The organism is Streptomyces lienomycini (assembly GCF_027947595.1).
Lineage (GTDB): Bacteria > Actinomycetota > Actinomycetes > Streptomycetales > Streptomycetaceae > Streptomyces > Streptomyces lienomycini.
This window is the reverse complement of sequence record NZ_CP116257.1, coordinates 3928286-3984073: the sequence shown is the minus strand read 5'-3', so window position 1 is coordinate 3984073 and position 55788 is coordinate 3928286. Positions and strand designations below refer to the sequence as shown.

Genomic DNA, 55788 nt, shown 5'->3' with positions numbered 1-55788 from the left:
CCTGTGCCGCCGACACCGTGACCGGCCTCGCGGAGCATCTCGCCGGGACGTCGGCCCTGCTCGTGCTCGACAACCTGGAGCGTGTCACAGCCTTCGGCCCCCACCTGGCCGAGCTGCTCACGGCCTCCCCCGACACGGTGATCCTTGCCACCAGCCGGGTCCCGCTGCGCGTACGCCGGGAACGTGAGATACGTATCGCCCCGCTCGGTCCGAGCGCGGCGGAGCAGCTCTTCGGCGAGCGGCTGGCCGCCGCCGGGGCACCGCCCATGGGGAGGGGAGACGACAGTGCCGTCACGCAGCTGTGCCGACCGACCGACGGGCTGCCCCTGGCCATCGAACTCATGGCCGCCGCAGCGGCCCGGCTGGGGCCCCCGGCGCTGCTTGAGCGGATCGACACGCTCACGGAATTGCCCGTGGCCGGCCCACAGGACCTGCCGGCGCGGCAACGCACCATGGCGGCCACCGTGGAGTGGAGCTGCCAGATGCTCAGCCCCGCGGCCCAGCGCCTGCTCCCTCGGCTCTCCGTGCTGCCTGGCAGCTTCTCCCTCGATACCGTCGACGCGATCGCCGCGCCGGACGCGGCGGACGCGCCGGATGCGGCGGACGCGCCGGATGCGGCGGATGCGGTGGGAGCGGTGGGAGCGGTGGGAGCGCTCGCCGAGCTGATCGAGCACTCCCTGGTCGCTCGCGCCGACGACGCGGGGCCGGTCACGCGGTACCGGCTGCTGGAACCGATCCGCCGCGCCGTCGAGACCCTTGAACCCGCCGGCCAGGAAAACGTGCGTCGAGGCGTGGCCCGATGGGCCCTGCGGGCGGGACGCGAACACGGTGCACGGATCCGGGGCCGGGGCGACATGGCGGCGGTCGAGCGGGTCGAGACCGACCGCCATGTGCTGCGGCTCGGCTTCGACCACCTCGTTGAAACCGGCCAGTACAACGCCGCCGCCGAGCTGTTGTGGTGGGTGTGGCTGCCGCTGTGGATGACCGGGCACACCCACGAAACCCTCGCCTGGACCAACCGCCTGCATGAGGACGACCTGAGCGAACATGGGCGGGCCCGCTGGCTGATGGCGCGCGCCGGGTCCAATCGTGTAGCCGCGGATCTGTTCACCACCGCGGAGCGGGCGATGCGTCTTGCCGAGCGGATCGACGACACATCGCTGGCCGCGGAAGCGGCGATCTTCGCGTCGGCGGCAGCGTTGCGCCTGGAGGACTTCGACGGTTCACAGACTCTGCTGGCCAGGGCAGAGGTTTTGATGAAGAAGCGCCTTGATGTGGAGCGCGACGTGTGGACGGCCGTAAACGTGCCTATCGGTTACGGCGACGGTGCGCTGTTGCGCGGCGACCGGGCCGCGGCGGCGCGACACTGGCGGACCGCGGCGGACACGGCGCGGAAGCTGGGCAGTGAGTTCTCGGTCCCGGCGGTCCTCGCGGAGTGCGCGCAAGCCGCCCGCAGCGAAGGACGCCTGGACGACGCCGCCGTGATGCTTGCCGCCGCCGCCGAGCTCTCCCCTCTGCAGGACGAGAGGCCGCGGACACACTTGGCGGGCGTGGCCGCAGCCGTGTCCGCCGACCTTGGTGACGTGGCATCAGCACAATGGTGGGAGGGTGTGGCAGGCTCGGAACCAGCCCCGGGCTCCGACCAACTCGGCGAACGGCTCAGGGAACTTGTCCGGCGCGCCGAGACCGTTTCGGGGCGTGACTGAGCCCGGCCGCCAGCCGTACCGGCGACGCCCGACAAGGCTCGCGGCCAGTACGGCCGCGAGCTGCGGCTCCCCCGTGGCCCGCGCGTTTGCGACCACGTTGTCGTGTCCACTTCCGCGCTCAAGATCCAGCACCCGCGCCATACGCCTGGTCGCAGCGGAGCGACAGTGCCTCGCAACCATGCCGGACCAGCTCTTTGGGGTCCCCGTTGTCGACGCTGTGCACGTTACTGACCTTCAAAGCGTGGTGTCGTAAGGGCTGACGTCTCATGGTCCCTGGGGTATGCCGACCGTATGCGGTATGTGCGAGGGGGCGGACTGACCGACGAACGGCGGGCCTTTCGCGATCAGTTGAGGATCGAGGTGGCCGAGCGGTTCGCCCAGGGCGATGAGAACCCGGTCATTGCGCACGACCTGCGGGTCAGCGTCCGGTCGGTTCAGCGGTGGGCGCAGAGCCTGGTCGCAGGACGGGCCCCGGGCCCTGGCCTCCAAGGGCCCGGCATCGCTGCCGCTGCTCAGTGACGAGCTGTTCGCCGTGCTCGAGCGGGAGCTGGCCAAGGGGGCGGTGGCGCACGGCTGGCCGGAGCAGACCTGGGCCCTGTCGCGGATCAAGACGCTGATCGGGCGCCGGTTCCGCAAGAGCTGCCCCGTGCGAGGGGTTGCCGCCCTTCTCAAGCGGCACGGCTGGAGCTGTGAGGTCCTGCCCTGCGGGCAATCGAGCGGGACGAGACCGCGGTGGCCGGCTCGGTGAAGGAGACCTGGTCCCACGTGGAGGGACCATGGCGGCGCTCGATGCCTGGCTCGTCTTCAGGACGAGGCCGGATTCGCGATGACGCCGCCGACCACTCGCACCTGGTCGCGCCGCGGACACACCCCCGTGATCCGCGTCCGATCGGCCCGACGTCGGCCGGCCACAGCCCCGTGCCGATGGAGGAGCCGCGTGACCATCGCCAGCATGCCCCAGCCGACTCTGCCCGCACAGCCGGAAGAACCGCTGCTAGAAGATGTGATCCTGGGAGTGGACACCCACAAGGACGTGCATGTCGCCGCCGTGATCACCGTGCTCAAAGCGTCGTTCCTGGCCCACCAGGAGTTCCCTCCCGGCCACCGGTGCTGGATGCCGTCAACTCCTGTCCTGGGCACACTCTTTCGGCGCCCTGCATCGAGCTGGTGTGGCATGCGCCGGATCCTACGGAGCGGCCCTCGCACGCGTTCCTGAGCCGGGAGAGCGAGCGTCCAGGTCGTCGAGGTCAACCAGCCCGACCGCGCCATCCGCCGCAAGCGCGGCAAGAGCGACCGGTCGGAGGCCTTTCCGTGTCGACCTGCCGCAGAGGTCATGTGGGGTGCACCCTCCTCCATGCCTCCGCAGGCCGTGGGCCGGGCAGGGGCGGACACCGTGGGTACCGGGGGCTTACGTGGATCGGCGTGTGTCGTTCACCGGGCCATCTCCGGGGTGCCGATGTCCTTTCCGTGACCGGCGCGGGCGATGTCGGACAGGCGGGTGACGATCAGTTCGATGTCGTCGCGGGTGGTGCGGTAGTTGGTGACGCAGGCCCGGATGCCGTGTCGGCCGGCGAGCCGCGCGGGGCCGAGGAGGGCGGTGCCGTCCTCGATCAGCTCGGCGAGTACGGCCGTGTGGTCGGCCTCGGTGGCCCCCTTGATCCGCAGGCAGACGGCGGTCAGCGACGGGGACGCCATGAGTTCCAGGTCCGGAGCGGCTTCGACGAGGTCGGCGAGGTACTGGGCGAGGTCGAGCACGTGGTCGGTCACGGCCCGGAAGGTGTCCACACCGAAGGTCTGCAGGGCGCTCCATATCTTGAGTGCCTTGAAGCTGCGGGACAGCTGGGGGCCGTAGTCCATGTAGTCGACCATCAGGGGGTCTTCGTCCGCGGCGATGTACGAGGCGGAGAACGCGTAGGCCCGTGCCAGTCGGGTGCGGTCGCGGACCAGCAGGCAGCCCGCCTCCAGGGGGGCGAACAGCAGCTTGTGCGGGTCGAGGGCGATGGAGTCCGCGCGGTGGCACGCCTCGAATGCCGCGCGCTTGCGTTCGGACAGGACGAACAGCGCACCGTAGGCCCCGTCGAGGTGCAGCCACAGGTCCTCGCGTGCGCACACGTCCGCGACGGCGTCGATCGGGTCGATGGAGCCGCTGGTGACCGTTCCCGGGGTGGCGACGGCGCAGAAGGGATCCAGTCCGGCCGCCCGGTCGGCGCGGACGGTCTCCTCCAGCAGGTCGACACGCATGCGGTACTGGTCGTCGGTGGGGATGTGCCGGACGTTGTCCAGGCCGATGCCCAGGATCGCGGCCGCCTTGTCGACGGAGCGGTGCGCTTCCACGGATGTGTACACGACCAGCTGGGGCCCGGTCGTCTGCAGGCCCTGCTCGCGAAAGTGCGGGCGCCGGACGTGCAGGGCGGTGGTGAGGGCGTTGAGGGTGGCGATCGAGCCGCCGCCGGTGAGGATCCCGCCCGCCTCGTCGCCGTACCCGAAGAGCCCGCCCAGCCACCTGATGACGGAGCGCTCGACCACGCTCGCGGCCGGCGAGAGCTGCCAGAAGTTGCAGTTCTGGTTGATGGTGGCGGCGATTGCCTCGGCGTAGGGGGCGATTCCGTTGGGCGGACCCTGCACGTAGGCGAGGAACCTCGGGTGGGCCACGGTGGTCGAGTTGGGGAGGATCTTCTCCTTGATCTCGTGGAAGACCCCTTCGACGCCGATGCCCTGGTCGGGGAACGGAGTTTCCAGCAGGCCGGAGAGAACCTCCCGGTCCACCTCGGGAACGAGCGGGCGCCGGGCGACGGACTCCTCGTAGTCGTGGAAGAAGGCGTTCAGCAGCCGGCCGGCGGCCTCGCGCTCGTCCCGGGTCAGTCCGAGCAGCGGCTTTTGGGGCATCAGCGTCTCCAGGGCTTCGCGGTTGTCTTCGCCTTGTCCGGCCAAAGTAGCCGTGAAGCCGCCGCACACGATGGCAAGTATGCCCTTTCGAGCCGGTTGCATTAGCGCTCTGTGCCAAGCGAATGGTCGATCGCGCAACTTTCACGCATTCACTGTCCTCTTGGTCGGAGCCTTTGGCCGCCAGGCCACTCACATGTCTGCTCCGCGATCACGTACCGGACGAGCTGAACCCACGGGGGGCTCCCGCCGTTCCTAGCCTCGGGCTCACAACGCCCCACCCCACCACTCACGAAAGGACCGGTCTTCCATGCCAGTCATCAACAACTCTCTGCCGGAGCGCGACCGCGAGACCGCGGGTGCGGCGCTGCAGGCGACTCTGGCCGACCTTCTCGACCTGTCCCTGGTGGCCAAGCAGGCCCACTGGAACCTGTGCGGCCCGCGATTCCGTTCGGTTCACGTCCAGCTCGACGAGGCCGCCACCATCGCTCGGAACCACGCGGACACGGTGGCCGAACGCGCGGCCGCCATGGGCGTCAGCCCGGACGGACGGGCCGCGACCATAGCCGCAACCAGCGGCGTGCCCTCCTTTCCGTCGGGCTGGACCAAGGACAGCGATGCCGTCGCGTCCTTGGTGCACGCACTCTCCGCGGTGACCGAGAGGCTGCGTGAGCGCATCGTCGAGGTCGGTCCGGTGGATGTCGTCACCGAGGACCTCCTCATCGGACTCACGGCGGATCTGGAGCACCAGAGCTGGATGTTCCAGGCCGAGAACCGGGTCTGACCAGCAGCGGGCGGGCGTTCACGCGAGGCGGTCATCACCCTGTGCTCCTGCTGTCGGGCGAAGACCGCCTCGCAGCCGGGGTCACTGGCGGGCCCGGGTCCGGCCGGTTGCCATGCCACGTCGTGGGGTCTGGCGTCAGAGCCGTTGGTATTCTGTGCCATGGACAAGACCGATCGCGCAATTCTCGCGCACTTGATGGAGAACGGACGTCTCGCCAACACCGAGCTGGCCGATCTCGTAGGCCTGTCTCCCTCCCCGTGTCTGCGCCGGGTGAGGCAACTGGAGAACAGTGGTGTGATCACCGGCTACCGCGCGACGGTCGAGCCGGCCGCCGTCGGCCGCGGGTTCCAGGTGCTGCTGCACGTCGAGATGGCCGTGCAGGACAGAGCCACCACCGAGGCGTTCGAGGCCGCGGTCGGCGAACTCGACGAGGTCGCGAACTGCCTGCGGATGTTCGGCCAGCCCGACTACCTGCTGTGGATCGCCGTGCCCGACCTCGATGCCTACGAGCGCTTCTACATGGCCGGCCTCACCGACCTGCCCGGGGTGGCACGCACCCACTCGCAGTTCACCATGAAGACGATCAAGAGCACCCCCGAGTTTCCCATCCGGTCACGGTGACCAGCGGTCCCGTCGGGGGCGCGTCCGCCCAGTCACCGCCCGTCCGTCACGGAATCCTGAGGAGCAGTGCGGTAAGGCCCTCCGGGTCGGTGATCATGCAGTCGTGGCCCGTGTCCAGCTCCCACACCACCGCGGGTTCTCCGTTGGGCTGGAGCGGGGGAACGGCACGCCGCTCCCCTCCGGCACAGTGGATGTGTGTGCGAGGAACCCCGTCGGCCGCCGGGTTCACCAGGCGGACCGGCTGCTGAAGGGTTCGCAGCGGCTGGTCGGACAGAGTGCCGCGCAACCATGCCACGTCGTCCGGGTCGGTGACCCCGAACAAGCCCGCAGGAGGCGGCAGTTCGGGCAGCGGGGGGATACGCCAGCCGTCGCCGGAGCTCTCCGCGAGCTGGATCATGAACTCGGCCTGGTAGACCGGGAGCACGTCGGCCGCGCTCTCGCCGTCCGCAGGCACCAGAGCTTCGACGTAGAGCGCGTGGGAGATTCGCTCGGGGACACGATCGGTTACCGCCGACACGATCATCCCCGCATAGCTGTGCCCCACCAGGATCACCTCGGTGAGGTCTTCGGCGAGGATGAGACCGACGACCTCTTCGACATGTGTGTCGAGCCCCACTTCGGGGCCGAGCAGGTGCGCACGGTCCCCAAGACCGGTCAAGGACGGGGCGTGCACCTGGTGCCCGGCGGACTCCAGCAGCGGGACTGTCCGGTCCCAGCAGGCACCGCCGTGCCAAGCACCGTGAACGAGCACGTACAGGGACATGGAGTTTCCTCTTCCTTGACGGTGTGGCGAAGGCGAACGCTGGGTGCGGCATGGAGCCGCACCTCACGTGTCAGTCGTGGGCTCCGGGGGCTTGCGTCGTGACGCCGCCGGTGTCGGTCCACTGGGCCGGCAGGCGCAGGGAGGTCTCGGACGGGCTCCCGTGCCCGGTGCCGTGGACGAAGAGGGTCTGGTCCGGGTCGTCCACGGGATTGAGGGCCTGGCAGGTGACGGTGACCTCGCCCATGAGGGGTGGTGGTAGGCCCGTGCCGGTCGCTCGCCGGTGGACCTCGGCGTCCGCCCGGAACCGGCTGAAGTCCTTGCTGCGTATGGACAGCTCACCGATCAGGCTGCTCAGGGCGGGGTCGTCCGGGTGGCGGCCCGCGTCGAGGCGGAGCATGGCGGCGGTGTCGGCGGCGACGCGGGACCAGTCCCGGTACAGTTCGCGCGCGTGCGGGTCGAGGAAGACGAAGCGGGCCTGGTTCCGTTCGGCCGTGAGGAGCGCCTGGACGTCCGTGATCAGGCGTCCTGCGAGCTCGTTGTGGGCCAGCACGTCAAGGCGTCGTCCCAGGACGAAGCCCGGGCGGCCGGCCCGCTGGAGGGTGTCCAGCAGGTCCCGGGTGACACGGTGCACTCGCTGGGGGCGGGGCCGGACGGGCCGTGGCCCGGCGAGGGTATGCAGGTGGCCGCGCCCGGCGTCGTCCAGCTGCAGGGCGGTGGCGAGCGCGTCGAGGACCTCTGCTGAGGCGCTGCGGCTGCGGCCCTGCTCGAGGCGGGTGCAGTAGTCCACGCTCACACCTGCCAGCCCGGCGAGTTCCTCCCGGCGCAGTCCGGACACACGGCGTCGGCCCGGGCCGACGCCGTCGAGCCCCGCCTTCTGCGGGGCGAGGCGCGACCTGGCGGAGCGGAGGAACTCCGCCAGCGATGCACTGTCGGGGCACTCACGGTCCATCTGCCCAGGGCCGCAAGGCCGTTGAGGACCCCGCGGCGGGAGGATGGCCCAGTCGGTCCCCCGATGGCCGTCACGGGTGGGTCCCGCGGACCCGGGCCGGAACGCGCGCGGCTCGCGCTCCGGGGCGGCGGGCCAGTCGTGGCCGCCGGTCAGGACAACCCTCCAGTCCGGCCGGCAGGACGGGGCCGGCGCCGCTGCCCGCGACGACGCCGCCCGATCGGCCCGTCCTGCCGGCCGGCCCCTCATCAGCCCCGCTCGGCCGCGAGGATCTCGGCCGCCCGCTCACCGACCACCATGGAAGGGGCCATGGTGTTGGCGACCGTCACATGGGGCAGCACCGAGGCATCGGCGACGCGCAGGCCCTCGATGCCGTACACCTTGAGCCTCCCGTCCACGACGGCTCCTCGTCCCGTCCCATCCGGGACGTACCGCACTGGTGCCAGAAGGTTTCCACGGCGTCGCGCACGAACCCCTCCACCGTGTCCGTCACCGACGACGCCGGGGAGACCTCCCGCTCGACGAACGGCCGCAGCGCCGCGGAATTGCCGATCTCCCGGGCCACGGCCACGGCGGCCAAGGCCGAGCGCACGTCGTCGGGGTCGGCGAGGAAGTTCGTCTCGATGCGCGGTCCGGCCATCGGATCCGTGCTCGCCAGGCGGACCCGGCCACGGCTGCCGTCGCGCGGGCGCATGGCAGGCATCAGGGTGAAGCACCGCTCCGGCGGCGGGTACTGGGCCGCGCTCTCGGCGGAGACGGACGGCGCAGGCGAGAGGTACATGACGAACTCCGGTGCACCCGGCCGTGTTCCGTCCTCCCAGAAGCAGACGGCCTGGCTTCGCGTGGGCACCGGCAGCGGTACGTCCGCCGCCTCCCACATGCAGGGCAGGCGTATGTGGTCGTCGAGGTTGCGGCCGACACCGGGCAGGTGCTGGACCACCGCGATGCCCAGGTCCCGCAGTTCGCGTTCGTCCCCGATCCCGGACCGCATCAGCACGGCCGGGGTGCTCAGCGCGCCCAGCGACAGCACCACCTCCTGCGACGCGTCGACGCGCAGCGGCCTGCCGTCGCGCACGATCTCGACACCGCGGGCCCGGCCTGCGGAGACCAGGACGCGGGAGACCGTCGTGTGCGGCAGTACCGTCAGGTTCGGCTGGCCCACGCGGTCTGCGACGTAGCGGCGGAAGGGGGTCTGCCGCACCCCGTCGTGGATGTTCTCGTCCCGCACGGCGCCACCGGAGTTCGCCTCCATCAGGGCGCCGTTGGCACTGCCGAACCGGGGGATGCCGGTGGCCTCGGCGCCGTCGAGGAAGGCGGTGAAGAGCGGATGCACGTCCTGCGACGGCCGTATCCGCATCGGCCCGCCGGTGCCCCGGCGCTCGGGGTCGGGCGCGCCCTGCCAGTCCTCGATGCCGCGGTAGTGCTCCAGTACGTGCGCGTAGCCCCACGTGGGATCGCCCGTGGCCTCGGCGTAGGAGTCCCAGTCGGTGCGGTGGCCGCGGGCCCACACACCCGCGTTGACGGCGCCTCCCCCGCCCAGTCCGCGGCCTGTGGCATAGGCGAGCCGGCGCCCGTTCAGATGGTGGTTCGGCTCCGTGACATGGTCCCAGGTGCGCCCGGTGCCGAGGTTGGCCGGCCACAGGTCGGGATCGCGGACACGCTCGTCGTCGTCACTGCCGCCGCTCTCGACGAGCAGTACCGTGACGGCCGGATCGGCCGCGAGCCTGCCCGCGAGAACGGAACCTGACGAACCGGCGCCGCACACGATGTAGTCGAACGTTGCACCGTCGTCCAGGTGGTCGGCGAGGGCGAGCCGGTGCGTGGTCGCGGCCGGGGCCGGGGCCGGGGCCGGGGCCGGGGCCGTGGCGGGGGCCGGGGTCGCCGCGGCGTCGGCACGTCCGGGGTGGCTGCTCATGTTCAGCGTCTCCTTGGAGTATCAGCCGCGGTCGGTGTCCCGGGCCTGTTCATAACCGAGTTCGAGCAGGGCGGCACGCAGCTTCCCGCGGCGTCGTCCAGTGCGGACTGGTCCTGCTCCGGCTTGGCCTTGGTGAAATCGAAGTCGGACATGTCCCAGACCGGAGCGACATGGATGTGCAGGTGCGGCACCTCGAAGCCCGCGACGACGAGGCCGGCCCGCGGGGCGTCCCAGGCCCGCTGCACTCCTTGCCCGACGGCCTGGGCGACCTCCACGCATCGCGCCAGAAGCGGGCCCTCGGCATCCGTCCACCGGTCGATCTCGCGCCGGGGGACGACGAGGGTGTGGCCGGGCCGCAAGGGGGCGACGGTGAGAAACGCGGTGACCTCGGGATCCTGCCAGACAAAGCGTCCGGGCAGCTCACCGGCGATGATGCGGGAGAACACAGTGGGCACGGTTGAAGTTCCTTTCGCATACGGCGGACGGCTCCTCCGCAGAGGATGCGGGCCAGTCCTATTGCCGCCCCGGGTCACGGATGAAGTCCGAGGGACGGAAGGGAAGTTCCTCACGCGGCCACCTGGCGTCCCGCTGGAAGGCCTCGTCGTCGAAGCCCGCGAGGGTGTCGCGGAGTTGGCGGAGGTTGCCTTGCTCAAAGTACAGGGCTCGCAAGGTGTACTGCGACACCGCCATGGTGTGCCTGCGGTCCTCGTGCGGGACCAGCCCCATCTCCGCGGCGCGGCGGTGCCCCCAGACCACATCGCGGATGTCCTCGTCCACCCGTCGCAGGCGGGCGTCGACGAGGGCGAGCAGCTTCGGCAGCGGCGCCCCGCGGCCGAGGAAGACACGGAGCAGTACGGGGTCCTTGACCGTCATGGTGTCGTCGTCCCCCTCGACGACCCAGTGCCTGAGCGCGCTCTCGCCCGCCGGGGTGATGCGGAACACCTGAGCGTGGCGCGATCCGCCCAGCGACACCTCACTGTCCTGGACCAGGCCCAGAGCAAGGAGCCGACGCAGTTCGCGGCGGATGTGGCTGACGGCCGGCGCCGAGTAGAAGAACCGCAGGGCGAAGGCCGTCCGTTGCTTGATCTCGCCCGCCGAGAGCATCTCACCGTTGACGAACAGGATTCCAAGGACCGCGTACGCGGTGGCGGTCAGCTCCCCGTCGGCCTGGTGCGGCTCATGCGGCGCCTCGTCCTCCGTGGCTGCGTCGCCGTCGGCCCCCGCCCGGGGCGTGTCGCTGTTGTCCTTCATGACCGAAGCATAGGCGGCAGGCACCCCATCCGTGCACGGAAAGTCACCACCTCGTTCACCTATTAGTCTCATAGACAGCGATCGCTCTCCATGCCACACGCTGATCCGGGATGTGGGAGATTCAGCAAGAGTCAGAAGGTGCACGCCATTTGGCGGGCGGCTCGATACGGGCGAGTTCACGCAGAGGACATAACACCCCCCAGCAATGGGACTAGTAGTCTTATGGAGAGTAGCCGATTGCGAAGAGGGGCAGTGATGACGAACCGGGACACCGAGGATCGGCTGCGTCGGCCGGCACGCATCCGTTCGCTGCGGGTGGGCGAGCTGAGCGTGAGTTACGTGCCGGACGGAGCGGTCAAGATGGTTCCGCGCAGCCTCTTCCCGGCGACGACGGACGAGACATGGGCACGAAACGGCCCGTACGTGGACCCGTCCGGCTGGTTGACGATCAGCGCCGGCGGCCTGCTGATCGAACATGGTGAGCGAGCCATGCTGGTCGACGCCGGCTACGGGCCGTTCACCGAGCCGGTTTCCATGATGGAACACGGCATGGCGTCGATGTACGGCGGTTCGCTCCTGGAGAGCCTCGCCACGCTCGGACGCAGTCCGCACGAGATCGAGGCGGTTGCGATCACCCACCTCCACGTCGAGCACCTGGGCTGGGCCGCGCACCCGGAGCCGGGCGCCTCCCAGCCCGCCTTCGGGCACGCGGCGTACCTCGTCTCGCACCGGGAGTGGGAGGAGCGCCACACGACGTTCGGAGTGACGGAGCAGGTCGCGGACGCACTCGCTCCACGGGTGCGTGCCGTCTCGGACGGGGACGAGGTGTTCCCGGGAGTGCGCGCCGTAGCGCTGCCCGGCCACACGGCCGGGCAGATGGGGTACGAGGTGACCTCCGGCGACGACTGCCTGCTCGCGTTCGCCGACGTCCTGCACTCCCCGGCGCAGGTCGCGCACCCGGACTGGGCGATCGTGGGCGAACCGGCACCCGACGTGTCGGCCGGACTCCGGCGCGAGGTGCTCGGCCGGCTCGCCGACGAGGGCATCGTCGGATTCGGCATCCACTTCGCCGACGTCCCCTTCGGCCGGGTACGGCGTGCCGGGGACGCCTTCGCCTGGCAACCGTTGGCCTAGGCGCACATCTCGACTCGGACGGCGGCTCCGCGCGGCGGCGCGGTGCGCGGGTGCCGCAGGCACGGGGCCGCCGGCACCGCGGTACCCGGTGGGCATGGTCGGTGGGTGTTCAGGAGCGGTGGGCCCAGGGGATGGATTCGAGGAGGCGCTCGAGTCGGAGTTCGCCGTCGCGTGTCTGTCCGCCGTGGTCCATGAGGACGCGGAGGCGGTGGACGACGTCGTCGGGGGAGGGGTAGACCTTGGCGTGGGCGGCGGCTTCTTCGGTGAGGTCGGGTACGGGGCCGCTCGCCTCGGCCGCGTCCAGCGCCTCCTTCGCGGCGGCGGCCACGCCCTGGGGCAGCGCGGCGATGCGGTGGGCGAGGGCGTCGACGAACGCGTCGAGGTGTTCGTCGGGGACGGCGCGGTTGATCCATCCGTAGCGTTCGGCGGTGGTGGTGTCGAAGAGTTCGGCGCCCAGGACGATCTCCAGGGCGCGGGCGCGGCCGACGAGCCGGTTGAGGTACTGGGTGCCGCCTCCGCCGGGGAAGATGCCCATCAGTGACTCGGGCTGGGAGAGCCAGGTCCGGTCCGCGGCGGCGAAGCGCATGTCCGCGGCCATCGCGAGTTCGGCGCCGCCGGCGCGGGCGTAGCCGCGGAGCTTGGCGATCGTCACCTGGGGCAGGGTGCGCAGCCGTTCGTTGAGCTGCTGGAGGGGGTTGAGGGCGGGGTCGGCGTCGGGGTCGGCCAGGGCCATGAGGGTGCTGGGGTCGAAGGACCACTCGAAGTCGGCGTGGGCGGAGAAGAACTCGGGGTTGGCCGACTGGAAGACGATCACGGCGACGCCCTCGTCGGAGGCGACTTCCTCGGCGAAGGCCTTGAGGTCACCGGCCAGGGTGGCGTCGACGGTGTTCACCGGCGGGTTGTCCAGAGTCACCCGGGCGATCCGGTCCTCCACACGGACCACCAGGGACTTGTAACCGCTGTAGCTCATCGCTGCACTCCTGCGGACGGGTGGGACGGCTGGGCCGCACCACGTTGTTTAATGGGTGTTACAGAAGGACCGTAGCACGTTCTTTAGCGTGCGCTAAACTTTGCCTCATGACAGGCAGACCAAGGACGTTCGACAAGGACGCGGTGCTCCGGATGGCGATGCGCGCCTTCTGGGAGCGCGGATACGACGGGGTGAGCGTCGCGCAGCTGTGCAAGGAGGCGGGGATCGCCGCACCGAGCCTGTACGCGGCCTTCGGCGACAAGAACGCGCTGTTCGAGAAGGCGTGCGCGCTCTACACCGAACATCTGGACGATGACCTGGAGCGCGATCTGTCGGCGCCCACGGCACGCGAGGCGGTCGAGCGCCTGCTGCGGTCCTCGGCCGAGCACTTCTCCGCCCCCGGACAGCCCCCCGGCTGCCTCGTCATGGGCGAGCCGCGGCTCGCCGAACGGCGCGGCAGGACACGCGAGATGATCCGGGCCCGGCTGCGCCGGGCCGCCGCCGAGGGAGAACTCGCGTCGGCCGCCGAGGCCGACGGCGTGGCCGCGTTCGTCGACACCGTCCTGGCCGGCATGGCCGCCCTGGCCCGCGACGGCGCCGACCGGGCCCGCCTCCTGGACGCGGCCCGTCACGCGACCCGGGCCTGGCCCGCGTAACACCCTCCTCCCCCGGCTCGCCGGAGCCGCACGCGCACCGCAAAGAGAGCTGGGGCAGAGGGGGTTGCGGGCGGAGTAGACCGGTCGTATAGTCCTGGGTGTCGGAACGCGACAGGCACCGGATTCCCGGAAGGGGAAGGCATCATGGGACGCATCAAGGTCGGCACGGAGAACAGCACCGACATCGAACTGCACTACGAGGACAAGGGGACCGGGCAGCCGGTCGTCCTCATCCACGGCTACCCGCTGGACGGCAATTCCTGGGAGGGCCAGGTCCCGGCCCTGCTGGCCGCCGGCCACCGGGTCATCACCTACGACCGGCGCGGCTTCGGCAAGTCCAGCCAGCCCTCCACCGGTTACGACTACGACACCTTCGCCGCCGACCTCAACACCGTCATGGAGACCCTCGACCTGCGCGACGCGGTCCTGGCCGGCTTCTCCATGGGCACCGGCGAAGTCGCCCGCTACCTGTCCCGCTACGGCTCCGGCCGGGTCGCCAAGGCCGTCTTCCTCGCCTCACTGGAGCCGTACCTGGCCATCACCGACGACAACCCCGACGGCGCCGCCCCCCTCTCCTTCTTCCAGGGCGTCTCCGAGGCCGTACAGAAGGACCGCTACGCCTTCTTCACCGGCTTCTACACCGACTTCTACAACCTCGACGAGAACCTCGGCACCCGCGTGAGCGAGGAAGCCGTGCGCAACGCCTGGAACGTGGCAGCCGGAGCCGGCCCGATCGCCTCGGCGGCCGCACCACTGACCTGGCCCACCGACTTCCGCCCCGACATCCCCAACATCGACGTCCCCACCCTCATCGTCCACGGCACCGGCGACCGCACCCTGCCCGTCGACGCCACCGGACGCCGCTTCGCCAAAGCCCTGCCCACCGCCCACTACGTCGAGATCGACGGCGCACCCCACGGCCTCCTCACCACCCACACCACCGAAGTCAACGAGATCCTCCTCGACTTCCTCGCCCACTGACCCCGGCCACACCATGCGACACCCGCCCTCAACTAGACGACCGGTCTAATGGATGATAGAGTGGTGGCCATGCCTACCGTTCAGGGCGACACCCGCCGCAGCATTCTCGACGCCGCCCAGCGGATCATGGCCCGCAAGGGGTTCTCCGCGGTGGGCATCAACGAAGTCCTCACGGCGGCCGGAGTGCCCAAGGGGTCGTTCTACCACTTCTTCGGCTCCAAGGACGCCTTCGGCGAGGCCATGATACGGGCCTACTTCACCGACTACCTGGCCGACATGGACCGCATCCTCGCCCAGCCCGGCCTGACCCCGGCGCAGCGGCTGATGAACTACTGGCAGAACTGGCGCGAGACGCAGAGTGTCGACGAATGCCAGGGCAAGTGCCTGGCCGTCAAGCTCGGCGCGGAGGTCGCCGACCTCTCCGAAGCGATGCGGATCGCGCTCAAGGAAGGTACCACCGCCGTCATCGACCGTCTGGAACGCACGATCACGGCCGGCCTGAAGGACGGCTCGATCACCGTCGACGCCACCCCCCGCGAGACCGCACAGGCCCTGTACGGCATGTGGCTCGGAGCGAGCGTCATGACCAAGATCCACCGCGACATCGGCCAGCTGGACACCACGATGACGGTCACCCGTCAACTCCTGCACCTGCAGAACGCCTGAACCCGCAGAACCAAGGAACCGGGTCGACCCCGACCCCGAAGATCCACCCGGAATCCGGCCGACTCTCGTACCTTCGAGACGACCGGTCTACTCAAAGGGAGTGCACTTCCATGAAGATTCTCATCGTCCTCACCTCGCACGACGAACTCGGCACCACCGGCCGCAAGACCGGCTTCTGGCTGGAGGAACTCGCCGCCCCCTACTACCGCTTCAAGGAAGCCGGCGCCGAAGTCGTCCTCGCCTCCCCCAAGGGCGGCCGGCCGCCCCTGGACCCCAAGAGCAACGAACCCGCCTTCCAGACCGACGAGACCCGCCGCTTCGAGGCCGACCCCGACGCCATGGCCGACCTCGCCCACACCGTCCGGCTCGACAGCGTCTCCGCCGACGACTTCGACACCGTCTTCTACCCCGGCGGCCACGGCCCCCTGTGGGACCTCGCCGAAGACCCCACCTCCGTCCGGCTCGTCGAAACCATCCTGCGCGCGGGCAAGCCCCTCGCCCTGGTCTGCCACGCCCCCGGCACCCTGCGCCACGCCACCAACCCCGACGGCACCCCCCTCGTCCGCGGCCGCAAGGTCACCGGCTTCACCAACGGCGAGGAAACCGACGCCGGCCTCACCGACATCGTCCCCTTCCTCGTCGAGGACGAACTCAAGCGACTCGGCGCCCACTACACCAAGACCGACAACTGGCAGCCCTACGTCGTCATCGACGGCCTCCTCATCACCGGCCAGAGCCCCGCCTCCTCCGGCCCCGCCGCCGACGCCCTCCTCACCCTCCTCACCCTCGTCAACCAAGTCGACGACGCCCGCGCATAACCCACACCCCCACACCCCCACCACCCACCACCCACCCGCGGACCCACCCCCACCAACCCAAAGGGCCCGCGGGCACACCCCCACCCCCACCAGCACAGCCACCCCCACCCCCACAAGGCCCACCCCAACCACCACCGACCAAGGAAAATGACGCGTCGACATGTGCCTGCAGTGGCGCCGTGCGTCGGCGGAGCGGCCCGGTCCACGCAGTCGGTCCTCAAGGGGAGACTCGGGGGCCGGGGACCCGAAGTTCGACTCAGGCGCCGCCTTCAGGCGTGCCCAGGGACGGCGACGCGGAGATCGAGGAGCTGTTGGGTATGCACGGGCACGTGGTCTTCGGCGAGGCCATCTATGAGGCTTGCCAGCGGAATCGGCTGGTCCAGCACGAGTGCGTCATTGGAAAGGAGGAGCGACGGCACCGGAACCGAGGCGGCTTCCTCGTTGAGTTGATCGGCGATGTCGCACAGGACGGTGGCCTGGCTCCGGACATGATCAATCAGGTCCGCCCGACCTGAGTGCTCGGTGATGATCCGGTCGAGATTCCAGGTGTCGAGGGAGATCCGGTTGTCGAAGGTGGGCCGTGAGCCGGCGACGACGCCCAGAGCAACCGCTGCGATCGAGGCGTCAACGCTGAGGAGATGGGCCAGTATCTGGTCGGCGTTCCATCCTCCATTATCCGCGTCGCCGAGGTCGGGGATGGCCGCCGCATCGAGCAACCTGTCGTAGGCGCTGCGAAGTACTGTCGTGTCCATAGCGTGCTTCCTTCATTCGGGGCGTGTCGCACTCGGATCCCGCTCCGCTGCCTCAGCGACGCGTTTGATGTTCGCCAACCGCCGGTCCCAGTAGGCCGCGAGCGAGGCCATCCACCGTGCCGTCGTGTCCAGCGCCGCGGGCCGTACGGCATACCGCACCTCGCGTCCGACCCGGCCGCCGGAAACCAGCCCGGCGGCCTCCAGGACGGCGAGGTGCTTGACCACCGCCTGCCGCGAGACGGGAAGTCGTTCGGCGAGCGTCGTGGCAGTGGCTTCGTCCTGTGCGGCGAGCAGGTCAAGCAGTTGACGTCGCGTCGGGTCGGCGAGCGCACCGAGGACGCTGTCGACGACCTCAGCGGCGCCGGGGCGTTCTTCCGTCATGTGGAGGGCTGTTCGGCGCGTGTCTTGAGCGCGTCGAGCTCCAGGGGCCAGCCTTCCGTGTGGTCCTTCAGGTTCTGACTGCGCAGCTCCTCGGACCCGGCCAGCGCCGCGAACCCGCTCTCGACGACGCGCAGCCGCGTCTGCTCGCCTTCCGGGGTCAATGTGAACTCCACGAGCGTGCTGTTGTCCTCGCGCAGCTCTTCTCCGGGGAAGGCGCTGGTCCAGCGGTACGCCAGGTACGTGGGCGGCTCGACCTTCTCCACACGCACCGGGAAGTCGCCGTGCTCGGCGTTCCTCGCCATCATCGACTCGCCTTCCTTGGCCACGGTGCCCGGCAGGCTCGCCTTGTCGGCCACCCAGAACCCGGGTTGGGCCACCAGCGACCAGACCCGCTCCAGGGGCGCTGCGATCAGGGTTTCGCGTTCGATCCGGTCCTCGCTCATGGGGGACTCCTTCACCGTCACCATCGGATGCAACCCCAGGGTTGCACTTCAACCGCCTAGGCGCAACCCAAGGGTTGCACCTAGGCGGTCATCGTTGGTTGGTGATGATGGAGAGGGGCTGGGTGAGGGCCGTGAGGCTGCTCAACGACCGTATTGATGGCGTCCCACCAGCGGTCGGCACACCTGCTCACCTCGGCCACGAAACCAACCGCCGCGTCAACCCCCGAAGGACTCCCGGAGCCAACCGCTACTGAGTTTTTCGTTAGTTCTGTGGTGTTTGGGGGTGGGTGGTCAGGCCGGCGTGGGTGAGGAAGGGCCACGGGAGTTGCTCGCTGGAGCAGACTGGGTGGATGCCGCCTTCGGCGGCGTCAGCGGCATCGGCGAGGTGGTCGCCGGTGAGGTTGGTCAGCTCGCGGGTCTTGAACGCCGACCACAGCAGTTCCACGGGTTGGGTTCGGGAGCATGGGCAGGCAGCCGCTCGAGGCTGAGCCAGTCCTGCTCAGCCATCCAGGTCCGCATGCCCCGGCTGCAGCGGGCGGACAGTCCGTCCCATACCAACACCACCGGCTCACCGGCGTAGAAGGTCCTGATCTCTTCCAGCACATCGATCAGGGAAATGATGTCGTACCTGCCCGGCTTGAGGTGGAAGCACAGCCGCGGGCCGCGTTCGGGGTCGGCGGCGTGATAGTCCAGCGCGGCGGCCATCCCGGCTCGCTTCCAATTCAGCCGGTGCCGCAAGAGCGGAGTGCGGCCGCGGGGTGCGTAGGTGCGACGCACCTCGGGCAGCAGCGACACTCCTGATTCGTCGAGGAAGACGATCCAGGCACGTTTCTTCACCGCCCCCTTTTGATGCGCGGCCACTCGTGGGCGATCCATCGGGCGATCTCGGACTCGTTCCGCTCGACGGCTTGACGCCGGGGCCGCTGCAGACTCCATCCCAGCCGCCCGGTCAGCAGGCGTCATACCGAGGCTCGGGCCAGCCTCGCCCCGGTCACCCGCTCAACCACCACGCCGGCCCGTTCCGGCATCCACAGATCCGCCTCGAACCCATGCGCCTGGGCGCCCTCCTCCAAGGCGGCTCGCACCGCTTCGACCTGGGCGTCATCCAGCTTGGGCACCGGTAGCCGGACGCCGCCGCAATGACTCAGTCCCGCCCTGCTCCCACAAGCGTTTCCACCGGCGCACACTCTCGGGATGCATCCCCACTGCCCGGGCAACCTCGGACGAAGGACGTCTCTGCTCGAACAACTCGGCCGCACGCATGCGACGTGTCTCGGTCAACTGCCGCCGCGTCAGCGGCGGAACGGAGACATCAGCAACAGCATTCTGCGGCTTGGAAGACACACCATCATGCTCACACTACCGAAGCCCCAACCACCACAGAACTGACACGAAGACTCAGTAACTGGCTCTAGCAAAGGCTGCTGATCGTGAGGCTGTGCTCGTAGGTCTGGGTATGGGAATCCGTCGGTCGCGGCCGTGGATCGTGTCGGATGGACGCCCCGACGCGCTGCTGGCCGACGTGTTCTTCCTGAGCTGATACTGGGTTCCCAAGAGCATGAGCGGGAAGAAGACGCTACCAATCCCCGTCCACGTCACGGTCCAGGCGCTGTGGTGGTCCTCCGTCAGCGTCATGGCGAGTGCGAACGCTTCGAGAAGCGCGCACCCTGCGAAGACCCAACGGCTGCGTCGAAGCTGTGTGACGGTCCGCTCCGGAAGGGGATATCGAGTCCTCCACTGTGTCCTCATGGTCGCCCGGTGCCCGCAGTCATGCCGGACAGTCGGCCTGCAGCACACCATGGGACCGTTGCGTGACCGGTTCAAGGGGCCGTCTGCTTGCGTCGTGCGGTGCGGTTGGCGACCAGGAGACAGACCCACACGAGAACTTGGCCGGCCGCAAAAACGATGGGACCAGCACCATCACCGTCGGCCACCCGCCACACCAACACGGCGACGCTGATACAGAGCATCGGCCAGTAAACCCACGGCCCCCATCGGTGGCCCGGTTGGGCCCATGGCCGCGGAACGTGAGGGTCAGAGCGTGGCATTCAGCACTCCTTCTGGACAGCTACCGCACTGCCGCAAGATCGCCTTCCCCTCGGACAACGGATACGAACGATCTGTCATATCCACCGCCTCCCCCAGACCGTCTGGGTCGGCGGGATGACGACGCGACCTCAGACGTGGGCTGGTCACTCAACCGTCGCGTGCTGCTGCTTTCCTCCTGGCCCCGCTCGCCACCCACTGCGTCACCACGTTGACCACGCCCACCAGGCCCGCGAACACGAGCGCGTCGAGCCACCTCCTGCCTGTAACAGCCCGCCACACCACCGCGGCCGCCACGTAGACGGCCACAACAGCCACTCAGCGCATCCACCACTGAGACCACCACTCGACCGTCCGCTCCCGCGTCTGCATGCCAACCGGTTACCCGAAAATCGTGTTCGCAGGGTGCCGGACACGTCAGGCGGGGGCGTGGTGGTGAACGCTTGGCGTCTTGTGCGGAGCAGCGTGGTGGACGGGGCGGCCGGTCGCGGGAGCGGCGAGGCCCCGCAGGGACAGGCTCGCGGTGGCCAGGAGCACAGTGAAGACGGCCAGGAGGAGGACGGACACCCACATCTGCCGGCTCCCGGGTGCCTGCCAGCCAGTCCACGCCGCGGACCCTGCCCACAGCACCATGGCCGCAGCGTAGAAGGAGCGGATGCGGCGCAGTTGCCGCGCGGCCCGCAGGAACTGGATGCGTTCGGTCTTCGATGCCATGCCGCCCCGCGTACCCCGAGGCGCGATGCTCATCGGGGCGGGACAAGGTCTTACGAGGAGAGAGCGGATCGCTCAAGGGGGTTCAGGCGGGCGGACGGTTGGTAATGGCCGGCAGGGTTGTCGTCCTGATGCGGCGGTAGGTCCTGAAACCGTGCACGGTCAGCGCTGTCCAGATGACGGTGCTGACCAGGGGCCACCACAAGGTCCGGCCCTGCTCGCCCTGAACGAGGTTGACGACCGAGTTCACCGCCCAGCTGGCCGCGAGGACAAGGGCCACCCACCTGGCCCACTGCCAGTTCCGCATCGTTCCTCGGGCACGGTCTGCCTGTACGTTCTGCTCGTCCTGTCGAAGTGGTGTGCCATCCATACCATTCGCCTACCCCCTGCTTGCCCCTTGCCTCCTGGCTTGTGAGAGAGGGCTGAAAACGGATGGTGGCTTCACCAGGCACAGCGCGATCATGCCCGGCCCCGGACACTCCGCAGGCCAGATCAGCCGACGGGCCCAGACTCTGACCAGATCCAGTGAGCAGCACCGCCTCCAACTCGCTCAGTCGACCTGCGCAGCCTGCGGTCAGAAGCATGCCCGCTACTCAGATTCACCGACTGCCGACTGCCGCCAGTCGCCCTCGCCGCGCCGGGCATGGAATGGGCGGGTGTGGTGCCGGTCGTCGAGGCCGCCACCGCACAGCCCGCCCCGCAGACCACGCCGCCGACGGCCGCGAAGAAGCGGGCCGTTGCGGGAGCACCACGGGGAGCTGCACGAGGGCGGGAACTGCACCTGCCGGTCCATCGAGCGGTTCGGGCCTCCCTCCGAGCGGGAGAGCTACTGGGACGACCTCTGACCACTCCGCTGCCGCCGTGGGACCCCTGGCTCGCCGACAGAGCCCAGGGTCTCGTACGTCACGGCGCGTGGCAGCGGGCTGCTACAGGCGGGCGCGGGATGGTGCCCCGGACTTCCGCCAGGGCGACGCCGGTCACCGGGTCGCTGTGCACCGGGACGTACAGGACCCGGCTGTGTCACCGTCCGAGGCCAGGTCACTGGGCTCGGACGGTGACCAGGACGTGATTTCACAATCTCTCGGAGATCACAGGCCCCGGGGTCGCCGGTCTCCGACCGCCCCACCCGGTCCTGTTTCCACGCCGTGATCATCGGCTCGATCAGCGCCCAACGTTCATCGGACAAGCCGCTTGGGTACGGCTTGCACTCACTCACCCCGCTGCTCCCGCTGAATGGAGCAGCCCCGCCAAAGTCGCGTAGGACCGGTCCCAGGTCCATTGCGTTTGGACCCAGTGGCGGCCCTTCTCGCCCATCTCGTGCGCGAGTTCAGGGTTGCGGAGGAGTCTGGTCAGACGGTCTGCCGTCGCCGCCACGGAGTGGCCGTCGACGACATGGCCGGTCTCGCCGTCGCGTACCGCGTCGGGGGCGCCGCCCGAGTCGCCTGCCAGGACGGGGAGTCCGGACGCGGCGGCCTCCAGGTAGACAATGCCCAAGCCCTCCACCTCCAGGCCGCGTCTGCGGCTGCGGCAGGGCATGGCGAAGGCGTCGGCGGCGGCGTAGAAGGAGGGGAGGGTGTGGTGGGGGTGGCCGCCCGCGAAGACGACCGAGTCCAAGACGTTTTCGGTCAGGGCGAGTTGACGTAGTACGGAGATGTAAGGACCGTCACCGACCAGAAGAAGCATGGCGTCCGGGACCGCCCTGCGGATCCAGGGCAGCGCCCTGATCAGGGTGTCCTGGCCCTTGCGCGGGACCAGCCGGGCCGCGCACAGGATCACTGGGCGGCGGCTCAGGCCGTACCGGGCTCTGACCGGGCCTCCGTCGATGCCGGGGTGAAAGACCGTGGTGTCCACTCCGGGGACGAGGCGTGCGGTCTGGGTCCCGGGGGTGAGGGCCGCCTCGATCGGTCCGCGGGTGCTGGCGCCTAGCCAGGTCAGGGCGTCGGTCTCGTTCCCGATGCGGCGCAGCAGGCCGCGGGCGCCGAGGGTGCGGGCCCACCACACCTCATGGCCGTGCGTGGTGGCGACGGCGGTACGGATGTCCGTCATCCGCCTCAGCCGCGCCGTCATCAGGCCGAGCGGCGCCGCCGCTCCGAACCAAACCCGATCGCAGCCATACCGGCGGGCCACGGACGCGGCGTGCGCGGTGGCCCGGGGGGTGGGCAAGAGAGTGCGCACCCGGTGGCGGATCACCGGGTACGGAAAGGGCTCGTCGGGTGCCGACTCCGCCGTAGCCGGGCTCGACGCAGAGGTGAAGACGACCACCTCGTCGGATGGGAAACGGTCGGCCAGTTCACGAACGAACGTCTCGATGCCGCCCTGCCTGGGCGGGAAGTCATTGGTGACGATCAGCGTGCGAGGACGGGAGTTGTTCGTCATACGAGGGCCTTCTCCCTGGACGGGACGACAGGGGTGACGGTGCTGCCCCGCTGCAACATTCGGAACGCCAGCGCCCCGAGCACCAGCGGATAGACCAGATAGCCGAAACGGGTCGCGGGCATCAGAGCCATCGCCAGGCCCAGACCGAGCGCGAGCCGGGCGGCCGCCGCCCGTGCCGTCCCCGGCGGCCGCACCACCAGCCACACCGCGATCAGCAGCGCGCTCACTGCGAGGAGCGCGAGCGCGATCACCCTGCCGCCGGGGACGTACGTCGCGAGCAGATGCCCGGGCAGCGGGCTCGCGGCCGGCGAGGTGGTGTTGGTGAGGCCCAGCGGGAAGGCGATGACACTCCGGTAGAAGCCGGCGGGGTTGGCGAGGGCGAAGGGCAGCACCGCCGCCGTCGCGGTGGACAGGGCCACGGCCGCGTACCGCAGCGCGGGTTGTCCGCCCCGGCGTACCGCGATCAGCGCCAGCGCCACGGGCAGCGCGGGCCACGCCGTCCACTTGAGCGCGGCGGCGGCGCCGAGCACCAGCCCTGCCCGACCCGGCCGCCCCTGCCCGGCGAGCACGACCCCGAGGCACATCAAGCCGACGACCGGAAGGTCGATCCCGCCCACCGCGAGGGGCAGCGCGACCAGAGGGCAGGCGAGCAGCCAGGATCGGTGCAGGCCGGCCGCCGCGAGGGCCGCCACGAATGCGCCGCCCAGCCACCAGCGCGCATCCCCGGGCAGCACACCGAAGAGCGCCATCCCGGGCAGGTAGGGGTTGAAGTCGGCGACGGCCGTAGGGCCGGCGACGTACGGGCTGCCGGTCGTGAGCAGCAGCTGCCCTGACCGCTCGACGACCGTGACCTCCAGCTGCCCGAGCCCGGCCGTCACCAGCCGCACGAGCGGCACCACGACGGCCCCCGCCACCGCGACCATCCGGGCAGCTGGGCGGGAGCGCGCACCGCAGGCAAAGACCGCCGCGACCGCGTAGCCCGTCCCCGCCATCACCCCCCACACCCGGTGCGGCCCCAGATCCGAGGCCAAGGCGAGCCCCAGCGAGACAACCGCGCAGCCAGCCCACATGTACCGCTCGTGATGTATGTACTGGATGTGTCTCACGTACCGTTCATAACTCTTCGTCATGTTCATCGACGGTAGGAATCCGCAGGTCGGAAGGCATCAACCGAGACTCCGGACCTGAAACTCAACCCGTGGCATGACATCCGGCCACAGGCTCAACCCGTGCGGCGACGCGCGCACCCGCGCGGGCACGGACCATGGATGTATGAGTACGTCCCTTCAGCAGAGGTCCCGCGCCTGGATCGACGCGCCCGCCTACCCATGGGTAACCGGCGGTGCCCTGACCGTCGGTGCCGTGGCGGAGCTGATCATCTTTCCCGGATCCGTGACCACCACGATCGGGGTCCTCGTCTCCTCCGCCTCGCTGATGTGGCGACGGTCGTTCCCACCCGTCGCGGTGCTCACGGTCGCCGCGGGGCTGCTCGGGTTCGCCGGGGACGTCAACCTGTACGTCTCGATCATGGCGAGCGGGCTGATCAGCTGCTACACCCTGGGCCGCAACCGGGTACTGCACCCCGCGGTGACCGTCGCGGGCGCCGCGCTCGGGGCCCTGTGCGTGAACCTGGTGCACATCAACACCTGGTCGCGGATGGACCTGCCGGTGCCCGCGCTCTGGGAGAAGGGATCGCTCAGTCTGTTCGCCGAGTCGTTCCTGCTGACCGTGGTCATCTTCGGGGCCGTGATGATGGGTGACGCGGTACGTTCCCGGGAGGAGACCCGCAAGGAACGGAACCTGGCCCAGGCCCAGTTGATCGCCATGGAGCGGCAGCAGGCCGCCGAGGCCGAGCGGGCCGCCATCGCCCGTGAGCTGCACGACATCGTCTCACACTCGGTGTCGATGATCGCCGTGCAGGCCGAGAGTGCCACGTACACCACCCCCGGACTCACCCCCGAAGCCCGCGATGGCTTCCAGCAGATCGCCGGCACCGCACGCTCCTCGATGGCCGAACTGCGCCGCCTCCTCGGTGTCCTGCGCACCCCCCAAGGCCAGGGTGACACAGCCCTCACCACCCCGCAGCCGACCCTTGACCACCTCGCTGAACTCGTCGAGCAGCACCGGGCAGTGGGCGGCGAGGTCGAATTGAGAATCACCGGGGGGCAGGTGTCGCTGCCCGCCGCATGGGAGCTGTCCGCCTACCGGATCACCCAAGAGGCGCTGACGAATGCGCGCAAGCACGCGCCCGACGCCCGTACCGTTGTGGAGATCGACTACGGCGCCGACCGGCTGCTCAAGCTGCGCATCCACGACGACGGCCCGGGCCCTGCTTCCGCTCCAGGCTCCGGCGCGGGCCACGGCCTGACCGGGATGCGGGAGCGGGCGGCCCTGGTCGGCGGTCGGCTCAGCGCGGGCGCGGGCCCGGACGGAGGTTTCCTGGTGGAGGCGGAGCTTCCCTGGGGAGCCGGGTGATCGACATGAAGAAGGAGTTGGGTGTGATCAGGGCACTGGTCGCTGACGATCAGGCGGTCGTCCGCACCGGCTTTATGAACCTCCTCAACACTCAGGAGGACATCGAGGTCGTGGGCGAGGCCGAGGACGGTGTGCAGGCGGTGCGCATCGCCGCCGAGACCCGGCCCGACCTCGCGCTCCTCGATATCCGGATGCCGCACAAGAACGGCATCGAAGCAGCCCGCGAGATTCTGGCCGCCTCCGGGGGCACGACGAAGGTCCTGATGCTGACGACCTTCGGGCTCGACGAGTACGTGTACGACGCGCTCGCGGCCGGCGCGGGCGGCTTTCTGCTCAAGGACGCCACCTTTCCCGAACTACTGCACGCGGTGCGAGTAGTGGCGGCCGGGAACGCGCTGCTCTCGCCCGAGATAACCAAGCGGTTGATCGGCGCGTTCGTGCGTGCGCGGACCGAGCGACTGCCGGTTCACTCCGTGGGGGAGCTCACGGCGCGTGAGGCGGAGGTGCTTACGTTGATCGCTCGGGGGCTGTCCAATACGGAGATCGCGAGCAGGCTCACGATCACGGATCACACCGTGAAGACCCATATCAACCGGCTGTTCGCGAAGCTGAAGCTGCGGGATCGAGCACAGGCCGTGATCGTGGCTTACGAGTTGGGGCTGGTGCGAGTGGAGGGCAGGGCCGACTGAGGGATTGCTCCCCGGTCTACCGGGCCTCCAGAGCAAACGTGACCCGCCACTTCACCGCACCCACTCCGGCCTGACGCGACACCCTCCAGGCGGCCGCTTGAACATCACCGAACTCCTCACCAACCTCCAAGCCCGCCACGACGCGGCCGACACCTGGGCCGGCGAACTGACGACCTCCTCAGCAATACCAGCTGACGACCCGGCCGTGAACGTCACGCGTAGCCGCCTCAGAGCCCTCACCCGACAAGGCTTCGTCACCCAAGCCGGACGAGGCCGCTACCAGAATCGAACTCAACGCCCTCGGAGGTGCGGGTGCTTGGTGGTGCTGAGTTTTGCTGGGCTCGGCAGCTCGGCGAGCGGATCGTCGGTTGACTATTCGCTCTGGTGGCGGATCCAATGACCAGCATGATCACCCGGGCGCTCCTGCTGCGGCGAGACGTGATGAATGCGGACCGGCGGCCCTGACCAGATGCGATTCGGGCAGACCGTGACCGTATAGCCCCAAGGAGACGTTGACCGATGACCACACCACCATCGCCGTCCGGAGCGGAGCACGCAGAGGGGTCGTCTGTCCGTGTGGGCGTACTCGTCCCTTTGACGCGGCCCGGCTGGGCCGAGGCGGGGCGTCACTTGCTCGCAGGGTTCGAGCTGGCCGTTGACAAGGTCAACGACACAGGCGGGATTGACGGCAGACCACTTGAGCTGGTGGTCCGGGACACCGCGGCCCATCCGGAGCGGGCCTTGGCGGCCGTGGACGAACTGGCCGCCCTGGGCGTGGCTGTTGTGGCGGGCGAGTATCACAGCGTCGTCGCCCGCGCCGCCGCCGGCCGGGCCGACGCCCTGGGCGTGCCGTTCCTCTGCTCGTCCGCAGTGCTTGACGAGCTCACCGAGGAGCCGACGAAGTGGGTCGCGCGCCTTGCCCCGGCGCAGTCTCGTGGCTGGCGGATCTACGCGGACTTCCTCCTCGGTGAGGGACGACGCCGGATCGCCGTGGCGACCCAGCCGAGCGTCTACTGGGCGTCCGGGACCCGCGTCCTGCGGGAGCACCTAGCTCCGCACAGCGGCACTGTGGTCGAACTCGACGCGAGCGCGCTCACCCCCGAGGCCCTGTGCGATGCGCTCGTGGACCACGGCGCGACGGCGCTGCTCCTGCTGGTCGGCCACCCGGAGCCGGGGGTGCCGATCGTCAGGGCCGTACGGGATGACGTGCGGCTCGCGGAGATCCTGATCGGTGCTCCGGCCGGACAACCGGAGTTCCCTGAGTGGGCCGCGCTTCTGGGCGAGGACGGCGCCGGGATCCCGTTTCTGCGTTACCTGCCTGAGGTCCTCGGCCCGCTCGGCGAACGCGTCGAGAAGGAGCTCCGCGAGCGTCTGGGCGAAGCGCCTTCCTTCGTCGCCTTCGAGGGCTGGGACACCGTCACTGTCCTCGCCGAGGTGTTGCGTTCCCACGGCACGGACCGGGCAGCCATCGCCGAGTCATGGCCGCGCGTGGTGGTCGATGGCACCCGCGGGCCGATCCGGTTCTCCCGCACCACGGGCATCAGCGTTTGGCAATGGGCTTGGACACCGATCCAAGTCGTTGACCGGGACCCCGCAGAGCCCGATCGCTTTCGGATCCTGCGCGCCGGCTGAGAGGGCGCGGAGGCTCGACTGCCCAGGAGGCCATACAGATGCCATAGCCATTCGTTGATTACGGCGATGAGGACGGTGACCTCGAAGCGGACCGCGAGTTTGTCGAACCGGGTGGCCACCGCCCGGTTCCGCTTGAGCCGGTTGATGCCGCACTCGACCGCATGGCGCTCGCGGTAGTCCGCCGGGGCGAACTACGGCGGTCGGCCGCCGCGGGAGCCGAGCTTGTGGCGGTTGTGTTGCGCGCCTGGTCGGCCTTGTCCGGAATGGTGCAGTGGATCCCGCGGCGCCGCAGGTAGGCGCGGTTCTTGCGGGAGGCGTACGCCTTGTCAGCCCGCACGCGATGTGGACGGACGCGTGGCCGGCCCGGCCGGATGCGGGGCACTCGGACCTTCTCCAGCACGGGTTCGAACTGCGGAGAGTCTCCTCGCTGCCCGGCCGTCACCAGGATCGCCATGGGTTTCTGGCCCTGCTCGACGGCCAGGTGCAACTTGGTGCTGAAACCGCCGCGCGAGCGGCCCAACCCGTGATCACGAGGCTCGGCGAACACGCCACCCGGCGACTCCTCCTGCGGATCACCCTGCTTGCGGGCCCCGGCCGCATGCTGATGAGCGCGGCAGACCGTGAAGTCGACGTCCAGGTTCCACGTGATCGCACCGTCCGCGTCGGCCAGGGACTGAAGGCGCGTGAGGATGCGGTGCCAGGTGCCGTTCCGCTGCCATCGACGGAAGAGGTCGTAGACCCGATCCCAGGGCCTGTACTCGGCGGGAACGTCCCGCCACGGAACACCAGTCCGGATCCGGAACCGTATGCCGTCGACGAGCTGCCGCCGAGGCCAGACGGGCGGCCGACCCGCCCTTGTGCCCTTCGAGTGGCGCGTCCAACAAGGACGTGGCCGCACAGCTCGGTTCGACACCGCATGCGGTGGGCCGCTGGCGGAAGTCGTCGAACACCGGATCGCCGGGCGGGGTGACATGCCGCGGTCCGGCGGGCCCCGGTCAGTCACCGACGAGCAGGTCGCCTCGGTCGTGAAGCGGACGCTGGAATACGCGCCGAAAAACGCCACGCACTGGTCGACGCGGGCAATGGCCACGGAGATGGACCTGTCGCAGTCGACCGTGTCACGGATCTGGCGGGCCTTCGGCCTGCAGCCACACCGCACCGAGACGTTCAAGCTGTCGACGGACCCTCGACGTCCTCCACCGCGACCACCTCGCCCGCTGCCAGCCGCTCGACGGCGCCCAGGGCCTCCCCGCAGTCCCGGCCCAGCGCAAGGCCCGCCGCGAGTACGCGAACCGGGTCAGCCCACTCACGCCCTGACCGAGATCGTTCTCAGCGCCAACCACTGCACCCGTGTACCGAGTCCGGACTCGGGCCGGAAGTCAATGCGCGGTCCGGCGTCGTCCACGCGGCGCAGGGCCACCCAGTGCACGACCTCGTCGCCGATCGTGGTCCCCATGCCGATGCACTCGAAGTCGCCGTCGGGTGTCATGGAGTTCGACGTGGACGAAGGGCTGGAAGATCCAGGGCCAGTTGCCGAGGTCGGCGAGCAGCCGGTGGACCGCCTCGGCAGGTGCCGCCACCGTGACCTCGTGCACGGCACGCGCCGCCCGCTCATGTACTGCCATGCGTGCTGCCCCTTCCCCCGTCGAGGGCTGTGGTGCACTGCCTCGGTAGAGGGTCGCCAGGGCGTCTGAAGGGCTGGTCGAGGTCCGCGCGAAGCCGTGCGCCGCGGTGCGTGCCGCCGTGAGGCGAACGCCCGTGAGCGCCCGGCAGGCTCGCCGGGGCTCACGGGCGCGGGACGCGAACGGTGCGGGTCAGGAGGCGGCCAGCCGCTGGGACAGGAACCGCTCCAGGGCCAGCAGGCCCGGGTGCTCCTTGCGCAGCGCCGGGATGTCCGCCTGGTAGCCCTCCTCGGCGAACCACTCGAACATGCGGTCCTCGATGGGCTGCGGCTCGAGGCGGGTCAGCGTCCCGGTGAGCCGCTCGTAGATCTCGGCGACCTCGGTGAAGGTGACCTCGTCACCGGCGAGCGCGACCTGCCGGCCGAGGTACTTCTCCGGCTTGTCGAAGGCCTCGGCTGCGAAGTGGCCGATGTCGTCGGAGGCGATGAACTGCATCGGCCGCTCGGGCTTCACCGGCAGCTGCATCACGCGCTCGCCCTGGGCCCCGGCGAAGTGGAGCAGGTTGTTCATGAAGAACACCGGCCGCAGGATGGTGGCGGGAATGCCGAGCGACAGGACGTGCTGCTCGATCTCGGCCTTGGTCTCGAAGTGGTCGATGCCGGAGCCGCGCTCGGCGCCGTCGACAGAGCTGTAGACGAGGTGCGCGACGCCGTTCTCCTTGGCGACGTCTGCGACCGCCGAGTCTCACACCTCAAGCGCGCTTGAGGTCAAGGGAGACCGGGAGGAAGAGAAGTGGCCTGGGTCACTTTGCGGCGAGAGCCAGCAGGCGCGGCACCATCTGGTCGGGTCCCTGGTCCCGGGTCCGCCGCCAGCGCCCTGACGAACCGGGCAGTGACATGCGGGGCCCTTACGTGGTGGGGAAAGCTGAACCTCACGCTGGTGGAGCCCGAGCTGGTGGTGGAAGTCGGCGTCGACGTCGCCCGCGACGCCTCCGGCAGGTGGCGACACCCCGCCCGGCTGGCACCGGGCCCGACCCGACCTCTCCCCCGCCGACGTCCCCCGCCTGACGTCACCGCCGCGCTGACGCGGCACGAGCGCGGAGGCCACGCCGACGCGCAACCGGCTGAGCGCACCCCGATCCCCGGCTGCGTCCGCGCCGCCCATCCCGCCCTCCCTCATCCTCATGAACAATCGCAACGTGTTCGCCTCGCCCTCGCACCGGTGGTCCGATCCGCGCGCCCGGCTCCTGGACGAGGCGGTGTGCGAGGACGTGCTGGCCGGGCTGAGCCTGGACCTGCCCGTCACCGAGCACTTGGCGGAGCTGGTGGGGGCCCTGGACGCGGGCTGGAGGCAGATTGCGAAGCGCCTGGAGTCGGCGGGCAAGGATGCGAAGGTGTCGCTGGACGTCCTGCCGAGCGGTCGGGTGAAGCTGAATGTGGAGAAGCTCGGCGTACTGGGTGAGCCGAAGTCGCTGGCCTGGCTGCGCAAGGGGGTCGAGAAGATGCCCCCGAAGATCAACCTGCCGGACCTTGTGTTCGAGGTCCACTCCTGGACCGGGTTCCTCGACGCCTTCGTGCACCTGGGCGACGGCACCACCCGCATGAAAGAGCTGACCACCTCGGTGGTCGCGCTGCCGGTCTCGGAGGCGTGCAACATCGGCCTGACTCCGGGCAACCCACCCCGGCCACGAGGCCCTGACCCGTTCCCGCCTGGTCCATGTCGACCAGGTCTACTTGCGCGCCGACACGATAGCCGCGGCGAACGCGCTGCTGATCGAGGCCCAGTCCGAGGTGCCGATCGTGCAGTTCTGGGGGATGGGCTGCTGGCCTCGGTCGACGGACTGCGGTTCGTCGTCCCCGTCCGCACGATCAGCGCGGCGCCGTCGCTCGCCGGAGTCCTTCGGGTTCAAGCGCGGCATCACCTGGCTGAACGCCGTCAACGACCAGGTCGCCGGGATCGGGCAGATGGTCGTCCCGGGCACGCCGCGCGACTCCCTGCACATCCTGGACGCGCTGCTGAACCTGGACGGCGGGGTAGCCGGAGATGGTGGCCACCGACAACGCCTCCTATTTGGTCACCTGGACGCCTCAACCTCCGTCGGGAGTTGGGGGCGTCCTCTGAGGCCGTCGGGTGCGATGGCTGCGGGGGTGTCCGTGCGGGTTCAGCAGCGGTGTCTGGAAGGCGGCTCGACGGTTGTCGAGCTGCTCGACGAGGGCGGGGTGCCGGTCGAGGTTGTTGCGGGGTTGTTGCGGAGTTCTTGCGGTTCCTCAAGGCTCGGGACTGTTCGCCGAGCACGCTCGTCTCGTACGCCTACGACCTCCGGCACCTGTGGCGGTTCTTCGAGAGCCGCGGCCTGAGCTGGGAGGGGTTCGGTCCGCCGGACGCGATCGCGTTGCTGGAGTACCTGCGATCGGTGCCGTCCCGTCGTCCGAGCCGCCGGATGACGCTGTCGGTGGTGACGATGGACGCCGACGGCCCGGCGACCAAGCTCGCAGCGAGCACGGTGAACCGGATCCTGGCCGCGGTGTCCTCGTTCTACGAGTACGCGATCCTGGCCGGGCTGCTGGAGCGGGCCAACCCGATCGAGAAGCGCCCGGACCCCGCGTTGCAGCGTGTCTCCGACAAGCATCGTCCGTTCATAGGGCGGGCCAGCCGGCAGCGTCCCGTCCGCCGGGCCGTGCGCGTCAAGACCGTTCAGCGGGTTCCCCGTCCGCTGGACGACGAGCAGATCCAGTTGCTGCTCGCGCAGCTCCGGGGGCTGCGCGACCGGGCGATCGTGCTGCTGATGCTCCACGGCGGACTGCAGCCCGGCGAGGTCCTCGGCCTGCACCTCGATGATCTGGCTTACGGACGGCGGCGCGTGGTGGTCCGGCATCGTGACAACCATCCCAAGGGCGCCCGGTCGAAGTCCCGCCAGGAGCGGGTCGTGGACCTGCATGAGGCGGACACTCTGGCCACGGTCAGCGCCTACGTGATGAACGAGCGGCCGCAGGACGCCGACAGTCGGCTGGTGTTCCTCGTCGGCGGCCGCGGCACCCGTCGGCTGGAGCCGCTCGGTTACGACGGGCTGGTGCGGATGTTCTCCCGGGCCTCTTCCCGGGCCGGCATCCGCGAGTCCTGGGTGACCCGCATGTGGGAAGGAGGGATGCGGGAGCTGACGCTGCAGAAGCGACTCGGTCACGCCTCGCCAGAGTCGACGCGTCTTTACACCCGGGTATCCGATCCTGCCGTCGTCGCCGACCACCGCCAGGCCCTGGACGCCCTGGGCAAGCCGCGCAAGGCCACCTCATGAGAGGCGGCCCGACTTCCACAGCAGCCATGGCCGCCAGCCCGGGTCCGGTCCGCCGACGGCGCCCACGACACTGCCCCGACCATGGGTACGTGAGGTTCGTCCGCGGCCAGGACGGCTTCAACCACCACTACCTCAACGCCAAACTGCGTACTACCGGGCCTTCCGCGAACGATGGCCGGACCTTGCGACGTGGTTCGCCGAGCCGCTGGCCGAGCGGGTGGGGCGACTACCTGGCGAATCCTTCCACGGCCCCTCGTTCCCCACCGCGCACAAGGCCCGGCCCTACCTGGCCTACCTCGGCCTGCGCGGATACGCGACGTTCGACTACCGATGGATGTTCGCCGTCAGCCAGCTGCGCGTCCACGACCAGGCCGCGCTCGCCGGGATCGACCTGGGCACTGCGGCGCTTGTCCAGGAGGCGATCGCCCTCGGTTACAGCAGCCCGGCGGCGAAGCAGGCGATGCACTGGTCGGTGGCCCGGATCGTGCTCCGCAACGGCCTCACCGACGTCGCCGACATCACCAGCGAACATGTCGCCGAGATCCTGGAGGCGATCCGGTTCTTCCCCCAGCTACCGGAGTTCGCTGCCTTCTACCCATCGGCCGAGCAGTTCTACGAGGGCCCGGCCAAGTGCTGGATCACGCACCTGCACCAGCTGGAGGTGGTGCTCTTCCACCCCGGCCAGGTCGCCGCCCAGCCGCGGCAGCACACACCGCCGTCCGGTTGTGTTGCTGTGCGCCAGACCCTCTGGCAGGGTGCGGACATCAAACGGGGAGGGACCCATGCTGAAGCAAGTCGCCGAGGGCGTGCTGATCCACCAGAGTGAGTTGCTCGAGAACAACACCGTTGTCGTGCAGGGCAGGGACGGCGTGCTACTCGTAGACGCCGGGATTACCGGTACCGAAATGACCTGCCTGGCGAGCGACCTTCGAGAGCTGGGCCGGCCCGTGGTGGCAGGGTTCTCGACGCATCCTGATTGGGATCACGTGCTCTGGCACGCCGAACTCGGCGAAGCGCCTCGCTACGGCACAGCCCGCTGCGCGGACTTCATGCGGGATGTGTTGTCGAACGCGGACTGGAAGGCCGGTGTCGTCGAGGGGCTGCCGCCGGAAATCGTCGAGGACACACCGCTCGACCTGTACGGCCTGATCACTGGTCTGCCTGCTGAAACCACGCAGCTTCCCTGGGACGGCCCCAAGGTGCGGATCATCGAGCATCCGGCGCATGCCCCGGGCCATGCGGCCCTGTTGATCGAAGAACGCCGAGTTCTCATCGCCGGCGACATGCTCTCCGACGTCTTCGTTCCCATGCTCGACGACGACACCGACAACCCGATTGAGGACTACCTCGTCGGGCTGGGGCGGCTTGAGGGCGTAGCGGACGACGTCGATGTCCTCATCCCCGGACATGGGTCCGTCGCCAAGGATGAGAAGGTACGCGCAAGGATCAAACTGGATCGAGCGTACGTGGAGGACCTGCGTGACGCCCGGGTCTCCAGCGACCCACGGGTCGTATCACCCAAACCCGGCTGGGAGTGGGCAAGCGGCATTCACGAAGGGCAGGCCCGAAACCTCGCCCGCCGAAGCAAGCGCGAAGGGACGCTCTGACCAGAGAACTGCTTCCGCCACATGACGCCCCTGTCAGGGAGCCCCTTCTCAGCTGGCGGCGCTGAAGGCGAGTTGGGCCGTCTTGCGCAACGACGAAGCTCCTGGTGGACGGGGTCCCGACGAAGGTCATCCGTGTCCGCCAGGAGCTTCGCGTGCTTGTCCATCCGTCCTCTGTCGACTTGTCCGTCCGCATCCTGCGGTTCCCGACCGCACCGTTGACGGCCAGGAGACGAGACATCGGGACGGGGTGGCGGCGGCTTCCCGTGGCACGTCAGGCCCTGCTCGCCCTGACGCACCTGCGGTGCGGTGACACCTACGCCCAGCTCGCAGCCGGGTTCGGTGTCGGGATCGCAACCGTCTACCGCTACAAAAGCGAAGCCATACCGCTTCGGTGACCTTCGTCCGCAGGCGGACGGTGGAGAAGGTCGACTCGATCGGGTTCGTGGTCCGCAGGGGGATCCAGTGCTCGGCCGGGAAGTCGCAGTACGCCAGTAGATCTGCCTCGTCATCGACGCTCTTCTTGGCGGCCTTGGGGAACTTCGCGCCGTACTGTTTGGCGAACGCGGCGACGGCCTTGGTCGCGTGCTCGCGTCCCTGCGTTGAGCCGTCCCGGATGACCTTCTTCGCCGCGGGCTGGGCCGACTACGGGAGGCTGTCGAGGCAGTTGGCCGTTTGTGAACCCAGCACCTTGGAGGCAGGTGTCGGGGAAGACCTCGTTCAGTGCGTTCCAGAAGCCGAGGGCGCCGTCGCCGACAGTGAGGACGGGAACGCGCATGCCGGGCCGCCGGCAGTCCCGCAACAGGCCCGCCTGCCCAGGACTCCGACGATGCGCGGTAGCCGTCCTCCATCGCGATGAGTTCGTAGTCGGTGCGACCGAGGTCGCGCAGGGCGCCTCTCCCACCGACACCGTCCGGCTGCTGCTGCGGCGGCAGGCCTCTCGACGTGCGCGTCGACAGGCGGTGCGAGGTGAGCTTCAGGAGTGGTGGCGCGAGGGGATGGTAGGTGACGGGTACGGGGCTGGGATGTGCTTGGTGGATCTACGGCGTTTGTTGAGAAGGATGAGGCCGGCGATGGTGATGAGCCCGCCGAGAATCGCAATGGGCCGTGCTTGCTCGCCGAGCCAGAGGTAGGAGGCGGCGAGTGTGACCGCGGGGACGAGGCAGAGCGCGGCGGTGGCGACGGTGACGCTGAGCCGGGCGACGGCGTAGCCCCAGATGACGAACCCGGCGGCCGAGGGCAGAAGGCCGAGGAAGACCAGCGCCGCGGTCGCACCGGCCGGGGCATCGAGCACGGCCCGGACGGCCCCGGGGGAGAAAGGGACGAGAAGAGCGGTTCCGGTCCACATCGCGTAGGCGGCGACTTCGAGCCCGGTGTAACGGTGCAGCAAGGGCTTGATCGTCAGGTGGTGTCTTTCTTGTTGGATGTCCGTCGACTCCGTGTGCTGGCCGAGTTCGCCTCGCACGGCACGATTGCCGCCGCAGCCTGGGCTCTGCACCTCACCGACGCGGGGCAACGTCTCGTGGATCACGCACATGTCCTCCTCGGCAACCTCGCCGCCGCCGAGTCGGATCTGACGGCACTGCGTTAGGGCGAACGCGGCACGGTCCGCGTCGCGGCGTTCGCCTCCGCCGCCCGCACGATCATTCCCAGTCTCTGGCCCGATCCCGGCACGGCACCGGCCCCGGAAGAGCCCGCCGCGTTCCTGGTCGAACACGAACCCCCGGCGGCGGAGGCCGCCCTCGGCCGCCGGGAGGTCGACATCGCGGTCACCCACTCCTACAGCCTGCTTCCCCACCCGGTTCCCGCGGGTTGTGAACACACGGCACTGTTCGACGAACCCGTGCATCTCGTCCTGCACCCCGCCGACGCCGCCGGATACCGCCTCGCTCCCGGTTCGCAGGCGGACCTGCGCCGGTTAGCCGACGCCCCGTGGCTGCTTCCCGGCCCCGAGACGGCCTGCCACGAAATGACACAACGTGCGTGCGGCGCCGCCGGCTTCGTCCCGCGAGCCGCGGCGGTGGCGGGCGACTTCGCTGTTCTGACCGCCCTGGTCGCCCGCCGCGCAGGAGTCGCCCTCATTCCCCGCATGGCGCTGCCGGCCCCCGGACCGAACCTGAGCATCCACCCGCTGCGTGTGCCGGTCCACCGGAGCATCCATGCCCTAAGACGTCGTTTCTATTGGTGGATGAGTGCCGGGCATCATGGTCGTCGATGGGAACCGATGGCGAGAGGACGGGTGCGGCAAGTGTCTGGAGGCGTACAAGCGGATTTGACCGAGCTGTGGCAGCAGCACTGGCCCGACTGTCCTCCGGTCGGGTACAAGCTCCGCGACCCGTACCGGGATCTCTGGGTGCGCTTCCACAGCCTGCCGGAGTCGAAGCGATACGCAGAGGTTGAAAGCGAATACGGCGTCGTCCTGGAGCGGTACAACACCGTCCTTGATGAGTTGTTCGCCGGTGGGGATATCTACGTGATCACCCCGGTTTGGGCGACCGAAGCCGAGGTTCCGCCATCCCAGCCAGGCGATGGCTACTGGCAGACCCTGCTGGTGGAGGACGATCCAGACCCGGAGTTCCGTACCTACTGCCACCTCTTCGCCGCCCGCCGACCCTGGCGATATGGCTGCCTCGACGAGCCGCTCCGTGACATCGCTGACGACAAGGTGGCGGGAGTCCTCATCACCGACACCCAGATGCGACGCATCTACCACCCCTACGACGGCGGCGCCGATGTCTTCCTTGCTACGCCCGGGGAACGGGATCGGACGCGCGATCGGCATGCCGACTGGCTTTCCAGCCACCCGTCGGGTCTCTGACGTGGCCAGCTCACCACCCCGCCCCCGTCGCCGGATTCAGGTAGTCAGCCGACGGAAGCAGATGCGGAGTGCCGCTATGCCGACGAAAGCGAGGAAGTGTTCGGCCTTGCGCTCGTAGCGTCGGTGGAGCCGTCGGCAGCCGGCCAGCCAGGACACGGTCCTCTCGACCACCCACCGGTGACGGCCGAGCCGCTGTGAGGACTCGACCCCTTTGCGGGCGATACGGTGGCCGATGCCGCGGCTGCGGAGCCACCGACGCAAGTGGTCGTAGTCGTAGCCCTTGTCGGCGTGCAGCTTCGCCGGGCGTCGGCGACGCGGGCCGCGACGGGAGCGGATGGGTGGGATGCCGCGCACGAGCGGTTCCAGGCCCAGGCTGTCGTGCATGTTCGCACCGGATATACCCAGAGACAGTGGGAGTCCGTTACGGTCGGTAATCAGGTGGATCTTCGATCCCAGCTTGCCGCGATCGGTCGGATTCGGTCCCGTCAAAGGCCCCCTTTTGCAGCCCGGACACTGACCGAGTCGATTGCGCACCGCGACCAGTCAAGCTCACCCCGGGCACCGAGTTCGTCGAGCATGACCCGATACAACCTGGCCCAGACCCGGTCCCGGCTCCACTGAGCGAACCGCCGGTAGACCGTCTGCCAGGCCGGACCGAACACCGGCGGCAACTGCCGCCAGGTGCAGCCCGAGGTCGCCACGAAGATCATCGCGGCCAGAGCCTCACGGTCACCCGCCCGGCGGCGGCCCCCACCCTGCGGGCGCTTCACCTCAGTCGGCGGCACCACACGCCGGAACAGCACCCACAACTCCTCCGGCACTAACCGCTCCACCAGATCCGTCATGCACGGATCAACGAACGATCACGCCATAAGAAACGATGTCTAAACCGCTCGGGAACCGGCCGGCAACCCGGCATCCGGCACGTCCTCGACCGCCTCACCACAACCCTCGACGGCTGAAGGCATCCCCCTGGCTCAGCGACCGCGGCGGGATCCCGCGCCGAGCCGGTCACGGGCTCAGGTCTCGAGCGTCCAGGAGGCAGGGCAAAAGATGCGGACGCGCGGTTCCGGATCGCTGGGGCTCACCGCGACGAAATCAGGTACCAACGCGCCTACTCCGGCTGATCCCGGCGCGAACGGACCAGGCCAAGGGCTCCTACTAAGAGGTCCTAACAGAAGTTGTTGATCATGTGACTTTCGGCTTGGGTGGTCGTTGGTCCGTTCGTGGGGAAACGACAGTCGCGGCCCTGGGTCGTGTCGGATGAACTGTGGTCGCTCATCGAGCCGTTGCTGCCCGTGCCGGGTCCGAAGCTGGTGGAGGGCAGGCCGCGGGTCCCGGACCGGCAGGCACTGTGCGGGATCCTGTTCGTGCTGCACACCGGCATCCAGTGGGAGTACCTGCCCCAGGAGCTGGGCTTCGGCTCGGGGATGACGTGCTGGCGGCGCCTGGCCGCCTGGAACGAAGCCGGCGTGTGGGACGGACTGCACCTGGTGCTGCTGCAGAGGCTGCGGGCCGCGAAGAAGCTCGACTGGTCCCGGGCGGTGATCGACTCCTCCCACGTACGGGCCGCTCGGCGCGGCCCAAAAGCGGGCCCAGCCCGGTCGACCGCGCACGACCGGGCAGCAAGCACCACGTCCTCACCGACGGCCAGGGCATCCCGCTCGCGGTGTCGCTGACCGGCGGAAACCGCAACGACGTCACCCAGCTGCTGCCGCTGCTGGACAAGGTTCCGGCCGTGGCCGGCGTCGTCGGCCGGCCCAGACACCGGCCAGACGCACTCCTCGCCGACCGCGGCTACGACCACGACAAGTACCGCCGCCTGCTGCGACAGCGCGGGATCCGACCGGTCATCGCCGAACGAGGCGTCGAACACGGCTCCGGCCTGGGCGTCTTCCGCTACGTGATCGAGCGCACGATCGCCTGGCTGCACGGCTTCCGCCGACTGCGAATCCGCTGGGAACGACGCGACGACATCCACGAAGCCTTCCTCGGACTCGCCACCTGCCTCATCACCCACCGCCACGTCCAACGCCTTTGTTAGGACCTCTTAGAGGGCGTTAAGTCCGTTTCTGGTAGCGGCCGCGTCCCGGTTGCTCGAGGAATCCCTGGCGGACGAGTCGTCCCAGGCGGGAGCGGGTGACGTTGATCGAGGGCTCGTCGGTGGGCAGGCCGAGGTGCTCATGCAGATCACGGACGCGGAACACCTCCCCGGGGTGCTCGTTGAACGTGGTCACGATGCGCTGGTAGACGGTCGCGATGGCGGTCTCCGCGGGGGCCGGTGCCTGGTCGGGAGGGGTGAGGCCGTCGATGACCTTGCCGGTGGCAGCGAGCTCGGCCAGGCGGGCTTCGGTCTCGGCGAGGTCGGTGGTGAGCCGCTCGATCTGCTCGCGCAGGTGGTCGGCGCGGGCAGCGGTCTCATCGTGCTCGGTCTGCAGCAGCCGCAGGAGTTCGCAGACGTTCACGCGGCCAGCTCCACGTCGTCCCGCCAGGTGGGGGTAGGGGTGGTGAGGCGGCGGAGCATGCCGGCGGTGGAGGCCCAGTAGACGCGGGAGGCCGCGTTGTCGGGCCGGTGGTCGTAGTCGCGGGCGAGGCGCCGCTGCAGCATGAGGGTGCCGTTGACCTGCTCGACCACCCACCGCTTCGGTTGCGGGACGAAGCCTTTCCCCTCGTCGTCGGGGTTGCGGCGGACCACCTCAACGGTGATGTCCTTCACCGCCCCGTGGATGATCACGGCGTCCTTGAAGCCCTGGTCGACCAGGACCTTCTCCAGGCGCATCCCACACCGCTCAGCCGCCTGGTCCAGCAGGGCGATGCCGGCTTCGTTGTCGTGCGCGCTCGCAGCGAGGATCACCACACCGATGACCAGGCCCAGCACATCGACGGCCAGTCCCCGCTTCCTGCCGGGCGTCTTCTTGTTCGCGTCCAGTCCCGTCGTCTCCTTCGGCACCCCGGCCGCCACGCGGACGGACTGGGTGTCGATGATCACCAGGGACGGGTCCTCTAATCGTCTGGACCGTTCCCGCACCTGGCAGCGCAGGATCTCCTGGATCCGCTGGTCAAGGCCGTCCTGGCGCCACAGGGTGAAGTAGTAGAACACTGCCGACCAGGCCGGGAAGTCGTGCGGCAGAAGCCGCCACTGACAGCCCGTCCGGTTCTGGTAAAGCAGCGCGTTCACGACCTCGCGCAGGGCGCAGGAGCCCGGGTCTCCGGTCGCCGACCGCGCCACCCGCTCCTGCTTCCACGCGGTGACCAGCGGCTCGATCAACGCCCACTGCTCGTCGGACAAGTCGGTTGCGTACGGCGTCCGTTCCATGCCCACGACCCCATCATGTACACGCCATGACACGAGGACGGAACTGTCCCATCACCCACGAACGGGCGACACCACATCATCAGGAACGGGACTTAACGCCCTCTCAAGCAAGGGGATCGTCACCCCACGGCCTCACTCCCACGACGTCGTTCGGTCCGTCCGGTGGGACAGCCCACCGCAGATTCACCGAGTGGACGAAGGCACGGGTCTGGGCCAAGCTGCACCGCCTGGTCCTCGACGCACTCGGCTCCCGCGGCGAGTTGGACCGGTCGAGGTGCGCGCTCGACTCGGTGAACATGCGGGCCTTGAAGAGGGCGACCTGACAGGTCCCAATCCTGTCGACCGTGGCAAGTACGGCTCGAAGATCCATCTGATCACCGAGCAGACCTGTCTGCCCATATTCGTCGTGATCTCCGACGGCTCCACCGCCGCTACGAACGCAAGGCCGACCATTTCCTGGCCTTCACGAGCATCACCTGCATCCTCATCTGCTACCGCCGACTCGCTGACAAATTCAGGCGTACTCTGTCGCCGGATCGAACACAGGCGAGAGGCAGTTCGCCGGGGGGCACCGTGCCGCGCCTCCAGCTGGGCTGCCCTGGGGGGGAACCATGAACGACGACGACCGTACGGCGCTGCCGCGGCGTGCGACCTGGTGGTGCCGGGTGACAGGGACGGCGGCGCTGGCGGCGGGGGCACTCACCACCCTCTGCCTGCTCTTCCCGACGCCCGAATCGGACGTCGGGAGCGACCTGGTGGTTCGGTACGCGGCGCTGACCGCACTCCTCACCACCCTCTGGTGGGTCGGCGCGCTTTTGGCCCCTCCGCTGATCCTTCCGCCCTTCTCGGCGGAGCCCGGCCGCGCGGCCGTACCCGCCCGGCTACCACGCCGACGCAGGGTGCGGGCGACGCTCGTGCCCGGGCTGATGCTGTCCGCGCTCCCGCTCGTCGTGGCCCGCACGATAGGCGCCCACGCCGGCCCGCTGGAACCTGCCATGAACCTGATTACCATCGTCGCCGGGTTCGTGTCTCTGTACCTGCTGCGACTGTGGGTGGTCAGCCTCTTCGCCGGTGGCGGCCCTCACTCGGGCCCGGCCGAGCTGCGCCGGGATGCCGCCGCCGGTACGGTTGCCGCCCGCCGCGTCCGGGTGGGCAAGGCCCATTGGGACGGCGAGGGCAACGTGACCTGGCGGGCGCGTCGGCTGTCGCTCACGGCCGACGACCAGACCTTCGCACTGCGGACCGCGGACGAGAAGAACATGGCCTTCCGCTGGCTCGACCTGGAACCGGGTATCGCCCTTGAGGGCCGGTACGGCTGGCTTTGCTGGGCCGCCGCCGGCGGATCCTGGGGCGAAACCGACGGAGGCGATGGGCGCGGCCTTGGTCACGGACGACGGGTACGTCGTCTGGGGCGTGACGGATCGCTACGCCGCGGAGTCGGCGTACGCACCGGAGCACGCGCAAGCCACCACAGCCCGCCGCGTCCGCCGGGCTCCGCGCACCTCCCAGTTCCGCGCCGCCGCGCACCTTCCCGCGCTGGCCATGGCCGCGGTGACGCTACTCGCTCTCGTCATGGCCGAACGCGGACCGGGACCCGACGCGGTGGCGTGGATCTTGGCCCTGGTCGCCGCGTACACGGGCGTGCGCGGCATCTACCGTTTCCCGGAGAACTTCGACGCGGCCCCGGGCCCCGGCTGGGTGCGATCGGCGTCCGCGAGGATCCGGCACGCACGCCAGGACCCGTAGGCCGCGATCTCCCGGTGCGGCGCTACAGCCATTCGCGCCGCTTGGAGATGAAATACAAACACAGGCGGGAACCGGGCTGGAGACGACTCGCGCCCTGGCCACCACGGGCGCCCGGCGTCGTCGTTTCCGCCCAGCGGTACCTGCACGTTCACGCCGTGGCGTCGGTGCTTGTGGAGTAGTCGGTGCGTCCGTCGCCCAGGCGGTCGCACTCGCTGAAAGTGCCGTCCAGGAGCACGAAATCGGGGTCGTGCTCGCGCAGGATCTTGAACAGGCCCGGCGCCCGGCCGGCCAGAAGCTTCACGACCGCTGTGGTGTAGGCGTGGGCGGTGCGGACGGATATGCCGAAGCCTGCGCTGATCTGGGCAAGGGTGTCGTGCTTGCACAGGTAGCGAGAGCGGCGAGGGCGCACTGGTGCGGCGGGAGCTTGCAGCGGAGGTCGCCCTCACGGGTGACGATGGGCATCGTGACCCACTCGACCAGCGCATGAGGCCGGTCGAGTGCGGCACGACAGGGGCCCAGCGGCTGTCCGACGAGGCTCCCGACCACCCGGCCACCACCACGGCAGTCCAGGCCGCAGAAGACCTGGCTGCTGCGGTGTGCACATGGTGCGCGGGCGGACCCCCGGTCAATTCACGCCTCTTCGTCCGCGCCCCACATCCCCGGAACCTCGACCCGGAGGCCCGCCCGCCCTGGTCGCACTCGCCACCGCGGTGGCACAACTCCACCGTTCTCTCGGCGCACTGGAACGCGCCTGGCCCGCCAGACAGGCAGCGAAGCCCACACCACCGAGTGGCGGGGGCCTCGCTGGACTCACAGAGCGCTGCCCTGCTGGACCAGCTTCTTCAGGCCCGCCGGGTTGGCTCCGACCATCTCGTCGACCTTGTTCCCGTCCTTGAACACCACGAAGGTCGGCATGGCCCTGATGCCGACCTCCTGCGCGATGTCCTGGTGGTCGTCGACATCCACCTTGTAGAAATCGATCCCAGAGTTCTCTGGTTCCTTCGCGATGCTCTCCAGCACCGGACTGATCTGCCTGCAAGGGCCACACCAGGTGGCCCAGAAGTCAATGACGGCTGGCTTGGAGTCGTTGATGACCTTGTGGAACTGGCTCATGCTCGTGATGGGCGTGACGGGCATGCTCAGACACCTCACTTAGAGGTCCTAACAAAGGCGTTGGACGTGGCGGTGGGTGATGAGGCAGGTGGCGAGTCCGAGGAAGGCTTCGTGGATGTCGTCGCGTCGTTCCCAGCGGATTCGCAGTCGGCGGAAGCCGTGCAGCCAGGCGATCGTGCGCTCGATCACGTAGCGGAAGACGCCCAGGCCGGAGCCGTGTTCGACGCCTCGTTCGGCGATGACCGGTCGGATCCCGCGCTGTCGCAGCAGGCGGCGGTACTTGTCGTGGTCGTAGCCGCGGTCGGCGAGGAGTGCGTCTGGCCGGTGTCTGGGCCGGCCGACGACGCCGGCCACGGCCGGAACCTTGTCCAGCAGCGGCAGCAGCTGGGTGACGTCGTTGCGGTTTCCGCCGGTCAGCGACACCGCGAGCGGGATGCCCTGGCCGTCGGTGAGGACGTGGTGCTTGCTGCCCGGTCGTGCGCGGTCGACCGGGCTGGGCCCGCTTTTGGGCCGCGCCGAGCGGCCCGTACGTGGGAGGAGTCGATCACCGCCCGGGACCAGTCGAGCTTCTTCGCGGCCCGCAGCCTCTGCAGCAGCACCAGGTGCAGTCCGTCCCACACGCCGGCTTCGTTCCAGGCGGCCAGGCGCCGCCAGCACGTCATCCCCGAGCCGAAGCCCAGCTCCTGGGGCAGGTACTCCCACTGGATGCCGGTGTGCAGCACGAACAGGATCCCGCACAGTGCCTGCCGGTCCGGGACCCGCGGCCTGCCCTCCACCAGCTTCGGACCCGGCACGGGCAGCAACGGCTCGATGAGCGACCACAGTTCATCCGACACGACCCAGGGCCGCGACTGTCGTTTCCCCACGAACGGACCAACGACCACCCAAGCCGAAAGTCACATGATCAACAACTTCTGTTAGGACCTCTTATCCCGAGTTGCATTACCTCGGCGTCCTTCCTGCCAAGTGCCCTCCGCAATCCCGTGCCCCGTCCGATTCCCCCGATCGGCATGGTGTGACGGGCGCAGTTCTTGACGCACCTGGGTCTCGTCGGCAGGCGCTGCCGCGCCGACGGCTCAGTGTCCGCCGCGACGGATGCCCCTGACGCCCCGCCGCCGAGCGTATTAGGACGTCGTGGCACGAGGCGAGGGCCCCACACGACCGTAGTGGTTCGGCGGAGGCCGTCGGCCTCATCGACGACCGGCCTTCCGCGGCCGGCCAGGTCGGTTCCTCCTCGCCCAGGAGGAGGTGCTGACCGCGGCCCTCGAGGACGCGGCCTCACCGTCCCTCGGGCCCGACCGTCTTCTTCTGGAACGGGGCCTGGTCCTGGGCCAGCTCCTTGCCGATCTTGTACAGGTCGGCGCTGGCGTGCACGCCCAAGGCCACCAGGTGGAAGCTGCTGGAAGGCTCCTTGGGGTAGTAGAAGACAGTGACGCTCGCGTTTGTACCGGCTTTGCCGGCACTGGCGTGGGAAGACCTGCCGCTGCTCGCCGTCGACGACATGGGTCCCACTGTTCTTCCCTTGGCCGTTGTACGCCTGATTCAGCGCCTGGCCCGACGCGGTGACTCGCCCAGGGCCTACGTAACCCTTCCCCTCCAGGCCCTTCTTCGCCGCGTCCTGATCGGAGTAGGTCTCCAGCTTGCTCGTCATGACAGCTCCTTGCCGATGTCCCTCTATCCCCTTCGGCCGGTCTCCGCATCACGTCCCGGTCTCCGGGCAGGGCAACCGCGCAGTGCCGGCCAGCCAGCCCCGTGAACGACCCCGGCCAGGGCCAGCCGGCCCAGCGAGCGAACGCGCACGGTCTGGAGGGCGGCGAAGTCGGCGTGCGCGGCCTCGACTGCTTCGGGGCGGCTGGGTGACCCGAGCGGCGCGTGGATGACGCACCACTGGGGCAGGCGTGTCCGGGTGCTCCGGCTGCGCGCCGACCGAAAGAATCGGGTTTGTGAGAGAGAATCACGTGCGTACGCCGATCGCGACCGACGGCCGGCTCGACGCGGCCGCCAAGCACCCTGGCCTCAGTGACCCCCGCTACCTGCTGCGGCGTCGGGCCATCGCTTCGCTGGCCCGCGGACACCGGGTCGGTGCCCCCTCCCCACGAGTGGACTACACCGAGGCCGAGCACCGGACCTGGCGGACCGTCCACCAGCGGCTCTGGAACGCCCAACGTGAGCATGCTTGCCGTGCCGCCCTCGACGCCCGTGAACAGGCGCCCGTTCCGGCGGACCACATCCCGCAGCACGCCGAAGTCGGGCTGCACCTGCGCGCGCTGACGGGCTTCGACTTCACCGTCGCGGGCGGTGTGGTCGGCAACAAGAGGTTCCTGGGGTCGATGGCCGACGGCTACTTCCACGCCGTGCAATTCGTCCGCCACCCGGCCGTACCGATGTTCACCCCCGAACCGGACATCATCCATGACGTCTTCGGTCACGGAATCCACCTGGCCTCGCCCGCCTTCGCCGACGTCTACCGGCTGATCGGCGACGCGGCCATGCGCGTCCAGAACAAGGACGTCCTCCAGATGATCAGCGACGTGTACTGGTTCACTTTGGAGTACGGAATCCTCGACGAGGCAGGCATACCCAAGGCATACGGGGCAGCTCTGCTCTCCTCCGCCGGGGAGATCTGCCGCCTGCGGCAGGCCCGGATCCGTCCACTGGACATCCGCGCAATGCTGGCCACCAAGTACGACATCTCCGGGTACCAGCCAGTACTCTTCAGCGCCCGCAGCCTTGACGAGGTCACCACCACCCTGGACGGCTTCCTGTCGGCGCTCGACGACGACAGCGCACCGCGCTACGGACGGACCGCGGAGCCCTGAGACGGCCTCAGAACTGGTGCGCCGTCACCCGACGGCGCGGAGCCGTGCACTGTCGCTCTCCGGGCCTGCTCACCTTGGTTCCAGGCCAGGGAGCGTGTCGGCCGCCTGCGGTCGGGCGCCGCCCCGGATACCTCCCCCGCCTTGACTGGACCGGACGGTATTCGGTAGTACTTCATTATGAAGCACGTAACTAATTTGGCCGAGCTCGCCTGCGACGCGGACGGGCTGCTCCATGATCCCCAAGTCCGCGCGTCGATGGCCGAGTTCACGGCGGGAGGCGACATCCTCCGTCTGGAGACGGCGGCTGCCGCGCGCGCTGCGCACAGGTCCGTCGAGCGGCTTCGCGCACACGGCTCAGAAGGCCGTGGCCTCAGCACTGGAGCCGTCGACGTCCTGATCCGCCTGCGCACTCTCGGGACGGCCGGTGCGCATCTCGGCGACCTCGCACGCTCCGCGGGCATGACTGCCCGCAACGCCACCGGCCTAGTCGACACGCTCGAATGCCAAGGACTCGTCCGGCGCGACCCCGACCCCGCAGACCGCCGATCCGTCGTCGCCCGTATCACCCCCGCCGGCCTGACGTGGCTGGACGACTTCCGAGCGCCGACGCAGAGGGCGATGGCGGCGCTGTTCCACGGATTCACCGACACCGAACTCCACCAGCTCCGCCACCTTTGCCTGCGCCTCGTTCAGAACCAGCAGCGCATCGCCACCCACCTCACTGCTACCGAAAGAAACATCCCCGCATGACAAGGGCCGCGCCCACGACGCGCGCCACCGTCCGCGCCTACCACCAGGCCCGGTTCCGCGGCGACATCCCTGCCGCCGTTCGAACCCTTGCTGAGCCCTTCCACTTCCAGAGCCCCCTGCTGACTTCCGACAGCCCGCACCACCACCTCAGCGGGCTGGACTCGTTCCTGGGGATCGTGAGCGGCGTCGATCTGATCAGCGAACTGTACGGCGAGAGCGAAGCCATCCTGCTCTACGACGTCCACACCTCGGTCTCGGCCATCGGAACCCAGCGCACAGCCGAACACTTTCACTTCACGGACGGCCGGATCGACACCATCCGCCTCATCTTCGACGCCACTGCCTGGCACGACGTCATGCGGGCAGTCACCCCGCCCTGACACCGAGCACAGCCTGGCATCTCAACGGCGCCGGGCGGGCGATCCCACGTGGCTCGTGCAAGACCGAATCAGGCGGGGAACGCGAGCGGCGGATCCCGAACTGCTGGAAGGGATCACCGCGCGCCTTGCGGAACTGGACGCACTCGAAGCCCAGTTGGGCAATCAGCTGGCCGAAGTGCGGACCGAGTGGGACGAACTCGCCGTCGCCGAACGCGTCCTTGAACGGATGACCGGGCAGATCGCCGAAGAACGCGCCTCAACCGGGCCAACGGCCCGAAACTGGCTGCTTCGACACGATCATGCCCAAGAATCTTGCCGGGGCCAGCACCGATCGCCTCATGCACCACGCTCACCTCGTCACCACCTCCGGCGTCTCGCATCGCCTCGCCGACGCCCTCGCCGACAAGGGAGTGGTGCCCTTGAACTGACCTCCACCCCGAGGCACCGGTTACGGGCAACCCCTACCCGCAACCTTCATCTACACCGGCGTCAACGTCACCGACGACGCCCCACGGTTCACCGGCACGCACCCGTGGCGCCCAGCTCGCCGGACGCGCCGCCCTCGACGCCGTACGACTCGACCACCTCGCTGAACAACACAGACGCCCCACCCGCAGCCGCTATCCCCCACCCACCGGCCTGACAAGACGGCGCTGACCAGCCGAAACACCAACCCAGCCATTACACGCTGGCACTACCTACAGCCCACCCCGCCACAGTACGCACAACCCCAGTTCAAACCCCCGCCCATCTCGCCATAACCGACCATCCGACTTCTCAGCGAACCGACAACACCTCAGGCCAGCAAGGACTCAGCACACCGGCCAACCCCTCCGAGCGCTATCCGGCTCGTCCGGCTCAGTGCTGGAGGGCGCGCAGTCCGTCCAGGAGCAGTCGCAGGCCGAACTCGAAGTTCGTCGTGAAGTCCGTGCCGGCGAGTACCGGCAGGGTGGCGGCGAGATGGGGATACGCCCCTGCCGCTACTGCCTCGTGCAGGGCCCCCGCATCGGTGGGCTCCTCGTCCCCTGGGTAGTGGGCGGCCTGTTCCTCCAAAGTGTGGCCGACGGTGAAGTTGGCCACCGTGTAAAGCGCCCGCGCCGCTTCGCTGTCGCTGAAGCCCGCCTCGCGCAGCACGCCGATGAGGCGTTCGGAGAAGCCCAGGGTGTTCGGGCCGGTCGGGTGGGTGCCGGCGAAGACACGTGCGCCGTCGCGGTGGGCGAGCAGGGCTGTACGCAGCGCGCGGATGAGGTCCGCCGCCTTCTCGCTCCAGTCGCTGTCCGTCGTCGGCCCGGCGGCGTCGGCGACGCCGTCGAGCATGCGTTCCGCCATCGCGGTGAGCAGGTCATGTTTGGTCGCGAAGTAGCGGTACAGCGCGCCGGCCTGGACGCCCAGTGCATCGGCAAGCCGGCGCATGGTCAGCGCGTCGAGGCCGGACTCGTTCAGCAGGTCGAGGGCGGTCTGGAGGGTGCGTTCCTGGTTGAGTCGAGCAGGTCGGCCTCTGTTTGGGCTTGACGAGGAGTTCATGGCCGCCAGTATAGTGAACAACGTTCACGTGAACGTTGTTCACTAATTAAGGAGGGCATCTCCGATGGACACCGATGTGATCATCGTGGGCGCGGGACCGACCGGGCTGATGCTCGCGTGCGAGCTGACACTGGCGGGCGTACGGACTCGTATCCTGGAGCGCCGCACCGAACCGCAGCGCGATTCGCGGGCGCTGAGCCTGCACCCGCGCAGCGTTGAACTGATGGACCAGCGAGGGCTGCTCGACCGGTTCCTTCCGCTCGGCCGCACCGTGCCGGGCTGGCACTTCGCGGGCCTGCGCACCCGGCTGGACTTCAGCGCCCTCGACTCCCGGCACGGCTACACCCTCTTCCTGGCCCAGGCGCGCACCGAGGCGGTCCTCGAGGAGCGGGCGCGCGAGCTCGGAGTGGAGATCGGCCGGGGGCACGAGGTCCTCGGCCTGAGCCAGGACGACGACGGGGTCGGGGTGGAGGTGCGTATCCCCGGCGGCGGCACGGAGACCGTCCGTTGCCTCTACGCGGTCGGGTGTGACGGCGGGCGCAGCGTCGTGCGGCAGGCCGCGGAGATCGGCTTCCCCGGCACCGACGAGACCCTGACCGGGGTACTCGGCGACTTCGCGGTCGTCGACCCACAGCCCGGTGCCCTTGATGCGGCACGGGCCGGCGGCGTGATCGTCGCGCCGCTGGAGGGAGGGGTCACCCGTTTGGTCTACCTGGACCCGGAGCGGATACGCGTGCCGGCCAGGGAGCCCGTGACGCTGGAGGAGTTCCGTACGTCACTGGCCCGGATCACCGGCTCCGACTACGGGATCGCCGAGCCTCGCTGGCTGTCGCGCTTCGGCAACGCCACCCGGCTCGCGGAGCGTTACCGCGCGGGACGCGTCCTGGTGGCGGGCGACGCCGCCCACATCCACTTCCCCGCAGCCGGCCAGGGGCTCAACACCGGGCTCCAGGACGCCATGAACCTGGGGTGGAAGCTGGCCGCCGCGGTGCACGGCTGGGCCCCGCCCGGACTGCTCGACAGTTACGACGCGGAACGCCGGCCGGTCGGCCAGTCGGTGACCGAGAACACCGAGGTCCAGACCCTGCTGGCGGAGCTGACACTGGTCGCGCAGTACCAGCGCCCGGCCGCGGCCCTGCGCACACTCCTCGACCAGCTGCTGGGCATGACGGAGGTCAACCGCCGACTCGCCGACCAGGTCTCCGCGCTCGGCACCAGCTACCCGCCGCCCGCCGCGGGCGCCGATCCGTTGGTGGGGCGCCGTATGCCCGACGTCGGGCTGACCACCGCCGGTGCGGAGGCGACGCGAGTGTACGAACTGCTCACCCAGGGCCGCTTCGTTCTGCTGTCCCTGGCCGGGGACCCTGCCCTTCGGGAGTCCGTCGACGCGGGCTGGGACCCGCGGGTCACAGCCGTCACCGCGAACCAGTACGACGAACACGCCGACCTCGACGGTGTGATCGAGGTTCTCGTCCGTCCCGACGGCCACGTCGCCTGGGCCACCCGTACCACCGACTGCGGAGTACGCCGTGACGAGCGGGTCCAGGCACTGACCGCGTGGGCGGGTGCGCCCGGCTGAAAGGAGCTGTTCACCCCTGTGCACCGCGCCGGTCCGCGGTCCGTACACAGCCGTCCGGGGGCGCCGCCGCCCGCGGAAGAGCGGCACAGGGCCGCCCCCGCCCACTGACCGGTCCGCGTCACCTCGCCGGTCCGCGCTCCTGCGCCGCAGGGCGGGGCGGCTCAGACGGCGCGCGTGTCGGCGTAGGCGGGCAGCTGCCAGCCACCGCCGCGGTCCTTCCTGGAGAACCGCGCGACCAGGTCGGGCAGGTGGAAGAAGCAGGCCAGCGCGGTGGCATTCTGGAAGGCGCTGATGGCGTGCCCATGCTTGGGCATGCCCAGGCGCAGGATGCGGGGATCGACCTCGTCCTGGATCTCGTCGACGAAGGGCCGCAGGACTCGTTGGTAGTCGGCCAGCGCGGTCGGCAGGTCGTCCGGGTGCCGGTTGATCTCCCCGGCCAGGACGTAGGCGCCGACCAGACCGCCGGAGATTCCCATGCCGCTGTAGGGGGAAGCGCAGTGCGCGGCGTCCCCCGCCAGGACCACCCGGCCCTTGTACCAGCGGTCGGTGCGCACCTGGACGATCTCCTGGGAGTAGAAGAACGGGCTGTCCTGCATGCCCTCGATGAACCGGCCGGTCTGCCATCCGGCGTCCCGGAACCGGTCGGCCCAGAACTTCTGCTGTTGCTCGACGGGAGCGCGGTGGATCGCGGACGCTTTTGCCGACTCCTCGCGCAGCACGAAGTAGACCTGGGTCTCGGTCGCGTTGTGGCTGCGCCGCATGATCTGCCGACCGCCCGGGACCATGTAGGTGTCACGGATGTTGCTGTCCGAGGCGATACGCGGCACGAACCAGTAGGCCATGTGGATGCCCACGCGCCAGTACGGATCCGCGCCTTCCGGCAGCAGGGCCCGGCGGACGCGTGAACCTTGCCCGTCGGCGCCGACCAGCAGGTCGTACTCGTCACTGGTCCCGTCCGAGAAGTGCGCGGTGACCCGGTCTGCGTCCTGGACGAAACCGTCGACGCTCCTGCCGAAGACGTACTCGGTGTCGTTCCTGGTCGCCTCGTACAGGATGCGGACCAGGTCGCCGCGCATGATTGCGTACTCAGAAGTCAGGGACTGGCGGCCTCTGCCGGAGGTGTTCGCCATGATCGTCGCCTTCGGCTTGCCGCGCGAGTCGATGAAGGCCACACCCGCCTCGTCCACCAGCCGGCCCCGCACCGTTTCCAGCAGTCCCATGCGCGCGACCGCCTCGATGCCCTGGCCGCGAAGGTCGACCTGCGCACCTGCGGCACGCGGCGCCGGGAAGCGTTCGACGACCGTCACCCGGTGACCGTCACGGGTGAGCCAGAAGGCCAGCGCATGCCCGGTGATGCCGCCGCCGGCGACGAGGATGCGCAGCGAACGCCTCGTGATCCCGTTCGTCATGGCCGACCCACCCCAAGAATCTATCGGTGATTGATTCTTCCAACGGTCTTCTATCAGCGATAGATTGTCAACGTGACCAAGATGAACCGTGAGACCGTCGTCACAGAGGCGCTGAATCTCCTGGACGACGTCGGCCTGGAAACGGTCAGCACCCGACGGCTCGCCAAGCGCCTCGGTGTCGAACAACCGTCGCTCTATTACCACTTCCGGACCAAGAGCGACCTGCTCGCGGCCATGGCACAGGCGGCCATGGCCCCGCACGCCAACGCCCCGCTCCCCTCCCCCGAGGACAACTGGCGTGCGTGGTTCCTGGAGAACTCCCGCAGCTTCCGCCGCACACTCCTGATGCGACGCGACGGCGCCCGACTGCACGCCGGCAGCACTCCCACTGGCGACCTCGGCCGGATCCGCCACAAGATGGCCTTCCTGGCCTCCTCCGGCGTACCCGAGCTGCAGGCGCAGATGGCGATGCTGGCCGCAGGCCGGTACACGGTCGGCTGCGTCCTGGAAGAACAGGCAGACGCAGAGCAGCAGACGGGCGACACCCTCCCGGACGACGTCCCCGCACTCGACCACGAGGTGGCCTTCGAGGCGGGCCTCGCGCTCATCCTCGGCGGCCTCGAACAGCACACCACGGCCTCCGGCCCGGCCTCCGCTCCACCGTCGCCGATGTGACCGGCTGCGGGTGGGACGGATCAGAAGAACGCCCCTCGACGACGCTCGGTTCGTCGCTCGCCAGACGTCTCAGGCAGCCTCGCGGCGCCGCCGATACGGGAAGTCCCAGCACGGCAGCCGCTCGCCGAGCCAGAGCGTATCTCTATGGCGGGCTGGTCAGTTGATCGGACGTGTCCATTCGGTTAGTGATCGCTGATGGGTTGTGGGCCGGATCGAGCCGCTGATGCCGACCGATCCGGTCCGCGGCCGGCGGTGGGCAGACAGCCTCCGCGCCCTTGAGGCCCTTGCATGAAAGTGCCGCACGACTCTTGGTCTCCGGTGTTCGGATCGGCCTCGACGAACCGTAACGTCATGGCACTCTCCCCTGCGACGTGGTTACGCATAGTTGCGCGCACTGACCATCACGCAGCCCGGAAGCCGGTCACGAGGACGTGGGGTGGGGCCGACCCGCGGGCCGCGGAGCAAGTCAGCCCTCGCAGGTCAGTTCTTGTCGGTGGTGAGCGGCCGGGCGTCCAGCGCCGTACGCAGGCACCGCGCGAGGCTGGAACTTCTGGGCCAGGCCGAGGTCCTTCACCCGGTCCAAGGGCAGTTGTCTGTGCTGGTCGGGTCACATCGACCCGAAGGCGTCCGGCCCCGCACGCAGCCCAACCCGGTTCGTGTCCCGGCCGACGCCTGTCAGGTAGTCCGTGTCGACGGGCAACTCGCCGTTCGACTGCCGGACCGCCCGTCCAGCCGGATGGCCGGGCTCGGGATGCGGAGGAGGAAAGCCGGTCAGCGTCCCCGCGGCGCAGGACCGCCGCGCTCTGCTCGGGACTCGTTCGTGGCACGCGGTTCGCACGGAAGGGTGGTTTGACGTTGTGGCCGCTCCCTGTCCCGCCTGGCCGGGGTGTTCTGGATCGGACGGCGGGTGCCGTGGATGACGGATGGAGCATGAGATGCGCAGGCAGGTACAGCCATCGGTCGCTTTGCCCTGTGGCGATAGCAGCATCCGGAGAGCCAGAAGACCTGCGAGGAGTCTGTGCGGAGCGTTTGTGCGCGGTACCGAGAGGGTGGCATGAGTACTCCGGGAGGGACGAGTGAGCTCCTGGCCTCCGGGCTCGCGAGCGGCTTGCGTCCGGAAGACGGCCCGGTCGGGGGGCCGGCCACGGTGTGCAACCCAGGCTGGGTCGGTGCCGAGCGTCAGGTGCGGTCCTGGGCGGTGCGGCACGGTCTGGTCGCCGGTGAGGAGCAGAAGCGGCGGCTGGCGCGGACGGGCCACGGGCGTATGGCCGGATGGCTGGTTCCGCGAGCGGGAGAGGCGGAGCTGGGGCTGATCGCGCAGTGGGGTGCGTTCATCGCGCTGGTGGATGACGGCTTCGACCGCCAGGGTCAGTCACCGGCGCAGACGCGTGCAGCGCTGGACGAGTTCCTCGAGGTGCTGGACGGTCCGGACGGAACCCGGCATCCGGCGTCGGCGGCACCTCTGGTGCGGGCGCTCGCCGAGCTGTGGGAGCACACGCGCATCGTGGCCCGGCCTGGCTGGCGGCGGCACTTCCTCGCGCTGTATCGGGACTTCGCCGAGGCCACGTGCACGGAGATCCGGCAGCGCGCCTGCGGCGAACGCCTCGGGCTTGACGAGTATCTGACCTTGCGGCGCCGTACCGTCACCGTGCTGCCGCTGCTCGCCGTGGTGGAACGGGCCCTGCCCGTAGCGGGCGAGCTCGACGAGCTGAGGGACGCATGCGCCGACATCGTCGGCTGGACCAACGACCTGCGGTCCGCGGCGCGCGAGGAGGACGAGGGCGCGGAGAACCTGGTCGGTGTGCTCGCCCGCCATCACGGGTGCAACCGCTTGCAGGCGGCGGCCCACGCCCGCGGCATGCTGGCCGAGCGCATGGACGACTTCGACCGGGCAGCGCACGGCGAGCGGGCTGCGCTCATCCGTCGCGTGCTCGGCGGCTGTCTGGCCTGGCAGCGGGAAACGCACCGCAACACGTGCGGGGAAGCTGTCACGTCCGGCGGTCATGAACGGGGGCTGCCCGCGCTCGTGCAGCATCTGGCCGTCGCCGTGGACGCGGCCGGGCATGTGGAGGACCGGTGCGGCAGCCGGGTGCTGGAGTCCGCGTTGCTGCTGTCCCTGCTGCGGGCCCGGGGCCGCGAAGTAGGCGAGCGGGACCGGTTGGCTCGCTTCCTTGAGCGGCGTCGGCCTGTCGCGAGCAGGCTGGACGCTTTGCTGATCGACGCCTGCCTGGACCCGGCGGGCATGGCCGAACGTGCGCCGTCTGTGGCCGCCGGCCTGCCGATGGCGGTGAGCAGCGGTACGGCCGGGCGTGGTCGGCTGAAGTCTGTGATGCTGAGTACGGTGCTGCATCTGCTGTGCGGCTCGGCGCTGGGCGACAGCGATACGGTTGCCCCGGTCGGGCCGGGAGGCGTCACCACGTTCACCGACGTGCACCTGCTGTCGGCGCGGATCATCCACGCGCACGCCCGCGGCCGCCCGCACGCGATGACCGACGCCGAGCGGGAGCGCCTGGTGTCGCTGCTGTCGCTGGGGCGCCACAGGGTGCTGTGGGAAGCCAGCGCCACCACCTTCCTGCTCGGCCTGCACGCGGTGCGGACCTTCCGGCCCGCCTCCCCCGTTCTCGACGACGGCCTGCTGCGGCTGTGCCTCGCGGTCAACGCCGACGACGGTGTGCCGTTCCTGGACAGCCAGGACGTGTGGCTGACCGCCGTGGCGGGCCTGGCGTTCCAGGACGAGACCCAGCTGGCGCGGTTCGTTCCGCGGATGGCCGATCTCGTGGCATCCTGGCAGGCCGCCGACGGCGGCTGGCCGTTCGCCACCGGCATGCAGCAGACCGATGTGGACACCACCACCCGCTGCATGGAGTTCCTGCACGCCACCGACCCCGACCGCCACCACGAGACGCTCGAGAGGGCAACCCGGTACCTGACCCAAATCGCAGGTCCCGAAGGGGGCTTCCCCACCTGGGTGTGCGGCGACACGCCGGACCTGGACATGACCGCCGGCGCGATCCTCGCCCTGGCCCCACGGGCCGCCCAGCACGAGCGTCTCCTCACGGGCGCGCTGGAGTTCGTGCTGAACGCCCAGCAGACGGACGGGACGTTCGAACGCAGCTGGACGGTCAGCGAGTCCAGCGCCATCCTGCGCGCCCTGGACGCCCTGCACGCCGTCCCCACAGCAGATGCCGGCCTGACGACCCGGATCGCCGAGGCGACCGTGCGGTCCGTGGCACGTCTCACCGCGACACAGAACGCCGACGGCGGCTGGGGGCAACTGCCCGACGAGCTGAGCGACGTGCTCTCCACCGCCCAGGCCGTCCCCGTACTCGCGCGACACGGCGACCCGCTCACCGTGAGCCGGGCGGTGGCCTACCTGCTGGCCCAGCAGGACCCGGACGGCGGGTTCACCTCGCCGCCCGACCAGGTCGGCCCCCGGCCACTGCCGTTCGACTATCCCGTCCTCGCCGACCTCCACACCCTGTCCGCCCTGCGCGCCGCCCGCCTGCCCGCCGTCCCGGCCCCCGTCCCATCCGGGCGAGTCC

52 protein-coding genes and 11 pseudogenes (2 of these 63 only partly in view) are annotated in these 55788 nt (G+C 69.5%); 31 read left to right on the top strand and 32 right to left on the bottom strand.

Annotation, left to right across the window (positions count from 1 at the left end):
- Window positions 1–1706 carry the 3' portion of an ATP-binding protein gene (locus BJ961_RS18005; protein WP_271413838.1) on the top strand. Its footprint begins 541 nt before the window's first position, so the window shows 1706 of its 2247 coding nt (coding positions 542–2247); its start codon lies beyond the left edge, outside the window; the stop codon is at window positions 1704–1706.
- Window positions 1707–2091: 385 nt separating this feature from the next.
- Complete coding sequence (locus BJ961_RS18000) at window positions 2092–2454, top strand: helix-turn-helix domain-containing protein (RefSeq protein WP_417796641.1); 363 nt, start codon at window positions 2092–2094, stop codon at window positions 2452–2454.
- 683 nt (window positions 2455–3137) lie between these two features.
- Here the strand turns inward: BJ961_RS18000 and BJ961_RS17995 are convergent.
- A complete protein-coding gene (locus BJ961_RS17995; protein ID WP_271413837.1) occupies window positions 3138–4592 on the bottom strand; it encodes a pyridoxal phosphate-dependent decarboxylase family protein in 1455 nt (484 codons plus the stop codon).
- A gap of 307 nt (window positions 4593–4899) precedes the next feature.
- On the opposite strand from BJ961_RS17995, the gene BJ961_RS17990 reads away from it, so the two are divergent.
- Together BJ961_RS17990 and BJ961_RS17985 are read left to right on the top strand one after the other, a co-directional pair.
- Window positions 4900–5373 carry a Dps family protein gene (locus tag BJ961_RS17990; protein WP_271413836.1) on the top strand — a complete coding sequence of 158 codons (474 nt, stop codon included), beginning with the start codon at window positions 4900–4902 and terminating at the stop codon, window positions 5371–5373.
- A 159-nt stretch (window positions 5374–5532) separates the two neighbouring features.
- A complete protein-coding gene (locus tag BJ961_RS17985) occupies window positions 5533–5994 on the top strand; it encodes an Lrp/AsnC family transcriptional regulator (protein ID WP_271413835.1) in 462 nt (153 codons plus the stop codon).
- 46 nt (window positions 5995–6040) lie between these two features.
- Here BJ961_RS17985 and BJ961_RS17980 read toward each other — a convergent pair whose 3' ends face one another.
- The 5 genes and pseudogenes from BJ961_RS17980 to BJ961_RS17960 form a co-directional block, all read right to left on the bottom strand.
- Window positions 6041–6757 (bottom strand): alpha/beta fold hydrolase, encoded by a 717-nt coding sequence (locus BJ961_RS17980; protein ID WP_271413834.1) that lies wholly within the window; start codon window positions 6755–6757, stop codon window positions 6041–6043.
- A 70-nt stretch (window positions 6758–6827) separates the two neighbouring features.
- Window positions 6828–7706: a helix-turn-helix transcriptional regulator gene (locus BJ961_RS17975; protein WP_271413833.1), complete on the bottom strand. Its 879-nt coding sequence runs from the start codon at window positions 7704–7706 to the stop codon at window positions 6828–6830.
- A 245-nt stretch (window positions 7707–7951) separates the two neighbouring features.
- Window positions 7952–9618 (bottom strand): annotated as a pseudogene (locus BJ961_RS17970) (GMC family oxidoreductase).
- A 2-nt stretch (window positions 9619–9620) separates the two neighbouring features.
- Window positions 9621–10073, bottom strand: coding sequence for an HIT family protein (locus BJ961_RS17965; RefSeq protein WP_271413832.1), 453 nt, complete (start codon window positions 10071–10073; stop codon window positions 9621–9623).
- A gap of 58 nt (window positions 10074–10131) precedes the next feature.
- Window positions 10132–10869 (bottom strand): hypothetical protein, encoded by a 738-nt coding sequence (locus BJ961_RS17960; protein ID WP_271413831.1) that lies wholly within the window; start codon window positions 10867–10869, stop codon window positions 10132–10134.
- A 255-nt stretch (window positions 10870–11124) separates the two neighbouring features.
- Here BJ961_RS17960 and BJ961_RS17955 point away from each other — a divergent pair, with 255 nt between their 5' ends.
- Window positions 11125–12003, top strand: coding sequence for an MBL fold metallo-hydrolase (locus BJ961_RS17955; RefSeq protein WP_271413830.1), 879 nt, complete (start codon window positions 11125–11127; stop codon window positions 12001–12003).
- Between the two features lie 109 nt (window positions 12004–12112).
- Here BJ961_RS17955 and BJ961_RS17950 read toward each other — a convergent pair whose 3' ends face one another.
- Window positions 12113–12973, bottom strand: a complete 861-nt coding sequence (locus BJ961_RS17950; RefSeq protein ID WP_271413829.1) for an enoyl-CoA hydratase/isomerase family protein — start codon at window positions 12971–12973, stop codon at window positions 12113–12115.
- Window positions 12974–13080: 107 nt separating this feature from the next.
- On the opposite strand from BJ961_RS17950, the gene BJ961_RS17945 reads away from it, so the two are divergent.
- The 4 genes from BJ961_RS17945 (at window position 13081) to BJ961_RS17930 (ending at window position 16094) form a co-directional block, all read left to right on the top strand.
- The gene (locus BJ961_RS17945; protein WP_271413828.1) at window positions 13081–13629 is read left to right on the top strand and encodes a TetR/AcrR family transcriptional regulator; all 549 of its coding nucleotides are present in this window, start codon (window positions 13081–13083) and stop codon (window positions 13627–13629) included.
- Window positions 13630–13773: 144 nt separating this feature from the next.
- On the top strand, window positions 13774–14610 hold the full coding sequence (locus BJ961_RS17940) for an alpha/beta fold hydrolase (protein ID WP_271413827.1): 837 nt from the start codon (window positions 13774–13776) through the stop codon (window positions 14608–14610).
- Between the two features lie 69 nt (window positions 14611–14679).
- Window positions 14680–15276 (top strand): TetR/AcrR family transcriptional regulator, encoded by a 597-nt coding sequence (locus BJ961_RS17935; RefSeq protein WP_271413826.1) that lies wholly within the window; start codon window positions 14680–14682, stop codon window positions 15274–15276.
- 110 nt (window positions 15277–15386) lie between these two features.
- Window positions 15387–16094, top strand: coding sequence for a type 1 glutamine amidotransferase domain-containing protein (locus BJ961_RS17930; RefSeq protein WP_271413825.1), 708 nt, complete (start codon window positions 15387–15389; stop codon window positions 16092–16094).
- A 269-nt stretch (window positions 16095–16363) separates the two neighbouring features.
- On the opposite strand, the gene BJ961_RS17925 is transcribed toward BJ961_RS17930, so the two are convergent.
- The 12 genes and pseudogenes from BJ961_RS17925 to BJ961_RS17880 all read right to left on the bottom strand — a co-directional run bounded on the left by BJ961_RS17925 (window position 16364) and on the right by BJ961_RS17880 (window position 23933).
- The gene (locus BJ961_RS17925) at window positions 16364–16846 is read right to left on the bottom strand and encodes a hypothetical protein (RefSeq protein ID WP_271413824.1); all 483 of its coding nucleotides are present in this window, start codon (window positions 16844–16846) and stop codon (window positions 16364–16366) included.
- Window positions 16847–16858: 12 nt separating this feature from the next.
- Window positions 16859–17227, bottom strand: a complete 369-nt coding sequence (locus BJ961_RS17920; RefSeq protein WP_271413823.1) for an ArsR/SmtB family transcription factor — start codon at window positions 17225–17227, stop codon at window positions 16859–16861.
- A complete protein-coding gene (locus BJ961_RS17915) occupies window positions 17224–17670 on the bottom strand; it encodes an SRPBCC domain-containing protein (RefSeq protein WP_031095230.1) in 447 nt (148 codons plus the stop codon). Before BJ961_RS17915 ends, BJ961_RS17920 begins: the two co-directional genes overlap by 4 nt.
- 262 nt (window positions 17671–17932) lie before the next feature.
- Complete coding sequence (locus tag BJ961_RS17910) at window positions 17933–18115, bottom strand: hypothetical protein (protein WP_271413822.1); 183 nt, start codon at window positions 18113–18115, stop codon at window positions 17933–17935.
- Complete coding sequence (locus BJ961_RS17905; RefSeq protein ID WP_271413821.1) at window positions 18076–18531, bottom strand: transposase; 456 nt, start codon at window positions 18529–18531, stop codon at window positions 18076–18078. The genes BJ961_RS17910 and BJ961_RS17905 overlap by 40 nt, the downstream gene beginning before the upstream one ends.
- Entirely contained in the window at window positions 18504–18611 is a 108-nt protein-coding gene (locus BJ961_RS36160; RefSeq protein WP_381332915.1) for a winged helix-turn-helix domain-containing protein, read from the bottom strand. Before BJ961_RS36160 ends, BJ961_RS17905 begins: the two co-directional genes overlap by 28 nt.
- Before the next feature lie 160 nt (window positions 18612–18771).
- Entirely contained in the window at window positions 18772–19014 is a 243-nt protein-coding gene (locus BJ961_RS36155; protein ID WP_356626086.1) for a helix-turn-helix domain-containing protein, read from the bottom strand.
- A gap of 1119 nt (window positions 19015–20133) precedes the next feature.
- Window positions 20134–20430 carry a hypothetical protein gene (locus BJ961_RS17900; RefSeq protein WP_271413820.1) on the bottom strand — a complete coding sequence of 99 codons (297 nt, stop codon included), beginning with the start codon at window positions 20428–20430 and terminating at the stop codon, window positions 20134–20136.
- Between the two features lie 82 nt (window positions 20431–20512).
- Window positions 20513–20734 (bottom strand): hypothetical protein, encoded by a 222-nt coding sequence (locus BJ961_RS17895; RefSeq protein WP_271413819.1) that lies wholly within the window; start codon window positions 20732–20734, stop codon window positions 20513–20515.
- Between the two features lie 768 nt (window positions 20735–21502).
- Window positions 21503–21643, bottom strand: a pseudogene (locus BJ961_RS17890) (IS5/IS1182 family transposase); the annotation flags it as partial.
- A complete protein-coding gene (locus tag BJ961_RS17885) occupies window positions 21640–22803 on the bottom strand; it encodes a glycosyltransferase family 4 protein (protein WP_271413818.1) in 1164 nt (387 codons plus the stop codon). The pseudogene BJ961_RS17890 and the gene BJ961_RS17885, both read right to left, overlap by 4 nt.
- The gene (locus tag BJ961_RS17880) at window positions 22800–23933 is read right to left on the bottom strand and encodes a glycosyltransferase 87 family protein (RefSeq protein WP_408648681.1); all 1134 of its coding nucleotides are present in this window, start codon (window positions 23931–23933) and stop codon (window positions 22800–22802) included. Before BJ961_RS17880 ends, BJ961_RS17885 begins: the two co-directional genes overlap by 4 nt.
- A 142-nt stretch (window positions 23934–24075) precedes the next feature.
- Between BJ961_RS17880 and BJ961_RS17875 the strand changes: the two genes are divergently transcribed.
- The 3 genes from BJ961_RS17875 (at window position 24076) to BJ961_RS17865 (ending at window position 27599) form a co-directional block, all read left to right on the top strand.
- A complete protein-coding gene (locus BJ961_RS17875) occupies window positions 24076–25278 on the top strand; it encodes a sensor histidine kinase (RefSeq protein WP_271413817.1) in 1203 nt (400 codons plus the stop codon).
- Between the two features lie 5 nt (window positions 25279–25283).
- Complete coding sequence (locus BJ961_RS17870; RefSeq protein ID WP_271417078.1) at window positions 25284–25967, top strand: response regulator; 684 nt, start codon at window positions 25284–25286, stop codon at window positions 25965–25967.
- A 519-nt stretch (window positions 25968–26486) separates the two neighbouring features.
- Window positions 26487–27599: an ABC transporter substrate-binding protein gene (locus BJ961_RS17865; protein WP_271413816.1), complete on the top strand. Its 1113-nt coding sequence runs from the start codon at window positions 26487–26489 to the stop codon at window positions 27597–27599.
- Window positions 27600–27643: 44 nt separating this feature from the next.
- On the opposite strand, the pseudogene BJ961_RS17860 reads toward BJ961_RS17865, so the two are convergent.
- Window positions 27644–28497: pseudogene (locus BJ961_RS17860) on the bottom strand (IS5 family transposase); the annotation flags it as partial.
- On the opposite strand from BJ961_RS17860, the pseudogene BJ961_RS36300 reads away from it, so the two are divergent.
- Window positions 28406–28669 (top strand): annotated as a pseudogene (locus BJ961_RS36300) (hypothetical protein); the annotation flags it as partial. The pseudogenes BJ961_RS17860 and BJ961_RS36300 overlap by 92 nt on opposite strands.
- A gap of 236 nt (window positions 28670–28905) precedes the next feature.
- On the opposite strand, the gene BJ961_RS17850 reads toward BJ961_RS36300, so the two are convergent.
- Both BJ961_RS17850 and BJ961_RS17845 read right to left on the bottom strand, forming a co-directional pair.
- Window positions 28906–29088, bottom strand: a complete 183-nt coding sequence (locus BJ961_RS17850) for a hypothetical protein (protein WP_271417283.1) — start codon at window positions 29086–29088, stop codon at window positions 28906–28908.
- A 325-nt stretch (window positions 29089–29413) separates the two neighbouring features.
- Window positions 29414–29899, bottom strand: a pseudogene (locus tag BJ961_RS17845) (NmrA family NAD(P)-binding protein); the annotation flags it as partial.
- Here BJ961_RS17845 and BJ961_RS17840 point away from each other — a divergent pair.
- The 7 genes and pseudogenes from BJ961_RS17840 to BJ961_RS17810 form a co-directional block, all read left to right on the top strand.
- The gene (locus BJ961_RS17840; RefSeq protein WP_271413814.1) at window positions 29840–29986 is read left to right on the top strand and encodes a hypothetical protein; all 147 of its coding nucleotides are present in this window, start codon (window positions 29840–29842) and stop codon (window positions 29984–29986) included. The pseudogene BJ961_RS17845 and the gene BJ961_RS17840 overlap by 60 nt on opposite strands.
- Before the next feature lie 418 nt (window positions 29987–30404).
- Window positions 30405–30830, top strand: a pseudogene (locus BJ961_RS35990) (Tn3 family transposase); the annotation flags it as partial.
- A gap of 124 nt (window positions 30831–30954) precedes the next feature.
- The gene (locus BJ961_RS36145) at window positions 30955–31578 is read left to right on the top strand and encodes a Tn3 family transposase (RefSeq protein WP_356626090.1); all 624 of its coding nucleotides are present in this window, start codon (window positions 30955–30957) and stop codon (window positions 31576–31578) included.
- Entirely contained in the window at window positions 31479–32513 is a 1035-nt protein-coding gene (locus BJ961_RS17825) for a tyrosine-type recombinase/integrase (RefSeq protein WP_271417077.1), read from the top strand. Before BJ961_RS36145 ends, BJ961_RS17825 begins: the two co-directional genes overlap by 100 nt.
- Before the next feature lie 217 nt (window positions 32514–32730).
- A complete protein-coding gene (locus BJ961_RS17820) occupies window positions 32731–33339 on the top strand; it encodes a hypothetical protein (RefSeq protein WP_271413813.1) in 609 nt (202 codons plus the stop codon).
- Window positions 33296–34120 (top strand): MBL fold metallo-hydrolase, encoded by an 825-nt coding sequence (locus BJ961_RS17815; RefSeq protein ID WP_271413812.1) that lies wholly within the window; start codon window positions 33296–33298, stop codon window positions 34118–34120. The genes BJ961_RS17820 and BJ961_RS17815 overlap by 44 nt, the downstream gene beginning before the upstream one ends.
- 152 nt (window positions 34121–34272) lie before the next feature.
- Window positions 34273–34503, top strand: a pseudogene (locus BJ961_RS17810) (helix-turn-helix domain-containing protein); the annotation flags it as partial.
- A 7-nt stretch (window positions 34504–34510) separates the two neighbouring features.
- Here BJ961_RS17810 and BJ961_RS36295 read toward each other — a convergent pair.
- Window positions 34511–34681, bottom strand: a pseudogene (locus BJ961_RS36295) (transposase); the annotation flags it as partial.
- A 412-nt stretch (window positions 34682–35093) separates the two neighbouring features.
- Complete coding sequence (locus BJ961_RS17800; protein WP_271417076.1) at window positions 35094–35654, bottom strand: DMT family transporter; 561 nt, start codon at window positions 35652–35654, stop codon at window positions 35094–35096.
- 105 nt (window positions 35655–35759) lie between these two features.
- Here BJ961_RS17800 and BJ961_RS17795 point away from each other — a divergent pair, with 105 nt between their 5' ends.
- Window positions 35760–36935, top strand: a complete 1176-nt coding sequence (locus BJ961_RS17795) for a DUF3885 domain-containing protein (RefSeq protein ID WP_333782104.1) — start codon at window positions 35760–35762, stop codon at window positions 36933–36935.
- Between the two features lie 36 nt (window positions 36936–36971).
- Here BJ961_RS17795 and BJ961_RS17790 read toward each other — a convergent pair.
- Window positions 36972–37780, bottom strand: a protein-coding gene (locus tag BJ961_RS17790; protein WP_107104626.1) for an IS5 family transposase whose coding sequence is annotated in 2 segments (ribosomal slippage) — window positions 36972–37430 and window positions 37433–37780 — 807 coding nt in all. Because the reading frame shifts where the segments join, the coding sequence is not laid out codon by codon here.
- 381 nt (window positions 37781–38161) lie between these two features.
- On the opposite strand from BJ961_RS17790, the gene BJ961_RS17785 reads away from it, so the two are divergent.
- Window positions 38162–38979, top strand: a protein-coding gene (locus tag BJ961_RS17785; RefSeq protein ID WP_271320373.1) for an IS5 family transposase whose coding sequence is annotated in 2 segments (ribosomal slippage) — window positions 38162–38519 and window positions 38519–38979 — 819 coding nt in all. Because the reading frame shifts where the segments join, the coding sequence is not laid out codon by codon here.
- Between the two features lie 16 nt (window positions 38980–38995).
- On the opposite strand, the gene BJ961_RS17780 is transcribed toward BJ961_RS17785, so the two are convergent.
- Window positions 38996–39400 (bottom strand): hypothetical protein, encoded by a 405-nt coding sequence (locus BJ961_RS17780; protein ID WP_271320152.1) that lies wholly within the window; start codon window positions 39398–39400, stop codon window positions 38996–38998.
- Window positions 39397–40251 carry an IS5 family transposase gene (locus BJ961_RS17775; protein WP_271416969.1) on the bottom strand — a complete coding sequence of 285 codons (855 nt, stop codon included), beginning with the start codon at window positions 40249–40251 and terminating at the stop codon, window positions 39397–39399. The genes BJ961_RS17780 and BJ961_RS17775 overlap by 4 nt, the downstream gene beginning before the upstream one ends.
- Window positions 40252–40400: 149 nt before the next feature.
- Between BJ961_RS17775 and BJ961_RS17770 the strand changes: the two are divergent.
- Together BJ961_RS17770 and BJ961_RS17765 are read left to right on the top strand one after the other, a co-directional pair.
- Window positions 40401–40666, top strand: a pseudogene (locus tag BJ961_RS17770) (IS5/IS1182 family transposase); the annotation flags it as partial.
- Window positions 40667–41619: 953 nt separating this feature from the next.
- A complete protein-coding gene (locus tag BJ961_RS17765; RefSeq protein WP_271417281.1) occupies window positions 41620–41997 on the top strand; it encodes a hypothetical protein in 378 nt (125 codons plus the stop codon).
- A gap of 137 nt (window positions 41998–42134) precedes the next feature.
- Here BJ961_RS17765 and BJ961_RS17760 read toward each other — a convergent pair.
- From BJ961_RS17760 to BJ961_RS17750, 3 genes and pseudogenes are all read right to left on the bottom strand, one after another.
- Window positions 42135–42516, bottom strand: a pseudogene (locus BJ961_RS17760) (helix-turn-helix domain-containing protein); the annotation flags it as partial.
- A 291-nt stretch (window positions 42517–42807) separates the two neighbouring features.
- Window positions 42808–43134 (bottom strand): thioredoxin, encoded by a 327-nt coding sequence (gene trxA / locus BJ961_RS17755; protein WP_271413811.1) that lies wholly within the window; start codon window positions 43132–43134, stop codon window positions 42808–42810.
- Between the two features lie 24 nt (window positions 43135–43158).
- A protein-coding gene (locus BJ961_RS17750) for an IS5 family transposase (protein WP_271320373.1) occupies window positions 43159–43976 on the bottom strand; the annotation gives its coding sequence in 2 pieces (ribosomal slippage) (window positions 43159–43619 and window positions 43619–43976; 819 coding nt in all).
- Between the two features lie 1092 nt (window positions 43977–45068).
- Here BJ961_RS17750 and BJ961_RS17745 point away from each other — a divergent pair.
- The 3 genes from BJ961_RS17745 (at window position 45069) to BJ961_RS17735 (ending at window position 47059) form a co-directional block, all read left to right on the top strand.
- Window positions 45069–45929 (top strand): phenylalanine 4-monooxygenase, encoded by an 861-nt coding sequence (locus tag BJ961_RS17745; protein ID WP_271413810.1) that lies wholly within the window; start codon window positions 45069–45071, stop codon window positions 45927–45929.
- Window positions 45930–46106: 177 nt separating this feature from the next.
- A complete protein-coding gene (locus BJ961_RS17740) occupies window positions 46107–46679 on the top strand; it encodes a MarR family winged helix-turn-helix transcriptional regulator (protein WP_271413809.1) in 573 nt (190 codons plus the stop codon).
- A complete protein-coding gene (locus BJ961_RS17735; RefSeq protein WP_271413808.1) occupies window positions 46676–47059 on the top strand; it encodes a nuclear transport factor 2-like protein in 384 nt (127 codons plus the stop codon). Before BJ961_RS17740 ends, BJ961_RS17735 begins: the two co-directional genes overlap by 4 nt.
- An 858-nt stretch (window positions 47060–47917) precedes the next feature.
- Here BJ961_RS17735 and BJ961_RS17730 read toward each other — a convergent pair.
- Window positions 47918–48583 carry a TetR/AcrR family transcriptional regulator gene (locus tag BJ961_RS17730; protein WP_271413807.1) on the bottom strand — a complete coding sequence of 222 codons (666 nt, stop codon included), beginning with the start codon at window positions 48581–48583 and terminating at the stop codon, window positions 47918–47920.
- Window positions 48584–48647: 64 nt separating this feature from the next.
- Here BJ961_RS17730 and BJ961_RS17725 point away from each other — a divergent pair, with 64 nt between their 5' ends.
- On the top strand, window positions 48648–50162 hold the full coding sequence (locus BJ961_RS17725; RefSeq protein ID WP_271413806.1) for a monooxygenase: 1515 nt from the start codon (window positions 48648–48650) through the stop codon (window positions 50160–50162).
- A gap of 161 nt (window positions 50163–50323) precedes the next feature.
- On the opposite strand, the gene BJ961_RS17720 is transcribed toward BJ961_RS17725, so the two are convergent.
- Window positions 50324–51571: an FAD-dependent monooxygenase gene (locus tag BJ961_RS17720; protein ID WP_271413805.1), complete on the bottom strand. Its 1248-nt coding sequence runs from the start codon at window positions 51569–51571 to the stop codon at window positions 50324–50326.
- 81 nt (window positions 51572–51652) lie between these two features.
- Here BJ961_RS17720 and BJ961_RS17715 point away from each other — a divergent pair, with 81 nt between their 5' ends.
- From BJ961_RS17715 to BJ961_RS17705, 3 genes and pseudogenes are all read left to right on the top strand, one after another.
- The gene (locus BJ961_RS17715) at window positions 51653–52246 is read left to right on the top strand and encodes a TetR/AcrR family transcriptional regulator C-terminal domain-containing protein (protein WP_271417074.1); all 594 of its coding nucleotides are present in this window, start codon (window positions 51653–51655) and stop codon (window positions 52244–52246) included.
- A gap of 170 nt (window positions 52247–52416) precedes the next feature.
- Window positions 52417–52535, top strand: a pseudogene (locus BJ961_RS17710) (IS5/IS1182 family transposase); the annotation flags it as partial.
- Between the two features lie 858 nt (window positions 52536–53393).
- On the top strand, window positions 53394–55788 hold the 5' portion of the coding sequence (locus BJ961_RS17705) for a terpene synthase family protein (RefSeq protein ID WP_271413804.1). It continues 1418 nt past the right edge of the window; only the first 2395 of its 3813 coding nucleotides appear in the window; it begins with the start codon at window positions 53394–53396; its stop codon lies off the right edge, out of view.

Coding starts and splice junctions, on each gene's coding strand:
- BJ961_RS18000 (WP_417796641.1), top strand. CDS start 2,092: ATGAGAACCCGGTCATTGCGCACGACCTGCGGGTCAGCGTCCGGTCGG.
- BJ961_RS17995 (WP_271413837.1), bottom strand. CDS start 4,592: ATGCCCCAAAAGCCGCTGCTCGGACTGACCCGGGACGAGCGCGAGGCC.
- BJ961_RS17990 (WP_271413836.1), top strand. CDS start 4,900: ATGCCAGTCATCAACAACTCTCTGCCGGAGCGCGACCGCGAGACCGCG.
- BJ961_RS17985 (WP_271413835.1), top strand. CDS start 5,533: ATGGACAAGACCGATCGCGCAATTCTCGCGCACTTGATGGAGAACGGA.
- BJ961_RS17980 (WP_271413834.1), bottom strand. CDS start 6,757: ATGTCCCTGTACGTGCTCGTTCACGGTGCTTGGCACGGCGGTGCCTGC.
- BJ961_RS17975 (WP_271413833.1), bottom strand. CDS start 7,706: ATGGACCGTGAGTGCCCCGACAGTGCATCGCTGGCGGAGTTCCTCCGC.
- BJ961_RS17960 (WP_271413831.1), bottom strand. CDS start 10,869: ATGAAGGACAACAGCGACACGCCCCGGGCGGGGGCCGACGGCGACGCA.
- BJ961_RS17955 (WP_271413830.1), top strand. CDS start 11,125: ATGACGAACCGGGACACCGAGGATCGGCTGCGTCGGCCGGCACGCATC.
- BJ961_RS17950 (WP_271413829.1), bottom strand. CDS start 12,973: ATGAGCTACAGCGGTTACAAGTCCCTGGTGGTCCGTGTGGAGGACCGG.
- BJ961_RS17945 (WP_271413828.1), top strand. CDS start 13,081: ATGACAGGCAGACCAAGGACGTTCGACAAGGACGCGGTGCTCCGGATG.
- BJ961_RS17940 (WP_271413827.1), top strand. CDS start 13,774: ATGGGACGCATCAAGGTCGGCACGGAGAACAGCACCGACATCGAACTG.
- BJ961_RS17935 (WP_271413826.1), top strand. CDS start 14,680: ATGCCTACCGTTCAGGGCGACACCCGCCGCAGCATTCTCGACGCCGCC.
- BJ961_RS17930 (WP_271413825.1), top strand. CDS start 15,387: ATGAAGATTCTCATCGTCCTCACCTCGCACGACGAACTCGGCACCACC.
- BJ961_RS17925 (WP_271413824.1), bottom strand. CDS start 16,846: ATGGACACGACAGTACTTCGCAGCGCCTACGACAGGTTGCTCGATGCG.
- BJ961_RS17920 (WP_271413823.1), bottom strand. CDS start 17,227: ATGACGGAAGAACGCCCCGGCGCCGCTGAGGTCGTCGACAGCGTCCTC.
- BJ961_RS17915 (WP_031095230.1), bottom strand. CDS start 17,670: ATGAGCGAGGACCGGATCGAACGCGAAACCCTGATCGCAGCGCCCCTG.
- BJ961_RS17900 (WP_271413820.1), bottom strand. CDS start 20,430: ATGGCATCGAAGACCGAACGCATCCAGTTCCTGCGGGCCGCGCGGCAA.
- BJ961_RS17895 (WP_271413819.1), bottom strand. CDS start 20,734: ATGCGGAACTGGCAGTGGGCCAGGTGGGTGGCCCTTGTCCTCGCGGCC.
- BJ961_RS17885 (WP_271413818.1), bottom strand. CDS start 22,803: ATGACGAACAACTCCCGTCCTCGCACGCTGATCGTCACCAATGACTTC.
- BJ961_RS17880 (WP_408648681.1), bottom strand. CDS start 23,933: ATGACGAAGAGTTATGAACGGTACGTGAGACACATCCAGTACATACAT.
- BJ961_RS17875 (WP_271413817.1), top strand. CDS start 24,076: ATGAGTACGTCCCTTCAGCAGAGGTCCCGCGCCTGGATCGACGCGCCC.
- BJ961_RS17870 (WP_271417078.1), top strand. CDS start 25,284: ATGAAGAAGGAGTTGGGTGTGATCAGGGCACTGGTCGCTGACGATCAG.
- BJ961_RS17865 (WP_271413816.1), top strand. CDS start 26,487: ATGACCACACCACCATCGCCGTCCGGAGCGGAGCACGCAGAGGGGTCG.
- BJ961_RS17850 (WP_271417283.1), bottom strand. CDS start 29,088: ATGACACCCGACGGCGACTTCGAGTGCATCGGCATGGGGACCACGATC.
- BJ961_RS17815 (WP_271413812.1), top strand. CDS start 33,296: ATGCTGAAGCAAGTCGCCGAGGGCGTGCTGATCCACCAGAGTGAGTTG.
- BJ961_RS17800 (WP_271417076.1), bottom strand. CDS start 35,654: ATGTGCGTGATCCACGAGACGTTGCCCCGCGTCGGTGAGGTGCAGAGC.
- BJ961_RS17775 (WP_271416969.1), bottom strand. CDS start 40,251: ATGGAACGGACGCCGTACGCAACCGACTTGTCCGACGAGCAGTGGGCG.
- BJ961_RS17765 (WP_271417281.1), top strand. CDS start 41,620: ATGGGCGCGGCCTTGGTCACGGACGACGGGTACGTCGTCTGGGGCGTG.
- trxA (WP_271413811.1), bottom strand. CDS start 43,134: ATGCCCGTCACGCCCATCACGAGCATGAGCCAGTTCCACAAGGTCATC.
- BJ961_RS17740 (WP_271413809.1), top strand. CDS start 46,107: ATGAAGCACGTAACTAATTTGGCCGAGCTCGCCTGCGACGCGGACGGG.
- BJ961_RS17735 (WP_271413808.1), top strand. CDS start 46,676: ATGACAAGGGCCGCGCCCACGACGCGCGCCACCGTCCGCGCCTACCAC.
- BJ961_RS17730 (WP_271413807.1), bottom strand. CDS start 48,583: ATGAACTCCTCGTCAAGCCCAAACAGAGGCCGACCTGCTCGACTCAAC.
- BJ961_RS17725 (WP_271413806.1), top strand. CDS start 48,648: ATGGACACCGATGTGATCATCGTGGGCGCGGGACCGACCGGGCTGATG.
- BJ961_RS17720 (WP_271413805.1), bottom strand. CDS start 51,571: ATGACGAACGGGATCACGAGGCGTTCGCTGCGCATCCTCGTCGCCGGC.
- BJ961_RS17715 (WP_271417074.1), top strand. CDS start 51,653: ATGAACCGTGAGACCGTCGTCACAGAGGCGCTGAATCTCCTGGACGAC.